Genomic DNA, 55,935 nt, shown 5'->3' on the forward strand with positions numbered 1-55,935 from the left:
CGGTCGGGGAGTACCTCGCCGGGGCGATCATCGCGGCGATGGTCGCGACCGGCCGGGTGCTCGAAGCGGCCGCACGTCGTCGCGCCGGACGCGACCTGTCCGCGCTGCTGGCACGGGCGCCGACCACGGCCCATGTGCGCCGAGGTGACCTCGTCGAGGAGGTGCCTGCCGCTTCCGTGGTACCCGGCGATGTGGTCGTCGTCCTGCCCGGTGAGGTCGTTCCGGTGGACGGGCTGGTCCGTGGTGAAGGGATCTTCGACGAGTCCGCCCTGACCGGAGAAGCGGAGCCTGCCGATCGCTCGGGGGAACAGGTCCGCAGTGGCGTCGTCAACGCCGGTGCCGTGGTCGAGATATCGGCCTCCGCGACCGCCGACGCCAGCACCTACGCCGGAGTCGTCCGGCTCGCCGAGCAGGCAGCTTCGGCCACCGCGCCGATCGCGCGGCTGGCGGATCGGGTGGCGGTCTGGTTCCTGCCGACGGCACTCGTCATCGCCGCCCTCGCCTGGGCGCTCACCGGGGATCCGGCGCGCGCGGTCGCGGTTCTCGTCACCGCCACGCCCTGTCCGCTGCTGCTCGCCGTACCGGTCGCGGTGACCGGCGGAATGTCCCGGATGGCGCGGTCGGGGGTGGTCGTCAAGGACGGTGCCGCGCTGGAACTGCTCGGCCGGGTCCGCACCCTCGCGATGGACAAGACCGGCACGGTGACCGCGGGCCGCCCGGAGATCACCGCCGTGATCTGCGCGCCGGACGACTCGGCCGATCGCGTTCTCGGGATCGCCGCGGCGGTGGAGGGATTCTCACCGCATGTGCTCGCCGGATCTGTCCTGCGGGCGGCGAGGACCGCCGGAGTCGCGGTACCGGCCGCCGCGGCCGTGTCCGAGAAACCGGGGCGCGGGGTCGAGGGGACGGTGAACGAGAAGAAGGTCCGGGTGGGCAGGCGATCCGGCAGCCCCCTTCCCGGCTGGGCGCTGGGCGTGGAACGACGGGGGAGGCTCGACCTGGCCTCCGTGATCTGGGTCGAGGAAGACGAGAAGCCGGTCGCCGCGCTGCTGGTGCGGGACCGGCTCCGGCCGGACGCGGCCCGGACCCTGCGCCGTCTGCGTTCGGCGGGACTGACGCGGATCGTCCTGCTCACCGGCGATCGCGTCGGCAACGCGGAGGAGGTGGCGGCAGTGCTCGGTCTCGACGACCTGCACGCCGAATGCTCCCCGGAGGACAAGATCTCGTTCGTGCGCGGGGAAAGCGAACGCGCGGTCACCGCCATGGTCGGGGACGGGATCAACGACGCGCCCGCACTCGCCGCCGCGGGTGTCGGTATCGCGCTGGGCTCGCGCGGTTCGACGGCCGCGGTCCAGGCCGCCGATGCGGTGATCTTGGACGACCGCATCGACCGGCTGGCCGACGCGGTGGACATCGCGCGCCGGGCGAGGCGGCTCGCGGTGGAGAGCGCCGGGATCGGCACCGGCTTGTCGGTGCTCGCCATGCTCGCGGCGGCGGGCGGATGGCTGGCACCCGTGCTGGGGGCGTTGGTGCAGGAGGGAATCGACATCGCCGTCATCGGGAATTCACTCCGGGCTCTACTCGCTCCGCGAGCGTCTCGCCGGCGCGCGCCGGAAGGATTGGTCCGGCGCTTCGCGGACGAGCACGAAACCTTGCTGCCGGTCCGTTCCGCGGTGCGCCTGGCCGCCGACGCACTGGCCGAGGGAGCGGGGCAGGACGCCGACGACGCTGTCCGGCACGCCGGCAAGCTCCTCACGGAGCGGCTTCTGCCGCATGAACGGGCCGAGGAGGAACAGCTGTATCCGGCGCTGGCCGACGTGTTGGGAGGTCCGGACAGCACGATCACGATGAGCCGGGAGCATGCCGAGATCGAGCGGTTGATCCGTCGGTTGCGCAGGCATCTCGACGAGGCGCCGGACGGCATCCGATCGGATCAGGTCGATGACCTCAGGGCGACCCTCTACGGCCTCGACGCGATCCTCACACTTCACTTCGCGCAGGAGGAAGAGGCCTACTTCACGCTTTGAGAGAAGCCATGCGGTGGTCATCGCATGGCTGGCTCTCGGCCAGCCCCGGCGCTTAGTGGCCAAGGATGTTGAACAGGAGTCCGCAGGCGGCGAGTCCAGCGCCGAGTCCCGCAAGGGGGCTGCCGAAGAACCCGGCGAGGAAACCCGCGCCGACGGAGATCGTGAGGATCACGCCCCAGCGTAGGGGCAGGCGATCGTCGCCGTTCGTTTTTCGGCGGTCTGCCGTGGTCATGGGTTCTCCTTTGCCTCGTTGCAGCCTCGGAACTCGGGGCGGCTTGCTTGCACTCCACGGAATCAGCTGCCCGGCAACTGTTCAATACGAACGCTACTATGCGATACTATGAGCGGGTTGCGCGCTACAATGGAGGTCCGGTGCCCCGTCGTCCCAAGCCGCTGAGCCGTGATGATGGGCCTCTGGCCGCGTTCGCGCTCGACCTTCGGGCACTCCGCGACAGCGGCGGGCCGACTGCTCCGAGTCCTGATGTGATCAGTGCCAAAGAAGACGTGCACCGCACTACGATCTATGCCGCTCTGGCGGGTAAGCGCGTTCCGAGTCGCGATGCGCTCGCCGCGATGGTGAAGCACTGGAATGGTGATCAAGTCGAGTGGACGGCGAAGCGGTCGAATGTCGAGAACGCGCTCGCGACGGCGCGGCAGCTTCAAGAACAGCAGCGCGAGGTGACTGTCCACGAAACAGACGACAGTGCTACCTGGGGCGAGCTGTCGCGAGCAGGAGTCACTTGGGGTGATTTGGCCGGAACCGGCCGGGCCCAGCCGAGTTTGACCGATCGAGACCGCAGGGAATTCGCCGCGGACCTGAAGCTGCTGATCCAAGCAAGTGGGCTTGGCTACAGGACCATTTCGAAAGCGGCTAGGCAGTTCGGCGAATACATGGGGCCCAGCACCATCTCGGATGCGGTTCAGGGGCGCCGGCTGCCGAAGCTGCAGGTCGTCTTGGCCATTGTGAAAGTTGTGACTGGAGACGACGCCGAAGTCGAAAAATGGAAAGAACGCTGGTTACAGCTGCAGTTTCGGAAGGCATGAGGCGCCATCGGAGTACGTCGGCGGCGTGAGTTGCACCAAGTCAATGGTCGGTGGTCAACTTCGAAGCCTGGCCACCGGCGATCCGAGGGCGATGGCCCAACGCGGTCAACTCGAATGCCCACGCCAAGTCGTCGGCTCCGACCACACCGGCCAGACCGCCGGCCCGGGTGACGAGAACGAGATCCCGGCCGGATCGGGGAAGGCCATGCTCCATCAGCGTGGCCACCCGAGCATCGACGCCGACGACCGTGACCGCCTGATCCTTCCGTGCGACGTCGGTGATCCTGGTCGCGCACCGGGCGTCGGCGGGCACCTTGATCAGCTCGCCGAGGCTGACGATGCCGAGCGGAACGCCATCGAACGACAGAACCGGGAAAACACGTTCGTGACTCGCGCCCGCGGCGTACTCGGCGAAGGCGTCCACCGTCCACCAGCCAGGTGCGATCACTGGTGAGGAGTTCATGATGTCACCCACCCGCAACCCGTCGAGATGTTCGCGCAACGGACCGGCGGCGAACTCGGCCTGTGCCGCGAAGATCAGGAACCAGCCGAGCAGGACGAGCCAAAGGCCGGTGAACTGCCCCAGGAAGAGCAGCTGCGCGAAACCCGCCATGGCCAGGGCGGCTCCCAGCACTTGACCGGATCTGTCGGCGATGGCGCCTGCCCGGGCACGGTCTCCTCGCCGCCACCAGATGACCGCTCGCAGGATCCGGCCGCCGTCCAGCGGCGCTCCGGGCAGCAGGTTGAACACCGCGAGCAGGAGGTTGCTGACACCGAGCCAAGCCAGGCCGCCGACCGGCAACGGTGGCAGGGCGCCCGCGGCCAGGACGGCACCACCGAGTGCGGTTCCGCCGATCAGCAGACTGGCGAGCGGGCCCGCCACCGCGATCCGAAAATCGGCTTTCGGTGTCGGTGGATCGCCTTCGAGTTCGGCCGCGCCACCGAGCATCCACAGCGTGATCCTCTTGACCCTCACACCGTGGCGCCGCGCGACAGCGGCATGGGAGATCTCGTGGAGAAGAAGCGAAACGAGAAAGCCTGTCGCGGTGAGCCCGCCGGTGACCCAGTACCACGTGGTGTTCGCGCCGGGAGCAGCCTGGGGCAGGACGGCCGACGCCAAGAGATCGGTGATCAGGAGGAGCACGACGAGTACCGACCAGTGTGCTCGTACGACGACTCCGGCCCACCGGCCGAGCGGGATGGCAGTGCGGAACATCGGATCCCCTTTCCCGGGCGTCGTTGACCGGTGTTTCGCGGAATGGACCTCCAACGGTTCTCGGGACCCGGACGGGCGGCTAGGGCCGAACAGCCTCGATCACAGGGCCGTCCGCCGAGCCGGGACCTTCGGCACTTTCGACCGGTGCCGCCGTCGGAACACGGTGGATCCCTCGGACGGACAACGAACCAAGGAGACTTTCATGCAGGAGAAACGCTGGACCGTGGAGATCTTCATCGACGAGCACGAAGCGCGGACGCGCGCGACCACGCGCTTGGTGAACCGGGATGGCACCGGCTTGACGGGGGTGGGAATCGCGCGACTCAATCCGGTCGACGCGAATGTGCCCGAGATCGGTGACGAACTGGCCGCTTCCCGTGCGTTGAGCGAGCTCGCGCACCGGTTGCTCGACGCGGCCGCGGCGGATATCGAGGGCGTCACCGAAAAACCCGTTCATCTCGGCCGCTGACCCGCCGAGGCCCGGCGTGGGGACGAAGTCCCGGCGCGCCGGGACCTTGGACAGCAGAGCGACGACCGCGCCTCCGGTGAGCATGGATTCCATGGAAGGCCAACGTCCGGAGGGAAAGCGATGAGCTACGTACGCGACTTGTCGACGGTCAGCCTCGCCGACGCCGAATCGGCGGGCGGCAAAGGCGCGAATCTCGGCGAGTTGATCACCGCCGGATTCTCCGTCCCTCCAGGGTTCGTCGTACTTCGCGAGGCGTACCTCGCCTCACTCGACGAAGCGGGTGTGCGCGGTGAAATCGCGGAGCTGCACGAGAAGGCGCTCGCGTCCGCGGACGTGCCGGAGCAGCTGTCCGTCCTGTGCGACCGGTTGCGTGTTCTGGTCCACCAGGCGGGAATGACGGCCGGTGTCCTGACAGACGTGATCGACGCCTATCACGGGGTCGGGCAGTCGACACCGATCGCGGTCCGCTCCTCGGCGACGGGGGAAGACGGCGCGGAAGCCTCGTTCGCCGGGATGAACGCCAGTTTCACGAACGTGTGGGGGGACAACGCCGTCCGGGAGCGGATCGTCGACTGCTGGGCGTCCCTGTTCTCGCCCCGGGTGATCGGGTACCGAGCCGGCCGTGGCTTCACCGGGGAACCCGCCATCGCCGTGGTGGTGCAGAGGATGATCACCGCCGATCGCTCCGGGGTCATCTTCACCGCGGACCCGCGTTCCGGCGATCGGGATCGCCTGGTGATCGAGGCGGTCTTCGGCCAAGGCGAAGCGATCGTCTCCGGGGCGGTCGAACCGGATACCTATCTGGTGGCCAAGGACGATCTGCGGCTGGTTTCGGCCCGGGTCGGCAGCAAGTCACACAAGATCATCGCCGAGGTGGGCGGGGGAGACGTCAAGGTCGAGCTTCCCGCGCAGACGGCGGGCCGCCGGGTCCTCGACGACGCGACCGTCCTCGAGCTGGCGCGGCTCGCGACCAGGATCGAAGACCACTACGAAACGCCCCAGGACATCGAATTCGCCATGACGGGCAAGGAAATCTGGGTCGTCCAGTCCCGGCCGGTCACGACACTTCCGTCCGGGCGCGAACCGGCACCGGACGTTCTCGTCACCGGGCTTGCCGCGTCGCCGGGCATCGGTGGTGGAGCGGTACGGGTGCTGCGTGATCCGGCCGAGGGCGGACAGTTGCGGGACGGCGAGGTACTGGTCGCCCCGATGACCAACCCCGACTGGGTACCCGCCATCCGGCGTGCCTCGGCGCTGGTGACCGACGGAGGAGGGATGACCTGTCACGCCGCGGTCGTCGCGCGGGAGCTACGGGTTCCCTGTGTGGTCGGCACCGGCGACGCGACACGGGTTCTCGCGGGACGTGGCCCCGTCACGGTCGACGGCACGACCGGCGAGGTGCGGTCCGGCTACGTCCGGCCGCCGGCGCGTACCGAGCCCGTGGCGGCGGCCGCCGTGCCGGAGACGATCGGGACCAGGCTGTACGTCAACCTCGCCATGCCCGAACACGCCGAAGAGGTCGCCGCGCGGCAGGTCGACGGGGTCGGACTGCTCCGGGCGGAGTTCCTGCTGACCGAGGCGCTCGGCGGGCGTCATCCCCGTGACCTCATCGCCAAGGGCGAGCAGGAGTCCTTTGTGGACTCGATGGCGGAGTCGCTGCTGCGGATCACGCGCCCCTTCGGCGCGCGCCCGGTCGTCTATCGGACGACCGATCTGCGCAGCAACGAGTTCCGCGGTCTCGCCGGGGGCGAGGCCTACGAAGCCGTCGAGAGCAATCCGATGATCGGCTATCGCGGCTGCTTCCGCTACGTGCGGGAGAAGGACCTGTTCGCCCTCGAACTGCGCACGCTCGCGCGGGTCCGAGAGCAGACGCCGAACCTGCATCTCATGATCCCATTCGTCCGCACGAAATGGGAGCTGGAGGCATGCCTCGAACTGATCGACGCGAGCCCGCTCGGACGGCAGCGTGGACTGCATCGCTGGATCATGGCGGAGGTCCCGTCCGTGGTGCACTGGCTGCCCGAGTACGCCGGGATGGGCATCGACGGTGTGTCCATCGGCAGCAACGACCTCACCCAGCTGGTTCTCGGAGTGGACCGGGACTCGGCGGTCTGCGCGGAACTGTTCGACGAAGCCGACCCCGCCGTGCTCGACACCATCGGGCGAATCGTCGGTGCCGCGCGAGACGCCGGAATCACTTCCTCGCTGTGCGGACAGGCACCTTCGGCGAAGCCGGGCTTCGCGGAGCATCTCGTGCGGTTCGGGATCACGTCGATCTCCGTCAACCCCGACGCGGTCGACGCGTCCCGGAGCGCGATCGCGGCCGCCGAACGCCGGGTCCTGCTGGACGCCGCCCGATGAACGCGATCGAGATCCGCGGCCTGCGGAAGAGCTTCGGCCGCACCAAGGCGTTGGACGGACTGGACCTGACCGTCCGCACCGGCGAAGTCCACGGTTTCCTGGGACCGAACGGTGCGGGCAAGACGACGACTTTGCGTCTCCTCCTGGGACTGCTGCGGGCCGATGCCGGCGAGATGCGGCTGCTGGACGGGGACCCTTGGCGTGATGCCGTGTCGCTTCACCGGCGGCTCGCCTATGTGCCCGGTGAGGTGTCGCTCTGGCCGACGCTCACCGGGGGAGAGGTGATCGACCTGCTCGGCAGGCTTCGCGGTGGCATCGACGAACGACGGCGAGATCGCTATCTGGACCTGTTCGACCTCGACCCGACCAGCAAGGGGCGCACCTACTCCAAAGGCAACCGCCAGAAGGTGGCCGTAGTGGCGGCGCTGGCATCCGACGCCGAACTGCTCCTGCTCGACGAACCGACCGCCGGGCTCGACCCGCTGATGGAAGACGCCTTCCGCGGCTGCATCCGGGAGGAACGCGACCGCGGCCGGACCGTCCTGTTGTCCAGCCACATCCTCTCCGAGGCCGAGGCGTTGTCCGACCGCGTCAGCATCATCCGGGGCGGGCGTGTGGTCGACACCGGGAGCCTCGACGAACTCCGGCACCTGACGCGGACGTCGTTCACCGTGCGGCTGGCCGGGCCGCCGGACGGACTCGCGGCCTTGCCGGGCGTCCACGAGTTCGGCCACGACCGGGACACCTTCCGGCTGACCGTCGACAACTCCGAACTCGGTGCGGTCCTCGCCGCGCTCAGCCGCCTCGGAGTGCTGGAACTGACGAGTCAGGCCCCCACGCTCGAAGAGCTTTTCCTGCGCCACTATCGCGAGCCGGTCCTGGAGTCCCGATGAGCACGCTGACCGGGACCGGCGTCCTGTTCCGTCTCGCTCTGCGCCGTGAACGCCTGCGTGTTCCTTTGTGGACACTGGCCTGCGCGGTGACCACCGCGGGCGCGGCCGCGGCCACGGCGGACCTCTATCCCTCACAACGGGAACTGACCGTTCTCGCCGAGGCGGTCAACGCGGTGCCCGCGCTGGTCGCCTTCTACGGCCGCATTTACGACCCCACTTCGCTCGGTGCCGCCTCGGTGTTCAAGCTGACCGGTTTCGGCGCCGCGCTGGTCGCGTTGCTGATCATCATCACGGTGATCCGGCACACCAGGGCGGAGGAGGAGTCAGGCAGGCTGGACTTGCTCGGCTCCGGCGTTCTTGGCAGGCACGCGCCACTCGCCGCGGCGTTCGCGGTCACCGCCGTCACCGGACTGGCTGTCGCGATCCTGACCGCCGGTGGACTCGTCGCCGCGGGGTTGCCCATGGCGGGTTCGGTGGCGTTGGGGGCCGGCTGGATGACGGCGGGCTGGGCCTTCGGTGCCATCGCGGCGGTGACGGCACAGTTGTGCCGGTCCACACGGCTGGCGACCGGTATCGCCGGGTCAGTCCTCGGACTCGCCTATCTCCTGCGTGCCATCGGGGACTCCGGACCGGAATGGCTGTCCTGGCTGTCCCCGATCGGCTGGGCGCAGCAAATCCGGCCGTTCGCCGGGGACCGCTGGTGGGTCATGGCGCTTCCCGTCGCGTTCGCCGCCGTGCTGGTGCTGATCGCGGTCAGGCTGAGCGATCGCCGTGACGTCGGTGCCGGCCTGCTGGCCGACCGCGTCGGCCCCGCCCACGCCGGTCGTGACCTGCGAAGCAGCGGCGGTCTGCTCTGGCGGCTCAACCGCTCCGGTCTGCTCGCCTGGACGGCGGTCTACCTGGTGTTGGGCCTTGTCATCGGCAATCTGGCCAACGGTATCGGCAAGTTCCTCGACAATCCCCGGGCCGAGCAACTGATTCTCGCGCTCGGTGGGGAGAAGGCCCTGTCGGACGCGTTCTTCGCCCTGGAGTTCGGCGTCGCAGGCGTCGTCGCCGCGGTCTACGCGATGTCCGCGCTCACCCGCTTGCACACCGAAGAAGAGGCGCTCCGCGTCGAGCCGCTCCTCACCGCGTCGGTCTCGCGAACCCGGTTGTTGACCGGCTACCTGGTTCTCGCGATCGCCGGAAGCGTGGTCCCGATGCTCGCGGCGGGCCTGGGCGCGGGACTCGCCGCCGGCCTGCAGACCGGGCGCCCCGGCGCCGAGATCGGCAGGCTGACGGCCGCCGCGCTGGTGCAGCTCCCCGCGGTGTGGGTACTGGCCGGGCTGGCCTGCGCCTTGTTCGGACTGTTTCCGCGCAAGCTCGGCCTGATCTGGGTGGTGCTCGTGGCGATCGTCGTCGTCGGCGAGTTCGGCGTGCTCTTCGGCGTCCCTCAAATGGTCCTGAACCTCTCGCCGTTCACCCACCTGCCGAACCTGCCGGGTTCGACGGAGGGCATGACGTCCCTTCCCTGGCTCGTCTTGGTCGCCTGCGCGTTGCTCGCGGCCGGTGTGGCGGGCTTCAGGCGCCGGGACATCGCTGCTTGACACTTTCGGAAAGGAGATCGAGATGAGCAAACGCCGTCGAGTGCGCGAGGTGATGCGCGGCCAGGTGCTCACCGTGCGGCCGGAGACCCCGTTCAAGGCGATCACCGTCCTGCTCACGTCGTGGGGAGTGGGCGGCGCGCCCGTGGTGGACGACGAAGGCAGGGTGGCCGGCGTCGTCTCCCAGCGTGATCTGCTGGAACGGGAGATCCAGCACCGGCTGCTGCGGTTCCGGCCCCGGTTACGGCGCAAGGTGGAGGGAAGCCGGGCCGACGAGTTGATGACCGGGCCCGCGATCACGGTGGCACAGGATGCCGGGGTGGACGAAGCGATCCGGTTGATGGAGAACCACCGGGTACATCGGCTGCCGGTTCTCGACGACGACGCGAAACTGGTGGGCATCGTCGGGAGAGCGGACCTCCTGCGCGGCTTTCTGCGATCCGACGCGGATCTGCGTGAGGAGGTTCGTACCGAGGTCGTCAGGCGGGCGATGGCGATCGATCCGGACACCCTGTCGGTCTCCGTGCACAACGGCGTCGTCACGGTGCGCGGTCAGGTCGACCGTACCGGCATGATCCCGGTGATCGTGGCGTTGATCCGGCGGCTCGACGGTGTGGTCGACGTCCGCGAACACCTCACCGCCGAGCTGGACGACAGCCACTTGCCGATCGAGGAACCGGTCGGGACCGGTGTCATCGAGGCGTTGAAGCGTCATTAGTGACCAAGCGCGGCCCGCTTCCGTCCCTTGCGGACGGAAGCGGGCCGTCGACGTGTTCAGCCTCGGAAGAGGGCGACCTTGAGGGCGTCGCTCTCCTGGGGCCGGGCGAAGACGTCGTAGGCCTCGTCCATCTCGTCGAGTCCGAACCGGTGCGTGATGAACCGGGTCGTGTCGAGTCTGCCGGCGGCGAGCATCCGCAGCAGCATCGAGGTACTCGACGTGTCCACCAGGCCGGTGGTGATGGTGATATCGCGGATCCAGAGGTCCTCCAGATGCAACGTCGCGGGCGCACCGTGGACACCGACGTTCGCGACGTGCCCGCCGGGACGGACCAGTTTCGTGCACAGTTCGAAGGTCTCCGGCACGCCGACCGCCTCGATCGCGACGTCCGCGCCGAGGCCGCCGGTGAGCTCCGCGATGGCCGCGACCGGGTTGTCGCCAGGCTGAAGGAGTACGTCCGCGCCGAAGGTCTTGGCGGCGGCGAGCCTGCTGGGTTCCTTGTCGATCACCACGATGGAACTCGGGCCGAACAGCTGCGCCGTGGTGATCGCGGCGAGCCCGATCGGCCCCGCCCCGACGATCGCGACGCAGTCGCCGGGCTGGACCCGGCCGTTTCGGGCGCCGACCTCGTAGGACGTCGGCAGGATGTCGGCCAGCATCAACGCGGCCTCGTCCGCGACACCGTTCGGCAGCACGTAGGTCGAGGTCTCGGCGAACGGAACGCGTACGAACTCCGCCTGCACGCCGTCGATCCGGTGGCCCAGGACCCAGCCGCCACCGCCGAGACACTGCCCGTAGACGGCTTTCCGGCAGTACTCGCAGCGTCCGCACGCGGTGATGCAAGAGACCAGCACCCGATCACCCGGCTTCAAGTTCGTCACCGCCTTGCCGACTTCCATGATCGTGCCGACCGCTTCATGGCCGAGGATCGTGCCCGGTTCCACGGCGGGTACGTCACCCTTGAGGATGTGCAGGTCGGTGCCGCAGATGGTGACCGCGTCGACGCGGACGATCGCGTCGGTCGCCGCGGCGAGCTCCGGCTGCGGCCGGTCGGTCCAAGCCCGCCGCCCCGGTCCGTCGTAAACGAGTGCCTTCATGTTCTCTCCTTGTTCGCGGAGGGGTTGCCGGTTCGAGCGTGTCTCCAGGCGGCCACTCGACACAGAGCCCAAAGCCCCTGCGGGTCGCGACGTACGACCGCATCACCACCTCGACGGGGGTGCCTAGCGTCGACGGAGTCGGTATCCGGAACCGATCGGCTGAAGGAGTGCTCCATGACGACATTCGATTCCCGTCCGGTCGTCGCGGCGGTGAACGGCTCGGCCCACTCCATGGCTGCCGCGTTGTGGGCGGCGGAAGAAGCGTTGCTGCGCAAGACGGGGCTGCTGCTTCTGATGGCCTACGGTGTCGATGGCACTCCCTTCGGAAACCGGTCGTTTCCGCCGGATACCTGGCTGAAAGCGAAGGAAGCCATCACCGAAGAAGTGCTGCGGGAGTTCCGCGACGGTTGCGAAATCGGCGGTCCCCGAGGTGAAAGTGACCACCGCGGCCGTCGACACGGGTCCGATCTCCGCGCTGACCGAAACCTCGGCCACGGCGCGGCTTCTGGCGATCGGGGCTCCCGCCGGAGAGATCGCCGGTCTGTTCGCCGGAGTGTCCGCGTCCCGCCTGTCATCGGGTGCCGCCTGCCCGGTCGTGGTCGTCCGGGAACCGGGTGACGCCGGGCCGGTCGTGGTCGGGGTGGACGGCAGTCCGTTGAGTGAGGAAGCGCTCGCCTGGGCCTTCGAGGAAGCTGCCAACCGGAAGGCCCCCTTGGTCGCCTTGCATGCGTGGCACGACGGTGACATAGCGGGACTTTTCACCGGTGAAGGCGCTTTGCCCTTCCCCGGCGAATCGGTGCGGGAGAGCGAGAATCGCGTTCTGGGGCAGCGGCTCGCGGGTTGGCGCAAGAAGTATCCGCAGGTGCCCGTCGACCAAGTCGTCGTCCGGGACAAGCCTCGGCACCGCCTGCTCGAGCTGAGCGAGAAAGCTCAGCTGGTGGTCGTGGGCAGCCGGGGGCGAGGTGGTTTCGCCGCTCTGGCCGTCGGGTCGACGAGTCACGCCCTGATCCATCACGCGAAGTGCCAGGTCATGATCGTCCGAGAGAGGCGCTCACTCGTTCCGTAACGGCAAGACCACGTCGGTGACGTAGTCGGCGGGGTCCGGCGTGCTTTCCGGTCCGCACAGGTACAACTCCCGTGGAGCTCCAGCGGGTCGACGGCCGTTTTCCCGAACCCATTCGTACACGGCTTCATACGCCGCACCGATCTTGTCGTAGGGCCCGTGATGCGAGGTGCGGGCGGCAGGTCCGCCGTCGAGGGTGACGATGTCGATATCGCCCTGTGACGGCAGGCCGCCGGGGATGGGCAGGTAGAGGTCGAGATCGAGTTCTTCGCCCGGCTGGAAATCGCCCGGATAGGCCGCTTGGGGAGGGCCGTTCGGAGCGGTACCTGCTTCGGAGACGAAGGTGTACAACTCGTCGAGTCCCATCCCCACACACTCGCCGATGTCGGCCGTCGTGGTGTGGCGTCGCAGATGTGCGGCGTCGATGGAGTCGAGTTCGGTGAGTTCCACTGCGTAGGTCATGACACGAGCATCAGCCGCCGGGCGACCGCGGCAGAGACCCCAAGGTCCCTTCCCGCGACGTCCTAGGTCCCTGGTGACACGCCGGTCGACCGGCGTACCGATTAGGGCACCGACTTGGGAAGGACGATCGATGCGGACGAAGGAAACCAGGACGATGCCCGAGGTGCGGGTGGCGGTACGCGGAGATGTCGAGCCGGCTTCCGCGAGCCGTGCGGCCGCCAAGGTCTCGCGCCTGATGAGGCTCGCCCATCGGCCGGTACTGGCGGCGTCGGTGCGACTGACCAAGTACGGGGACCCCGCGCGGGAGCAGTCGGTGACGGCGCAGGCGTCCCTGGACGTGAACGGCAGGCCGGTACGCGCGCAGGCGGCGGCGCCGTCAGTGGACGAGGCGATCGATCGGATGGACGCGAAACTCCGGAGACAACTGGAGAAAAGTGCTCTGCACTGGGAAGCCCGGCGAGGAGGGCGTCCTGTTCCGGATCCCGGCGAATGGCGCCACGAGTCGGTTCCCGCCGCGCGCGAGCCCTGGTTCCCGAGGCCGGATCAGGAACGAGAGATCGTGCGGCACAAGTCCTACTCGCTGGCCCGGTCGACGGTCGACGAGGCATTCGTCGACATGCACCTCCTCGACTACGACTTCCATCTGTTCACCGAGACCGGTACCGGGCAGGACAGCGTGCTCTACCACGCCGGGCCGACCGTGCACCGGCTCGCTCAGACCGTCCCGCCGGGCTCGCGCAGCCTGAGCCCTTTCAAGCTTCCTCTCACGATCAGCAGCCTGCCCGCACCTGTTCTGTCCACAGTGGAGGCTGTGGAGCGGCTCGGCCTGACCGGCTTGCCGTTCCTGTTCTACCTCGACGGCGAACGGGGTCGGGGCAGTGTGCTGTACCACCGCTACGACGGTCACTACGGCCTGATCACCCCGGCGGTCTAGGTGACTCTTCCCATGACGGAGTCACCGCGCGCCGGGCAGGCCGAGGTGCTGGCGGTGGCGGGGCTGACCAAGCGCTTCGGCGAACGGGTCGCCGTCGATGATGTCGGCTTCTCCATCGGCGCCGGCGAGACCTATGGCCTGCTGGGCCCCAACGGCGCGGGGAAGACGACCATCATCCGGCTGGTGTGCGGCTTGCTGAGGGCGGACGCCGGCAGCATCACGATCGAGGGTGCCGCCGACGGCGCGGCCGTGGTGTCCCGGGAACGGGTCGGCTATGTCCCTCAGGATGTCGCGCTGTATCCGGATCTCACCGCACGGGAGAATCTGCGGTTCTTCGCCCGGTTGTACCGGCTGCGCGGCAAGGCGCTGGACCGGCGGGTCGACGAAGTGCTGGAGTTGATCGGCCTCACCGACCGCGCCGGGGACCGGGTCGAGTCCTTCTCCGGTGGGATGCGCCGCCGGCTCAACATCGGTGCCGGCTTGACGCACCGGCCGACGCTGCTGATCCTCGACGAGCCGACCGTCGGGGTCGATCCGCAGAGCAGACACGCGATCATGGAGAACGTGCGGTCGCTCGGCACGAGCGGGATGGCCGTCCTGTACACCACGCACTACATGGAAGAGGCCGAACGCCTGTGCGACCGGGTCGGCATCATCGACCGCGGCCGCCTGATCGCCGAAGGCACCCGCCGAGAGTTGATCGACCGGCTCGGCGAGCATGACCGCATCACGCTCGCCACCGACGGGGATCCGGCCCGGCTGGTGGACCGGCTCGGCTCTGTCGCGGGTATCGAGAAAGTCGATTCCGCGGGCGACGAAGTCCACCTGATCGTGCGCGAGGGCCGTCGCATGCTCCCGCGGTTCTCGACGCGGCCGAGCGGTCCGAGGTCGGAGTGCGTTCGGTCGAAGTGACCGAGCCCGACCTCGAGGCGGTCTTCCTCCACCTCACCGGTACCGCACTCCGAGACTGAGGGAGACGAAGATGCATGCGGCTTTCGTCGTGGCGGCCAAAGACCTCCGTCAGCGTCTGCGGGATCGGTCGGCGTGGGTGTTCGGATTCCTCGCGCCGGTGGCCGTGGCCTTGCTGATGAGCTTCGCCTTCCAGGGTGGGGAGCACTTCCACACCAAGGTGGCCGTCGTCGACGAGGACGGCGGGGCGTTGGCGACGGCGTTCACGGCTCTTCTCGCCGGACCACAGCTGGACTCCGTACTCGATGTGGTCCCCGTGACGAGTGAAGCCGACGCCCGCGCCTTGATCAACGAGGGGGAACTCGGTGCGGTCTTCCTGATTCCCCAGGGCTTCACCGCCGCCGCGCACGGTGGAGCAGCCGAGCCGATGACCGTGCTTTCCGGAATCGATTCGCCGCTCGCTGGAACGGTCGCCCGATCCATCGGGGACTCTTTTGTGGCTCAGCTGAACGCCGACCGCCTTTCGATGGCGACGGCATTGGCCGCCGGAGCCGGATCCGTGGATCCATCGGAGATGGCCGGGTGGCGGCTCCCCGAGCAGGTCGTGCCCAAGGCGGCCGGGACCGAGCAGCTCACCGCTGCCGGGTACTACGGTCCCGCGATGGGGATCTTCTTCATGTTCTTCGCGATCGGTTTCGGTGCGCGCGGATACTTCGAGGAACGCGTGAACGGCACCCTCGACCGGATCGCCGTCGCCTCGGTCGGCGCCGGTGCACTGCTCCTCGGAAAGGCGCTGGCCACCTTCGTCTACGGCGTCGCCAGTCTGTCGTCGGTCGCGTTGATCACCGGCTTGGTCCTCGGCCCGGGGTGGGGACCGCCGCTCGCCGTCGGCATGGTGATCGTCGCGCTGGCACTGACGCTGGTCTGCCTGACCGCCTTCGTGATCGCGGTGGCCGGCAGCGACCGGCAGGCCGACGGCATCGCCTCACTCGTGATCTTCGGGCTGGTCCTGCTCGGCGGCAACTTCATCATGCTCGGCGGTGCACCGGAGATCATGCGGAAGCTCGCCCTGCTGACGCCGAACGGGTGGGCGTTGCGGGCCTTCACGGATCTCGCCGGGGGAGCGGGCTGGATCAGCGTCGTCCAGCCGGTCTCGGCGATCTTGTTGTTCTGCGTGGTGATTTCGGCCATCACGGTGCCGATCTACCGGAGGAGGTTCAGATGAACGTGGTGACCATCGCGTTGGTGTCGCTCCGGAGACTGGCGCGGGACCGGATCGCTCTGTTCTTCATCGTGTTGCTGCCGGTCGTGGTGATCCTGGTGATCGGTGCGGTGATGCGCGGTCAGAACGGGTTCAGGGTCGCTGTCGTGGCGGCGGAAGGGCGTTTCGCCGTCGAGCTGACCCAGAGTCTCGCCGCCGCGGGAACGCTGGTCACCAGTCCGTTCACCGATGAGTCGGCGGCGAAGGACGCCTTGCGGCGTAACGAAGTCGACGCGGTTCTGCTCATCCCCGCCGGGATGGACGAGACGCTGACGGCCGGGGCGCCGGTCGAACTCCCCTTGCTCACCACCGCGGCTTCCAGTTCTGGGCAGGGGGCCTGGTCGGCGGTCGCGTCGGTGGTCGCGGACCATGCGGCGACCGTTCAGGCCGCAGCCTTCGCCGCGAGCCGGACCTCTGCTTCCTTCGACGAGTTGTTGCCGCTGGCTCGCTCGCTCGACCGGACGGTGCCTCAGGTCGCCGTGCGAGCCGAAACGGTGGGAAGCACGGGCGACGTCCTGCCTCCGGGATTCAGCTACAGCGCGCCGACCATGCTCGTGTTCTTCGTCTTCATCAACGCGCTCGCCGGTGGTGCGGCCTTGATCCAGACCAGGCGGCTCGGTATCCACGCCCGGATCCTCGCCGGGCTGGTCCGCCCGCGTGAGGTCATGCTCGGTGAAACGCTCTGCTACCTCGCGCTGACCTTGCTCCAATCCGGTCTGATCATCGGGGTGGGGGGCCTGCTCTTCGGGGTGAACTGGGGCGACCCGCTCGCGGCTGTGACCTTGACCTTCATGTGGGGTCTCGTCGGTGCCGGCGCGGGGATGCTGAGCGGCGCGCTGTTCCGCACCCCTGAGCAGGCGTCGGCCATCGGTCCCGCGGTCGGCATCGGGGCGGGCATGCTCGGCGGCTGCACCTGGCCGTTGGAAATCGTTCCGCCCGCCGTACGTGCGGCGGGCCACGTCACGCCGCACGCTTGGGCGGTCGACGCCTGGACCACGATCCTGTCGCGAGGCGGCGGACTCGTCGACATCTTGGGGCCCTTGGCGGTACTCGGCGCCTTCGCGGCCCTCTTCCTCGGCGTGGCCACTCTGCGGCTCCAGCGGTCCTTGACCGCTTGAGCCCGGCGGGCGCGGCAGCGCTCGGGCGCCGAGATCGGCTGCCCGCTTCGCGGCTGCGACCGGCACGGTCGCCTCCCGCGACGCGCCGATGGACCTCGCGGACGGGGACCTCCGGCCCTGACCAGTGGTGCGAAGCGGCGGTCATGCTCGAAAGTGCTTGGTCTTCGTCGTCTTCAGGGAGTCATCGTGGCGGTTCGACAACAGCTCGAGGTCCTGGGTCGCGAGCAGTGCCTTGGCCTTCTGCGGACGGTGCGGGTGGGGCGTCTGGTCTTCGTCGAAGACGCCTTGCCAGCAGTGCGGCCGGTCAACTTCCGGGTGAAGCGGGACCACGTCGTGATCCGGGTGGCCGGCGGGGCGAAACTGGCCGCCGCGACCATTTCATCCGGATCGAGGTGGAGAAGGTGACCGGACGACGTCTGCACACGCCGGTGACCCCCACCGCCTGACCGGATGCTCAGTGGAGCGCGACGGTGAGCAGGACGGCGCTGTCGAGGAACGCCGTCAGGCTGTGCCGCTCGGGTGGGATGGCGGTGAGCTGACCGCCATCGAGGAGCCGGTCGTGGTTGTGGGTGCTCAGGCGAACGCTTCCGGTGATGACGTGCAGTGTGGCGGCCGGGGGCGAGTCGTGCTCCGCCAGTTCGGCGCCCTCGGCCAGCGCGATGAGGGTGGCCCGTTGGGAGTTGCCTGCCACCAGGGTCCTGGCGGCACGTCGTGAGTGGTGTTCGCGGGCCTGCTGGAGCAGTTCGGCGGCCAGGACGCCGACGTCCGCGACTTCGGGACGGCCGCTCATCGTTTCGCGCACTGTCATGGTGTTCTCCTTCTCTGGTGAAGACGGCCCGTCCTGTGGCGAAACGCGGATCGGCCGCCGAACGTGGGTCAGGGTGATTCGTGCTCGAACGTTCCGGTCGTCCGCCGCGATCGGATGGCCGAACCCGCGACGCCGGAGAGCGTGATCGTGATGGCGAGCCCGATGGCCAGGTTGATGATCGCCGTCGCGAGCCGCGCGTCCAGTGCGGCACCCAGGCCCAGCGGGATCACGACGGCGATCGCGGTGAACAGCACCATGATCCAGCCGAAGAAGGTCCGGGGCTTCGGTGCCGTGAGCAGCAGGAGGTGCAGCAGTGCGGTCGCCGCGAGTGCGATGGCCGCCGACGCGAGGGAGTAGGTGAGGCTGCTCGCGCCACCCCACGCACCTTCGCGGCTGGGCGCCAGCACGGCGACTTTGACCAGGCCACGCGCGATCAGGATCCCGACGATCGCGGTCAGGGCGGCGGTCACCGCCGTCGCGGCCCCGCCCGCCCACAGCCGTGCTCCGTTGACAGCAGGTCGATCCTTTTCCTCGAAGTCGTTGTCCATGGTGAAAACCTTGCTCACCGACTCCGCTGCACAGAAGGGGCCGAGGAACCTCGATGACGGGACCAACGGCCTGCGTACCGGAAGCTTCCGCGCGTGCGTTTCGGCTGCTCACCGGCTCAGCCCTCCCGCATCGAGGGAAAGGTCAAACGGGTTCGCCGCTACCCGATCGCCGGCATGCGCGATGCCGTTGAACGCGCGACGTTGGACAAGGTGGTGCCGAATGACGGCTAGCAAGAAGCTGGGACCTACGCCGAGCAACAAGCGCGGCTCGACGCCGGAGCTGTCGACCGCTGGGCCGTCATTGTCGCCGATTGGCCACCAATGACTGATAAACCGATCCAGGCGCTCATGATCATTTTTAACCGGGTCGAGGAGCGTATCGCCAAGCGGCAACGTCTTTCCAGGAAGGGCGTGGCCCACCGCATCCAATCAAGGAATCTTTGAGATAACGCTTTGCCCGCAGGCGGATGACGATCCGAACGTGGCGTAACGAGAAGTGGTCGAAGGCCGACTTGTAGAAACCTTGCAAAGGTCCACGGGCACGTGGAATCGGCGGGCGAAGCACGTTGAAAATTAGCGTGCCTCATGAATATGGCAGAGGTGCGAAATGTCTTACAGTTTGACCGACAGACTAGTTGTAGGCGTTGCGTCGAGCGCACTGTTCGACCTTGCTGAATCTCATGAAGTGTTCGACAATGGTAACGAAGAGGTTTATCGGAAATATCAAGAAGATAATCTCGAAAACCCCTTGAGGGCAGGCGCGGCGTTCCCATTTATTAGGCGGCTGCTGTCATTGAACAACCTTGCGGAGCCTGAGGATCCACTTGTTGAGGTTATCGTACTTTCGCGCAATAGTCCAGACACGGGAATGCGTGTGATGCGATCGATTAAGCATCATGAATTAGCAATCACCAGGGCAATCTTTACGCAAGGACGATCGCCTCACGGGTATATGCGCTCGCTTAATATGTCGCTCTTCCTCTCCGCTGACGCCTCGGATGTTCGGGATGCGATCAAGGCTGGCCTTCCGGCTGGCCATGTGCAGCACTCCTCATTTGTAGACGACAATGACGACGAACTAAGGATAGCGTTCGACTTCGACGGCGTGCTTGCAAACGACGGAGCGGAGCGAGTTATGCAGGCTGGAAGCTTGGCAGAGTTTCACGATCACGAAGTTGTCAATGTTGACACTCCGCTCGAACCGGGGCCACTGAGCGATTTTCTGGCAAATATGAATCGCATTCAAAGAGTCGAAGAGGAACGGCGTTTGCGAGACCCGGACTATAGATACCGAGTTCGTATATCAATTGTTACTGCACGTAATTCGCCAGCCCACGAAAGACCCGTCAAGAGCCTGAAGTCTTGGGGTGTGACTGTGAACGAAGCGTTCTTCCTTGGTGGAATCGAAAAAAGTGCAGTGTTGACTGTCATGAAACCGCACATATTCTTTGATGATCAACAGAGGCATCTTAGTAAGGCATCTGAAATTCCCTGCGTCCATGTGCCATTTGGCGTGATGAACGAGGTACAGGTTTCCGACGAAGGGAAAGAGGTGGCATAGAGACGTAACGCTCACGACTCCCTCTCGAAGCGGTCAAATTGCCGAATCGGACACTCTGTTCCTGGATGGTGTTCCTTGTGAACGTTTGAGAAGGGGCGTCGGGTCTCGTTGACGAGTCCCGTTAATTTGGCCGCGCCACAGCTAACTTGCCACTCGATGGCAAGGGGTCAGTCGAGGCATGGGTGGGGCATCAAGTACTCCTGTCACTCGGGTGCCGCGAAGGGCACGCCCGAAACGCCCACCGGTCACGCCTTGCCGTCGGGTGTGATGACGGTGCCTTCGGTGCCCCGCAGCATCGCGGCGGGCGAGTCGAGGGCGCCGATGGCGGCGATGTTGCCGGTGAGTTCGACGAAGCGGCAGGCGGCGTCGACCTTCGGGCCCATCGAACCGGCCGGGAAATCGCGGGACCGTAGCCGCGCCGGTGTGGTGCGGCGGATCGGAGTGGCCTGCGGCGTGCCGTAGTCGTCGATGACCGCGGGTACGTCGGTGAGCAGCAGGAGCGCGTCGGCGTCCAGGGCTTCGGCGAGCAGGGCGGCGGTCTGGTCCTTGTCGACGACGGCTTCGACACCCCGCAATCGTCCGGTGTGTTCGTCACGCACCACGGGCACACCGCCCCCGCCGGCGCAGACCACGATCGTGCCTGACTCGACGAGCGCGCGGATCACCGGAGTCTCCACCACGCGCTGCGGTCTTGGCGAAGGGACCACCCTGCGCCAGGACGAGCCGTCCCGGCGGACGGTCCAGTCACGCTCGTCGGCCAGCGCGGCGGACTGCTCCTCACTGTAGACCGGGCCGACGAACTTGGTGGGTTCGCCGAACGCGGGATCGGCGACGGAGACGAGTGTCTGCGTCATCAGCGTGGCGACCTGCTTGCCGGGCACGACGTTCCGCAGCGCCTGGCCGAGGAGGTAGCCGATCATGCCCTGGGTCTGCGCGCCGAGGACGTCGAGTGGGTACGGCCGGGTCAGTGCGGGGTCCGTCGCGCTTTCCAAGGCCAGCATCCCCACTTGGGGGCCGTTGCCGTGGGTGAGCACGACTTCGTGTTCGGTGGCGAGTTCCGCGAGTGCCTCGGCGGCGGCGAGCACGTTGACCTGCTGGAGGTCGGCGTCCGGCCGTTCACCGCGGCGCAGCAGGGCGTTGCCGCCCAGTGCGACGAGAATCCGCATGGTCAGCTCCCGAGCGTGGCGACCAGGATCGCCTTGATGGTGTGCATCCGGTTCTCCGCCTGTTCGAACACCAGCGACGCCGTGGATTCGAAGACGTCGTCGGTGACTTCGACACCGTCCAGCCCGAATTCCTTGAACGCTTCGGCTCCCACCTCGGTCTCGCGGTCGTGCAGCGCGGGCAGGCAGTGGAGGAACCGGACGCCGGGGTTGCCGGTGACGCTGAGGGTCTTGGCCGTGACCTGATACGGCGCCAGCAACTCGACCCGGTCGTGCCAGGTACCGGCGGGTTCGCCCATGGACACCCAGACATCGGTGTAGACGAAGTCCGCGCCCGCCACGGCCTCCTCGACGTCGTCGGTGACGGTGATCCGGGCCCCGCTGAGCGCGCCTTCCCGCAGACAGGTCGCCAGGTGCTCTTCATCAGGCCAGAGCGCCCGGGGCCCGGCGAGCCGGACGTCCATGCCGAGTTTGGCGCCCATCGCGAGCAGGGATCGGGCGACGTTGTTCCGGGTATCGCCGAGGTAGCAGAAAGCGATCTCCGGCAGGGGTTTCGGGCTGTGCTCGCGCATCGTGAACACGTCGCACAGTGATTGCGTGGGGTGACTCGTCGCGGTGAGTCCATTGTAGACGGGTACGCCGGAGTGCCTGGCCAGCTCTTCGACGGTGGCCTGCTCGTGGCCGCGGTACTCGATCCCGTCGTACATGCGGCCGAGCACGCGGGCGGTGTCACGGGCAGATTCCTTGTGTCCCAGGTGAGCGTCCTGGGGGCCGAGGTAGGTCGTGGTCGCTCCTTCCTCGGCGGCGGCGACCTCGAACGCGCATCGCGTCCGGGTGGAGGCCTTCTCGAAGATGAGCGCCAAATGCTTGCCCGACAGCCGGTTTTGCGCGATTCCGGCGTAGGCCGCGGACTTGAGCTGGGCGGCGAGGTCTAGCAGGAAGAGAAGTTCTTCCTTGGTGAAGTCGAGTTCGGTGAGGTAGCTGCGGTTGCGCAGGTTGAAGGCCATTTTCGGATCCGTTCAGCTCGGGTCGCGGTCGATCGGACAGGTCATGCAGCGCGGGCCGCCACGGCCGCGTCCCAGTTCGCTTCCGGCGATGGTGACGACTTCGATGCCGTGTTTGCGCAGCATGGTGTTGGTGGCGACGTTGCGTTCGTAGCCGAGGACGACCCCCGGTGCGACGGCGAGGTAGTTCGTACCGTCGTCCCATTGCTCCCGCTCGGCGGCCCGGATGTCCTCGTCGGTGCTGAGCAGGGTGACCTCGGGGACTTTCAGTACTTCGGCGAGGGTGTGCCAGAGGTTCTCGTTGGCGTGCACGCTCAACGTGGAGGGCTCTTCGCCCGCGGTGATGGTCCAGCTGCGGGCGCCGCGGTCGAAGTAGGGGTAGACCACGAAGGTGGCGCGGTCGACCATGCTCATCACCGTGTCCAGGTGCATCGTGGCGTGCGAATGCGGAAGCTCCACGGCGACGACGGTGTGTGCCTGTCCGGACGAGAACAGCGCCTTGGCGAGGATCTCCACGGCCATGGGCGTGGTGCGCTCTCCCATTCCGATGAGGACGGCGCCCTCGCCGAGGACGTGCACGTCGCCGCCTTCGATCGTGGCAGGCTGGTGACTGACGTCGTCGTCACCGTAGTAGGTGTGGAACCCGGCCCCGGCGAACATCGGATGGTGGCGGTAGATGGCCCTGGTGTGCAGGGATTCACGTTGCCGGGCCGGTTTCGCCATCGGGTTGATCGAGACACCGCGGTACACCCAGCAGGAATCGTCACGCTGGAACAGATGATTGGGCAACGGCGGGAGGACGAAGTCGTCGGCGGCGAGGGTCTCCCATCGGAGACTCCGCGCTCGCAGCGGGGAAAGGTCGGCTTTGAGGACTCCTCCCACCAGGTACTCGGCCAGGTTCTCGCCGTCGAGGTCGTCGAACAGGGCCCGCAGCGGCGCGACCAGCGCGGGGCCGAGGATCTCGGGGGTGCACACCCGGTCCAGCACGAACGACCGGCCCTCGGGCAGCGCGAGCGTTTCCGCCAGCAACTGACCGTAGTAGTGCACGAGGACACCCTTGTCCCGCAAGGCTTCGGCGAACGCGTCGTGTTCCTGCTTCGCCTGCTTGGCCCAGAGGACGTCGTCGAAGAGCAGTTCGCCGATGTTGCGTGGGGTCAACCGGGTGAGCTCGAGGCCGGGACGGTGCACGATGGCCTGTCGCAATCGGCCGACCTCCGAATGAACGGCGAAAGTCATGACTGCTCCGGCGTTTCGGACGGCGACATGGGGGCCTTCTTGACGCTCGCGCCGTTTTTCCCGTTGGGGGAGAGGAAATAGGGGCTGTCCGCAGGGTACCGGATGGGCGAGACCGGGGTCTCGCCGTACTCCTTGCGCTGGGATTTCATCCAGACGTAGACGGGAATGCCGAGGAAGAAGGCGAACACTCCGTAGTACACCGCCTGGTAACCGCTGCCTGCCAGCGCCCAGAAGCTGAAGAGCAGCGCGAAGGCGGTCACGGCCAGATCGCGGATCAGATGCGGCCAGTTCAGCGCGCGGCCCTGGACGATGAGCCAGTAGAGATGCGCGGCGGCGGAGTACAAGTAAGGGATCACCGCGGTGAACACACCCAACAGCACCACATTGGTGAACACGGACTGGAAGTTCCAGTAGCCGAAAGCCGTGAGCACCGACGCCAGCACGGTGGCGGCCACGATGCCGAAGACCGGGATCTCCTTCTTGCTCAGCTTGGCGAACTGGGTCGGGAACAGCCGGTCTCGGGCGGCGGCCATCGGCATTTCGGCGCAGATCAACGTCCAGCCGTTCAGGCAGCCGAGCCCGGAGATGATCGCCACCACGGCCATGGCCTGCCCGGCCCAGCTCGCCCCGAAGATGGCGGTGGCCGAATCGGAGAACGGCGAGGTGGAGTCGACCAGTGCCTGCTGCCCGACCGTGCCGAACACCGTGACGGTCCCCAGGACGTAGACGACGGCGCAGACGAGGGTGCCGAGCACGGTCGCCCTCGACACGTTGCGCCGCGGGTCGCGGACGCGTCCGGCGGCCACCGAGGCGGTTTCCAGGCCGAGGTAGCTGAACAGGGCGATCGCGGCCGCCGCGGAGATGGCTCCCACCCACGACAACCCGCTGGGATTGAACGAACCGAGGTTCTCGACCTTGACGAAGAACAGTCCGATGGTCGCCATGAACACCAGTGGCACGAATTTGAGGATCGTGGTGACGATCTGGAACCACGCGAGGTTCCGGACGCCGGAGATGTTGATCGCGGCGGGCAGCCACAGGCCGACCAATGCGATGGCGATCGACCACCACGGGTTGTGGTCGGTGTTGACGAATACTTCCACGTAGCCGACCCAGGCGACCGCGATCCCGGCGTTGCCCACCCAGGCGGTCAGCCAATAGGCCCAGGCGGTGACAAAGCCGCCGAAGTCGCCGAAGGCGTCTCGTGCGTACAAGTAAGGCCCGCCCGAGCCCGGCACACGTTTGTTGAGCCCACCGAACACCAAACCCAGAGCCAAGGCGCCGATCGTGACCAAGGCGAAGGCCAGAAGACTCGACAAGCCATACGGGGCCAAGGACGAGGGAAGGGCGAACACGCCCGTTCCGATGATCGAACCGACCACCAACGCCGTCGCGGTCGGCAAGCCGAACCGGTTTGAGAACTCCTTGCCGTTCGTAGGGGCCGCCGCCCCTGGCGCGGCTGCATCCACTTGTTCCGATCGTTCCTGCTCTGCCATCAGTCTTCCCGATCTTCCGCTCGTAGGTCAGCGTCGAGCATCCATGTCCGGCGTGGCAGTGCCATGGGGCTTAGGTCCGCGGTCGACGGGCCGAAAGGCCGGACGAGGCGGCGGCGTGCCGAAGGTCCCGGTTCGCCGGGGCCACAGCCACTCCCGTGTGCTCCTTCGAGGAGCGAGGCTGGCAGACCGACCTATCGACAGCTGTTCCCTGATCGAGGAGAGAATCATGCGAGCACAGCCGGGAATCGCGGCCACGGTGTGGCGACGGCTTCATGTCGGCCGGAACCCGCTTGCCCGCTCGTCGGACCGGCTGGAGGCGGCACTGGTGATCGGTGTCGTCCTGCTCGCCCTGCTGGCGGTTCCGATCGCGGTGGCGATCGGGTCCGAGGCCTACGAGGCCGGGTTGCGGCGAGCGGGCGAGCAGGCCGCGGAGCGTCGCGAGGCGACGGCGGTGCTGGTGGCCGACGCGCCACCCGCGCAGGCGCGGTTCGATGGAGTGCCCGTCGAAGAGACGGTGAAGGTGCATGCTCGCTGGAGCGTCCCGGGTGGCCCCGTCCGGGAGGGTGTGGTCACCGTGGACCCCGGTCTGACCACCGGCAAGGAAATAGGGATCTGGCTCGACGCGAAGGGGAACGCGGTCGAGGCACCGGTGACGCCCTCCGACGTGACAGGGCAGGGCGTCGGCGTCGGCGTCACCTTCTGGATCGTGTGCGTGATGCTGCTCACGGGTGTCTTTCTCGCCGGCCGTTCGATGCTGGGGCGCCTGCGCGGTGCCGCGTGGGAGCGGGAATGGCGGCGGGTGTCCGAAAACTGGACCGCGGCCTGAGCGGGAACGACGTTACTGCGTCGGCCCTTGTTCTGCCCGCGCGTCGGCGACCACCGCCCACACGCGTTCCAGGTACCCTGGGGGGTACCTGAGGAGGTTGGTGTGGAGCTGAACCAAGATGTCGTCGCGGACGTGCGCAAGCGGCTGCGGCGGGCGCAAGGTCAGGTCGGTGGCCTGATCCAGATGATGGACGACGGCCGGGACTGCCGTGATGTCATCACCCAGCTCGCCGCGGTTTCCCGTGCGCTGGACAGGGCGGGCTTCCGGCTGATCGTCAGTGGGTTGGAGCAGTGCCTCGCCGATGGCTCCGAGCAAGGTGCCGCCGATCGCGAGGAGCTTGAGAAGCTGTTCATGACCCTGGCCTGAGGCTCGGGCTGGCGGCGGTTGTTCAGCGGCGGCCGAACAGCCGCCACGGCTTCCGTGCGGGCCGCTCGGCGGAGCAAGAGCAGCGCTGGGCGACGGGCACATCGCCCAGTACTTGCTCGACGTGGTTGCCGCAGCCCCGGTAGGACGGCTTTCCGCACTTCGAACAGACGATTCGCTGGCACATCCGTGTTCCTCGAAGGATCTCATGACCAGGTCTCTCTGAACACTATACCCCGGGGGGTACCTGGACGTCGCCTGTCGTTGCCCTGGAGAGGCCGACGGCGACGCAACGGGGACCAAGGTCTCTGGAAATGCGCCCCCGGTCGCTGCGACGCTGATTCGATGAATCGAATCGCCTTCTGTCGCGGTGTTTCAGGAGGTGCCCGGCGAAGCGGTGGCGGATGCGCTACCCTGAGATTCGGATACCCCCCGGGGTATAAGGAGGTTTTATGATCGAGATCATCGCCATCGACACCCCGAGCCTCGGTGACCGCAGCTACCTCGTCGAGGACGGCGAGACGGCATTCGTCGTCGACCCGCAGCGCGATATCGACAGGGTGCTGGATCTGGCCCAGGTGCGTGGTTTGCAAATCACGGACGTGTTCGAGACCCATATCCACAACGACTACGTGACCGGCGGGCTCGCGCTGGCGCGCGTGACCGGTGCGGCCTACCACGTGAACGCCGCGGATCCGGTGTCCTTCGAACGCGTGTCCATCGAGGACGGCGACGTGGTGGAAGTCGGACCGCGCATGCGCGTACGGGCGCTGGCCACACCAGGGCACACGTTCACGCACCTGTCCTACGTGCTGGAGGCGCCAGGGCGGGCCCCGGCGGTGTTCACCGGGGGCTCGCTGCTGTACGGCTCCACCGGCCGTCCCGACCTGCTCGGCCCCGCTCACACCGGTGAGCTGGTGAAGCGGCAGTACGCGTCGGCTCACCGGCTGGCGGAGATCCTGCCGGACGACGCCGAGATCTATCCGACGCACGGCTTCGGCAGTTTCTGTTCGGCCACGCAGTCGGACGCGGACCGGTCGACGATCGGCCGGGAAAAGCGGATCAACCCGGTCCTGACACAGCAAGAACGCGAGTACGTGGACAGCCTGCTCGCCGGGCTGGACGCCTACCCGGCTTACTACGCTCACATGGGTCCGGCGAACAGCGCGGGCCCGGACCTCCCCGACCTCACCGTGCCGAAGTCCGTCGATCCGGCCGAGTTGCGTTCGCGCATCGAGGCGGGGGAGTGGGTAGTGGACCTACGGTCGCGGACCGCGTTCGCGGCAGGCCACGTGGCAGGCACGCTGAACTTCGGCGCCGATGGCAACTTCGCCACGTATCTGGGCTGGCTGATCCCCTGGGGAACGCCGCTGTCCCTGCTCGGTGACACCGCCGAGCAGGTCGCGGACGCCCAGCGCGAACTGGTCCGGATCGGCATCGACCGCGTCGAATCCGCGGCCACCGGAACCCCCGAGGCGTGGGCGGGCTCCGCGCCGCTCGGGTCGTTCCCCCGAGCGGATTTCGGTGAACTGGCCATGGTCCGTCACCATCGGCCGGTGACGATCCTCGATGTCCGGCGCAACCTGGAATGGGCACGGAACCACATCGATGGTGCCGTGCACATCCCGTTGCACGACCTGCTCGGCCGCCTCGGTGAGGTACCGGCCGGAGAGGTGTGGGTGCATTGCCAGGCCGGCTATCGCGCGTCGATCGCGGCTTCGGTGCTCGCCGCGGCCGGGCACCGGGTCGTCGCGGTGGACGACGAGTTCGACCGGGCGGCCCTGGCCGGGCTGCCCATGACCAGCGGCTGAGGCGGTCACCATGACGATCCTGCCGGTGGCGGGTTTCGGCCTGGTCATCGGCGCCGCCCTGGGCCTGCTCGGTGCGGGCGGCTCCATCCTCGCCATCCCCGTACTGGTCTACGGGGTCGGCCTCCCGTTGTCCGCCGCGATCCCGACGTCGTTGCTGGTCGTCACGGTGTCCGCCGCCGGAGGTTTGGTGGCGAGGTGGCGGTCGAAGGCGATCCGCTGGCCGGTGGCGCTCGTCTTCGTCGCGGCCAGTGTCCCCGCCGCGTTCGCCGGCACCGCACTGGGGAAGCTGCTGCCCGACCGCTGGCTGCTGATCGCGTTCGCCGTGCTCATGGCGGTGGTGGCGGTACGGATGCTCACCGCCGCGCCGGAAGGCGGCGGTGCCTGCCGGACCAGTGCGGGCGGGGTGAACTGGCGCAGTTGCGTGCCCAAGGCCCTCGCCGTCGGCGCGGCAGTCGGGGTGCTGACCGGATTGTTCGGGGTCGGCGGCGGATTCGTCATCGTCCCCGCCCTCACCATGCTGCTCGGCCTCACCGCACCGGAAGCGGTCGCGACCTCGCTGGTCGTCATCGTGCTCACCGCACTGGGCGGGCTGGCCGCCCACGCCACCACGATGCCGGATCTGCCCTACGACATCGCCGCGGTATTCGCCGCGGTGGCCCTCTTGGCGTCCTTGCTGGCCGGGAAGGTCGGTGACCGGCTTCCGGAGCGGACCGTCCGGCGGACGTTCGCCTACGTGATCCTCGTGGTCGCCGCCGGAGTAGCGGCCGCGGCCGTGTTCGCCCCTGCCGCCCTGCACGGCGGCTGACTCCGAGAAAGGAAGAGATCACCGTGAAATACGACCTGAGCATCACTCTGGACCTGCCCTACGAGAAAGCCGTCACCGAAGTGCGTGCCGCGCTGAAGGAGCAAGGATTCGGCGTACTGACCGAGATCGACGTCCAGGCCACGATGCGCGACAAGCTCGACGCCGACATGGAACCGTACGTGATCCTCGGCGCCTGCAACCCGCCGCTGGCGCATCGCGCGCTGGAGGCCGACCGCATGATCGGGCTGCTGCTGCCCTGCAACGTCGTTGTCCGCGCCGACGGCGAAGAACGCAGCCTGGTCCAGGCACTCGACCCTCGCGTCATGATCGAAGTGCCCGAGCGCGAAGAGCTTCGCCCGGTCGCCGAGGAAGCGGGCAAGCGTATCCGGGCGGCTCTGGACGCCCTCAGCGCCCTCGCGCGATGAGGAACTCGGTCGTGGAGTCCACTGTGGACAGCTTGCCGTAGTCGCTCTCCTCGATCCGTCTGCCGAGCGTGCCGGAAAGCCGCTCGACGAAGGTCTGGAAGTCGAACGAGTCGAGTTCGAGTGCTTCACGAAGGTTTTCGCCGGGGTCGAGGGATTCGAGATCGGCCCCGGTGGCGAATCCGCGGAGCGCGGAACGGATCGCCGCGTGTGCCCGGTCCTGAGTGAGTGGCTGGGTCATAGCTCCTTCGGTTTCTGCAGCAAAGCTGTGACAGTCTTGAGGAACCGGCCGCCGGTGTCGCCGTCGGTCGCGCGGTGTTCACCGACGTCGACCGTCTGAAGCATCGTCATACCCGCTCGGCAGGCCGGGCACCGGGGTCGAGCGGTCGTCTGCCGTAGGTGAGGTAGACGACCGGTCCGATGAAGTTGATCGCGATGATGAGAGCCCATGCCTTCTTGGTGCCTCGGATCTCGGTGGCGGGCCGCATCGCCAGATCGGCCCACGCCACCGTGGCGAGGGTGAGCTGGACTCCGGTGAGGAATCCCAGGACCGCGGGCGGAGGCTTGTGGCGTCCGGCTGCCTCGTCATGGTTCATCATCCGCTCCCGTCTCTCGTTTCCGGTTCGTCGAGCATCTCCGATCGGCGCCTCCGGCGGGAGGGACGGAGGTCCCGAGGCCCGGTCTGTTCGGCCTCGGTGGAATCGGCCTGGCGTAATTTCCATCGGGAAGCGGTCGAACTTGTCGGTTTCGTGCCGAAGGTTCCGTCGAGCGGGGGACGAACGGCGGGCGCGAGCAGTTCCGCGTTGCTGGACGCCGATGCCTCCGGACTGATCTTCGGCCGCAACGTCTGGCAGCGAGAACATGACGAGTCCCTGAGGTTCGTGGCCGCGCTTCGCGAGATCCTTCCAAGTACTCCGGTGAAAGCGAGTGATCGCGCACGGTCGACCGGGACCTATGACCGTCGGCGTGCCACCGCTTTACGCAGTTCTTCGGCCCACAGGACGGAAGACGCGATCGCGGTGGTGACGAGCCAGTCGAGGGCGGTCAAGGCGGTCGTGCCGAAGAGGGTTTGCGCGGCGGGCAGGTAGACGGCGCAGATCTGCAGGGCGAGTACCGAACCCAGGGCGGCCCAGAGCCTGCCGTTGCGGAAAAAGAGCCTTCCGAACGCCGAGGCGTGTTCGTCGCGGACGTTGAGGATGTTGAACAGCTGGAACACGACGAAGGTGACGAAGGCGAGGGTGTGCGCCACTTCGATGCCGCGGTCCAGGCCGTGGGCGAACGCGTAGAGGGTTCCGGCCACCATCACGAGTCCGGATAACAGGATACGTGTCAGGCGGCCCGCGCTGAGGATCTGCGCTTCCGGGCGTCGTGGGGGCTCCTCCATGACGGCTCGCCGCGGTGGTTCCAGGCCGAGCGCCAGTGCCGGTGGGCCGTCGGCGATCACGTTGACCCACAACAACATCAACGGTGTCAGAACGCTGGTTCCGGTGCTGAACAACAGGGAGCCGATCACCATGGTGAGGATCGCGGCCACATTGGTGCCGACCTGGAAGCGGACGAACTTGACGATGTTGTCGTAGATCGTGCGGCCGGCGCGGACGGCCCGGACGATGGTCGCGAAATTGTCGTCGGTGAGGATCATCGCGGCGGCTTCCTTGGACACGTCGGAGCCGGTGATCCCCATGGCCACACCGATGTGGGCGGCTTTGAGCGCCGGTGCGTCGTTCACGCCGTCACCGGTCATGGCGACGACGTCACCTCGCCGCTTGAGCATGTCGACGATGCGGATCTTGTGCTCCGGCGCCACCCGCGCGAACACGCCGGTGGTGGTCGCCGCCTGTTCGAGGGCACGGTCGTCGAGGCGGTCGATGTCCGGTCCCGACATACCATCGCCCTCGATGCCGACCGCGCGGGCGATGGAGGTCGCGGTGGCCAGATGATCACCGGTGATCATCTTGACGTCGATGCCGGCGGCATGGCATTCGGCGACCGCGGTGCGGGCTTCCGGCCGCGGTGGGTCGAGCAGGCCGATCAGTCCGATCAGGACCAGTCGCCGCGGCAGCGTGGGCGTCCCGGCGGCCGTGTCACCGTGGGCGACCGCCAGGACGCGTTGACCTCGTCCGGCGAGGTGATCGAGTTCCGTCAGTACCCTGCGGCGTTCGTCGTCGTCGAGCGGGACATCGCCGTGTTCCCGGCGCAGATGGGTGGCCAGGTGGAGCAGGACGTCCGCCGCTCCCTTCACGTGCGCACGGAGCGCTCGCCCGTGCTGGTGGAACGTCGCCATGTACTTCAGGGCGGAGTCGAAGGGGATCTCGGAAACTCGGGGCTCGGCGTCGCGCAATGCCGCGACGTCCAGCCCCGCTTTGCCCGCCAAGGTCACCAGCGCGCCCTCGGTCGGATCACCGACGAGAGCGGCGTCCTGGACCAGCGCGTCGTTGCACAGCGCCGCGGTGGTCAGCAGCTCACCGAGATCGGGGACTTCACCGCCGTCTTCGGCGGTGATCGCGCCTTCGAAGCCGTAGCCTTCGCCCGACACCAGGTAGCGGCGACCGGCGTACCACAGGGAACGCGCGGTCATCTGGTTCAGCGTGAGCGTGCCGGTCTTGTCGGTGCAGATGACCGTCGTCGCGCCCAGGGTCTCCACCGCGGGGAGCCGTTTGACGATCGCGCGTTGACGGGCCATCCGCCGCATGCCCAGCGCCAGTGTCACCGTGACTACCGCGGGCAGCCCCTCGGGAATGGCGGCCACGCCGAGCGCGACGGCAAGCGTGATCACCTCACCGATACCGCCGCCTGCAGCGAATTGCAGGACCGCCACGAGCAGGACCGCCACGCCGGCGAGGTAGGCCAAGCGAACGCCGAGCTTGTCTAGCTGCCGCTGCAACGGGGTCCGTGTCGAATCGGTGCGCTCCAGCAGGCCGGCGACCTTGCCGATCTCCGTGCGCATGCCGGTGCCCGTGATCAGCAGCTCGCCACGGCCCCTGGTGACGATGCTCGTCATATGGGCCATGGACGTCCGATCGGGCAGCGCCAGCTCGCCCTGCCGCGGTGCCGCGGATTTGGGTACGGGGGCGGATTCGCCGGTCAAACCGGATTCATCGGTTTCCAGGTTCACCGTCGACAGCACCCGGCCGTCCGCGGGCACGCGGTCACCGGCTTCGACCAGGACGACGTCACCCGGCACGAGCTCGGCCGCGGGCACCTCGGTCACCCTGCCGTCGCGGCGGACCCGGGCCGACGGGCTGAGCAGGCTCTTCAGTGCGGCGACCGCCTGATCCGCCCGTCGTTCCTGGACGAAACCGAGGACGCCGTTCAGGCCGAGGACCAGTCCGATGACGAGCGCTTCCCGATACGACCGCTCCACCACGCCCGCCAGCGCGGCCGCCACCACGAGCACGAGGTTCAGCGGGCTGGCCACCTGTGCCACCAGCACCCGCCACCATGGCCTAGCCGGTGCCTCGGCGAGCCGGTTGGGGCCTGCCACCTCGAGCCGGTCGCTCGCGTCCGAGGAATCCAGACCTCGCCCCGGATCGACGTCGAGGCGAGATGCGAGCTCCGTGGTCTTGACGGACCAGGGAGCGGAGACTTCCGGCACCTGTCGGGTCGCGCGTTCCTTCGTCGGTGCGGTTTTCACTGTCGGGCGGGCGGGACGACGGCCACCGGAGAGGCGGAGTGGTGGATCAATGCCTGGCTGGTGGAGCCTAGAAGGAGCCCGCGGAAACCGCCTCGGCCTCGAGAGCCGACAACGACGAGCTGGGCGTTCTCCGAGTGTTCGAGGAGCGTGTGCGCCGGCCGGTCGCGAACGACGACACCCTGGACAGGCACGTCGGGATACTTGCTTCGATAGGCGTCGAGTTGCTGGTCCACCAGCCACGTCTCCACTGAATGGATGCTCTCCCAGTCCAGGGCAGCGACGAACTTCCAGGCGGTGTCCACGGCGAAGTCCGACCACGCGCGCACGGCCACCAGACGCGTACCGCGCGCAGCGGCGGCGTCGAAGGCGAAAGCCAGAGCCGCGTCACTCGTCGGCGAACCGTCCACGCCGACGACGACCGGTGCGTCCTGCGGCCGTTCCGTTCCCCGGACGACGATGACCGGGCAGTGTCCGTGTGTCGCCACCGCGACCGCGATCGAGCCGACCAGCAGCCCGGTGAAGCCACCCAGGCCGCGAGAGCCCAGCACGATCGACTCCGCCGAGGCCGATCGCCCGATGAGGTGCTCAGCGGCTGCTCCGCCGCGCAGCTCGGTGGTCACGTCGACCTCGGGAGCCGCTTCCCTGGCCGCCTCCGCGGCCGCCGCGAGCACGTCCCGTCCTTGTTCGGTCAGCGCGTCGGCGTAGGACCTGGGCAAGTCGACACCAGGGGGCATCTGTACCGGGATCAGCATGCAGGCATGCGTGATCGACAACGGCGCCTTCCGCCTCGCCGCTTCGGTCGCGGCCCAGCGCGCCGCTTGGAGGGCCGAAGAAGAGCCGTCCACACCCGCCACTACCGGTCGCACGTCTGGTGCAGTCATCGTGTCCTCGAATCGGGGTACGTTCGCCAGCCCCGCACCGATGGGCGGTTCTGATCACGTCATCTACCTTGCCGTTCCGCGGGTTCCGGCCCCAGTGCCATCGGCCGAGTTCCGGAGGGACCAAGGTCCCCGCCGAATACGTCGAAGATCCCTAGGTGCCCCACCGCGATCCCGGCAGGATCGGGGCGGCCTGGGCGCCCGCAGGCTTATGCCGCCTGCGGCACGCTGACGGACGTCCGGTGCGGCAGGGCAGGCCACGTCATCCAAGTAATGACGACGGCATCTTTGAGATCGCCCAGTAATTGGGTTGCGCCGTGAACTCCGGGACGAGGCGCGCGCCGTGTCGCGGCCTTACTAAGTGGGCGAAGCGCAGCGTCGCCGCCTTGCACGCTTGGCCTCCGGTTGTGGGAGTGGCACGCCTCTCGCTTGCGCTACGAGTGAAAATGGGGCTTGCAGCCGCCGTGGTGTGCATCGTCTTCTGAACTTCTCTCGCAATGCGTCAAAGCCAGCATCGTGACCTGCAAGAACAGCACTCGTGACCCCCTCCCTGCCAGTCAGGTTCCGGCAGGGTGCTGACCTGCGGTTATCGAGCACCCGCTGGTCGGTTGGAGCAGTTGGGCTCTGTTCGATGTGGTTCAACGTCGGTGGGTGCAGTTGTGATCGACGCTGTGCTCCAGATCTGCTCCAGAAAAATTGGTGTGAGAGAGAACTGGGCGATTGTGAATGATTGCTGGCGCAAAGGACGTGGCAACCGCCAGGAAAGGCGGCGGCAGCGCTAATGCCAAGAACATCTCTTTGGACTGCCCGGGCTTAGGGCTGTCGACGCCGAAGCCAGGCCATGGCTACTGGTCCGGAGAGCACGCCGGTCTGGTCACCACGTTCGTCGACGCGCTCAGGCCGACCTCACCGGCATCGACATCAGCACCGCCATTCAGCGGAGCCGATGGGCACAAAGCCGGTCAGCCGTTCGTCGCCCGGTGATCGAGATAGTCGATGCTGCATCCGTCCAGTCGCCGCTCGGCGTCCGACGCGTGGGCCGAGCAGAGCGAGCCCGTCACACCGTCGCGATCGGTGGCGATCGCCGCGGCCGGTTCCGCGCAGGGGGTGTGCAGCCGGTCGTAATCCCACGAGTTGTCACAGCCCGTGGCGGTACACCAAGCTCGGTCTCCGAGCGAGTGCAGGGTGACGCCGTGGACAGGGCAGACGCCCCAGGGGACGTCGCAGAGATGGGGATCGCGGGCCACCCGGACGCGGGTCAGGTACGCGGCGGTCCTGGCGATCTCGTTGGTATAGTCGGCCAGATCGTCGGTGGCTTTGCTCATCGGCCGCGCGAGCCGTTGCAAGTGCCCATCGTCCGCGGCCTTCAGCCGAGCGGCCATTTCCGCGGTCCGCTCGGCGAGAGCGTCGGCCTCGGCGGCCAGAGTGCGTAGTTCGGCCGGGACGGGTTCCGGTGTCGTCGGCTCAGGCATCGCGGTCCTCGCTGGTGCGGTGGAGAAGGAAGTGTTGCGGAGGAAGAAGGTGGCCCCGGTCCAGGTGAACGCGGACCGGGGCCGTCGGTTCGAACGACGAGTGGCTCAGAACCAGTGGGCGCGGCCGCCCACCTTGCGTCCCGTGCCGCCGAGGATCGCGAGAACCACGCCCACGACGGCGAGAACGGCACCGATGGTGGTCAGCACGGGAATGTCGATGACCAGGCCGATCACGAGAATGATGACTCCGAGCACGATCATGGTGACTCAACCTCCTGGAGCGGCCGAAACGAATCTTCAGCCACGATGGGAACTGGGCTGGTAGTGCCCGCGTTGGCGTCTCGTCAAACGCCGCCGACTTGTTTTCTCTTCTATACCGGGAAACTGGGGACGCGTAGCCGTGACCGACGCGCGCTGAATTTCATGGTTGAGGTCCGCGGCTCGTGGGTAGGTCCCTTGAGTCGTCGTGAATTATCGCCGGAGGAAACGTAGTGTTGTTTCGCAGGAAAGCAACTGTGCCCGTTGGTGATCTCGAGCGGGCGGAGGCCGTTCTGGTCGCTCGAGGTGTCAGCCGTGAGCGGGCTGGTGGCGAACTGAGGGAGATGGCGCGTCGTCGGCACATCTCGCTGTCACGCTGCGCGGCTTTGGTGGCGTCGACCGGCCAAGTACCGCGGTCGACGTGACCTCGCCCCAAGAGGAGATGTCGGCCGGCCTCACACCGGAGCAGTGCAAGGTTTGGCTCGGTCAAGCTTTGCTTCCTGGTGTGCAGAGATAACCACTCCGTTCTGGCGACGCATGTCAGCAGAATGCTGCTGGAGCTGAGCGCCGACGAGATTCTCGACTTGCTCGCCGACGAGCCGAGCTTGGAGCGGCAGTTCGCCCAAGTGACGGCAGAACTGCCGCGAAAGCGCCACCATGCCTGAACTCCCGGACTTGGACCGGCGCGCGGTCGTGCCGTGCGATCTGGGTTTGAGTCCGTCATGTCCGTGGTACTGCGGACATCATCATCGTCGTTTTCCCGCGGAGGGTGCTCGTGCAGATCCAAGTCAACACCGACCACAACGTCCATGGCGGCGAGGCACTCGCCACCTACGTGAAGACGGACTTGGAGAACAGCCTCTCCAGGTTCGATGGCTGGTTGACCCGGGTAGAGGTGCACCTCAGCGACAACGGCGGCACCAAGCCGGAAGACAAGAAGTGCGTGATCGAAGCACGTCCTGGGGCGAAACAGCCCGTAGCGGTGACGCATCACGCGACGACGGTGGACGACGCGTACGCCGGAGCGGCGCACAAACTGAAGAGCGTGCTGGACACCCTGCATTCCCGTGCCCACGATCACAAGGGTGGGGAAAGCATTCGCCACATGGCGCCCCCAGAAGACCCGGCGCAGGTCGGTGTGATCGAGAAAGAAACAGAAGCTCCGACCTCTCCCTGACGCTGCCGGTCGCCGAATCGCAGGCCCGTCGGGGCCGGAGGTGACTCCGAACAGTTCCCATCGGCCGAGGTGGGCAGCGAGGGCGAGGCGTGTCCCCGACGGCGTTGTATTGACGAGTGAGTCTGCCAGCCTCCGCCCGGCACCTACAGTGGAGATTTGGTGTCCGCGTACATGCACCGGACGGTCGACGACTTGTTTCGTGCCGGCCGGTCGGAGCACCTTCATGCTGCCGGTCCGGGTCGGTGGAGCCGGTGCCGTCGAACTTGGTCTTCAGCGGCGCCGGGCCGCTCGCCGGGCTCGCCGAGTGGCCCCCGCGGAAGAGGCAGTGCGCCGGGTTGCAGGCCCTGGTCTGCAACCCGGACGTGGCGGCGACGGTCGCGACGAGAGCCCGGATCGTGTTGCGGTGCGCTGAGAGCAGGCGGAAGAAGGACGTCGCCATGCTGGCTGGGGTGTCGCGGCCGACGGTGGATCTGTGGCTGGATCGCTACATCGCGGAGGGGATCGCGGGGCCTGCTCGACCGGCCGCGAGCAGGTCCCAGCCTCGGTCCGGGCCCGGAGCTCGGCGCCGAGCCGTACCAGCCCGCCGCTCTCGACGGGGCTGTCGCACTGGTCGAGCCGGGAGATGGTCGCGTTCATCGAATTTTCGCTAGGAGGCCAGCGTGCCTAGTAGTTGCTCGCAAGCCGCGACACTGCTGCGGTTCCCCGTGCTGGCGAACTGTGACGACGCGTCGATCAAAACTTGGGTCGCGGATTGTCGCTCGCCCAGCATTGTGTAGGTCCTCCCGATATCGAGGCGGACCTGCGCCGCACACAGTTCGTCGTTCAGCAGTTCCAGTATTTCCAGTGCCTGGCGGAGGCAGGACATCGCGCGCTTCGGGTGCCGACGTCGCAGTTCCAGTTGCCCCTGTCGGCGCAGAACCAGCGCCATTCGGTGCGGGTCATCGAGTTCCGTGCAAAGCCGCCACGCCTTGTCCAGCGCCGCTTCAGCCTCGGCGAGGCATCCGAGTTCGGCGCTCGCGACTGCGTGGGACGTGTACAGATGCACCATACCGAGGAGATCGCCGACGGCGGTGAAGATCTGGAGCGCTTGCTCTGCCAGCGCACGTGACTTGCCGAGCTGTCCCGTCGCCCGAGAAACCACACAGAGTCCGGTGAGTGCCCTCGCCATGCCTGCCGGGTCGCCGATCCGCTCGCTGATCCGGTACGACTGGGTGAGTGTCGCCGTGGCGTCCTCGTAGTCGTCCCAGTACAGATGGACCTGGCCGATGCCTCGCAGCAGCGCGGCTTCTCCCCGTTCACAGCCGGCCGTCCTCGCCGCGCCGAGCGCACGCCGGTGGCAACGCCACCATTCCGGGTAGAGGCCGCGGTGGTCGAAGTATGACGCCATGACAACGGCGATCTCCCAGGCCAGCTCACCTAGTCCGGCGTCCGCCGCGTGCGAGACGGCGGCTTCGAGCGCGGAAAGCTCAGTCTGGAACCAGAGCATTGGTTCGGCCACCAGCGTGTTCGCCCCATCGACCTGTGTCCGCGTCGCGTGGCCGGGCCCGGGCCCGGGCCGCAAAATACTGCGCGGCAGTCGATTCGCAGCTTTTTCGGCCAGCGAGAGCCAGCCACCCAGTACTCGTTCGATGGCTGTGGCTCGGTCCGGCTCGGTCGCGGCCTCTTCGCTCGCGAAGGCCCGCAGCAGGTTGTGCATCCGGTAGCGCGGCATGCCACCGCAGCGTCCAGCCGGCTGGACCATGTGGCGGTCCCGCAGATCTTCCAGCGCCTTCTGCGTGGCGCCGAGGTCACCGTCGACGGCGGCAGCGGCCGCCCAAGCCGGGAAGACAGCAGATGGCAGCAGGCCGATTCCCCGGAACAGCCGTTGCCGATCGGGCTCGAGCTGGCGGTATCCGAGGGAAACGCTGCCGCGGACGGCGAGGTCTCCGGCTCGCAGCCAGTCCAGCCGCTTCCGCTCGACCGACAGCTCTTTGGCGACGTCGGCGAGTTCCCAGCCAGTGCGCTCGACGCGGCTGCCGACGATGCGCAACGCCAGCGGCAGACCACCGCAGTAGCTCAAAACCTGTTGTGCGGCCGTGGAATCGCCCTCGAGCGCACCAGGCGGCATGAGCCGTGTCAGCAGTGTCGCGGCGTCGGTGGGGGAGAGGACGTCGATCGACACGGAACGCCCCTGCTCCAGCCCGCCGAGGGAGAACCGGCTCGTCACGACGACCGCGCAACCGGGCCCGGCGGGCAGCAAGGGCCGCAGCTGGGGCTCATCCGCGGCATCGTCGAGAACGATCAGCACCCTGCGGTCATGTACCAGGCTCCGGAACAGGGCCGAAAGTTCGTCCACCTCGGACGGGAGACCGTCTGATGGCATGCCGAACGCGCGCAGGAATCCGCCGAGGACGACCTCGGGAGACCGCGGCTCACTCGTGGTTCCCCGAAGCGAGGAGTAAAGCGTGCCGTCCGGGTAAGCGTGCGCTATCCGGCGGCCGAGCTGAACGGACAGCGAGGTCTTTCCGATGCCCCCGGGGCCGGTGAGCAGAAGAACAGTGGGGGTGCTGTGACCCGGATCAGGAGCGAGCGCTGCGAGCAGCTGGGTGACCAGCGCCTCCCGTCCAACGAAGTCCGGTATGCCAGGCGGCAATTGGGCCGGGACGGTGTTTTCCCAGCACGACTTGTACTTCCGGGCCGTCACCCCGGGTCCCTCGCGCAGGATCTCCTCGTGCAGTGCGCGCAACGAGGGTGACGGTTCGGTGCCCAGTTCGTCGATCAGACGTCTTCGCCATTTCCTGTACACGTCGAGGGCTTCGGTACCCCGGCCTGCTCTGGTGAGTGCGGTCATGAGCTGGCTACAGGCCCGCTCGCGGAACGGCGAGATGGCGAGGACGTCGCGCAGCCCCGGCACCAGCCGGTCATGCTCGCCGAGCCCGAGGGCGGCTTCGGTCCGGTCCTCGACAGCCGCGAACCGCAAGTCGTCCCAGTGCGCGACGACCTCGGGTGCGACCGGGACACCAGCCAGCACGGGGCCTCGCCAGAGTGCGAGCGCCTCACCGAACCGCTCTTCGGCGTCCCTGAACCGCTGGGCGGCCAGCAGCTCCCGGCCCTTCGCGGTCAGCTCGGTGAAGTGGCAGGCGTCGGTCTCTCCAGGTTCGGCATCGAGGACATAGGAGGCACCTTTGGTCAGGATCGGATGCCGTCCGCACGGTGACCGCAGCGCGCGGCGTAATCCCGAAATCAGCCCGTGGACCTGGGTCTTCGCTGAGCGGGGTGGCGTGTCGCCCCATAGCTCGTCGATGATCTTGTCGCGGGAGACAGGCTTGCCCGCGTGGAGCAGAAGCAGTGCGAAGATCCTGCGCGCCTGCGGTGGTCCCAACGGCAGTTCCGTCCTACGCCATTCGGCCGCGGGTTCCCCCAGTAAGCGATAGAAGTAGTCACCTGTCGCCATCGAGCCCCCTCGGCAAGACACTTGTGACCAGAGTGTCACATCCAGGTGCTCGAGGATTCGGCCATTCGGGCGTATCGCTAACCGGTTCCGGGGACGGGCGGGTTAGCGAATCCACGGCGGCTCCTTAGCGGGCCGCGTCAGTATCCGTGCCCTGGATCCACCTACAGGAAGGCAAGCTCATGAAGCTGAGCAAGTCTGGTGTCGCCATCGTGGCGGCAAGCGCACTGTCCTCAGTGCTGCTCGGCCCCGGGACGGCGGGTGCCACGACTCAGGCGACGAACAGGTTGGCGAACTACACCTCCCAGCAGTGCATGGCGAGCGGCACCGCCGGCAATCTCTACGCCACAGCTTGCCTCCCCATCCTCCGGCTGAAGCAATGGGTGTGGTCTGGAACCACCAACAGGGACACGAAGATCACGAACGCCGGGACCGCCTTGTGCCTGGACAGCAATCCCGCGGGCGACGTCTTCAGCCTCAGGTGCAACGGAACCGACAACCAGTTGTGGAAGGCCATTCAGTACGAGGTGAACGGCACCGTTCTGCTGCAGAACGTGGAACACCGGCGATGCATCGTGCAAAACGCCAGGGGCTTCTACGACACGGTGGCGTGCGACCGGTACTCGCTTCCCCAGCGCTGGAACATCGGCTGAGGAAGCCCAATGAGGTCACCAGGATTGTGGTGGAGAATGGGAATAGCGGGTCTCACGGTAGCCGTCGCGCTGGTCGGCCTCACCGTGCCCGCCCAGGCGGCGGAACCGGCGTTCCAGCTTCCGTTCCCTTGTAAACAGACGTGGAACGGCAACAATCCGGACAGCAGCAAGCACAAAACCCCTTGGGAACTCGACTTCAACCGGGGTGACGACGAGGGCAGTCCGGTGCTGGCCGCAGCCGCCGGCACGGTCGAAACCGCCAGGCATCAAGGTGAGGCCAACGGCTTCGGCAACCTGGTGAAGATCCGTCACGGCAGCAGCGGCTACTACACCTACTACGCCCATCTGCAGAACAACATGGAGGTTACCGAAGGGCAAGCCGTCACGCAGGGACAGTTGATCGGTTACGTCGGCAACAGCAGCAGCCCGGGAAACAACATTTCCCCGCACCTGCACTACGAGGTGCGCTATGGCAGCGGCTATCCGGGGAACATTCGGCCCGCCTATTTCGATGGGCGGCGTTTCCCTTATCCCGAAGGGGATGTCACCTCGAATAACGACTGTGCCGGTAGTCCGGCCAAGGCGGCGAAGAGCATCAATGGTGACAAGTACGACGACGCGGTCGGCGTGGACGGAGCCGGTGTCGCCTGGGTCTATCCGGGCAAGTCCGCCGGAGGCTTCGGCACGGCGGTGCGGATCGGTCCTGGCTGGAGCGGGTTCAGTGCCATCGCCGTCAACGATTCCAACGCGGACGGCTGGGCGGATCTCTTCGCCATCAAGGCGGGGACACTGTCCTATTGGCACAACCGTGGCAATGGGACCTTCAGTGCGGCCGAGACGGTCGGCCCCGGCTGGTCCGGATTCGAATATGTGTCCTTTGTGGACGTAAATGGAGACAGTAAGGCCGACATCCTCGCCCGCGACGGCGGCAGGATGTACCTCTACATCGGCAAAGGTGGGGGCGCGTTCGCGGAGCGGACGTTTGTCGGCGAGGGTTGGGCGTCGCTGTCGCGGCACACGGCGGCCGACGCGGACGGCGATGGTGACGGTGACATCTGGGCGACGAACGCGGCCGGTGAGCTGTTCTTCTGGAAACGCGGCGGAACCAGCTATGCCACCGCGGTCCGGGTCGGCAGCGGATGGACCGCCTTCCGGCAGCTGGTTTCGATGGACGTCAACGGGGACGGTCACGCGGATCTCGTCGCCATTCGCACCTCGGACAACACACTGTGGCAGTGGCTCGGCACCGGCTCCGGCACGTTCGGTCAGGGAACGAAGATCGGCAGCGGCTGGGCCGGCTACGACCTCGCGGTCAACTGAGCTCCAGGGGGATTCCATGAAACGAAGATTTCTGTCGATCGCCGCGGCGGGCGCCCTGCTCGCCGCCGGGCTCGGGTTCGCTCCTGCCGCACAGGCCGCCGGTGACATCGACCTCTGCGTGACCGTGGGCCGCAACGCCGGGTTCACCGGCGAAAACTTCGTCACCGCGGTCGCGGTCGCGATGGCCGAGTCCCGTTGTGATCCGCTCGCCAGGGGAGTCAACGAGGGTTCCGTCGACCGGGGCCTCTGGCAGATCAACGACTTCTACCACCCCGAAGTCAGCGACGCCTGCGCTTACGACGCCCAATGCAACGCCAATGCCGCGTACCGGATTTCCGAGAGCGGCAACGACTGGACGCAGTGGGCGACGTACAACTCGGGCTCGTACCGGCAGTTCCTCGACGAAGCCCGTGCGGCGATCGGTGCGCCGTCACCGGCTCCTCGCGCGGCGAAGAGTGTCAACGGCGACAAGTACGACGACGCGCTGGGCATCGACGGAAACGGTGTCGCGTGGGTTTATCCGAGCAAGTCCGGTGGCGGTTTCGGAACCGGTGTCCGGATCGGCGGCGGGTGGAGCGGCTTCAGCGCGGTCGCCGTCAATGACTCGAACGCGGACGGCTTGGCGGATCTATTCGCCATCAAGGCGGGGACGCTGTCCTACTGGAACAACCGCGGTGACGGTTCGTTCAGCGGGGCGGTGACGGTCGGTCAGGGGTGGTCCGGGTTCGAGTACGTGGCGTTCGGGGACGTCAACGGGGACAACAAGGCCGACATCCTCGCGCGCGACGGTGGCAAGATGTACCTCTACATCGGCAAGGGCGGCGGTCGTTTCGCCGGGCGGAGCTTCGTCGGCGAGGGCTGGGCTTCACTGACGCGGCATACCGTGGCGGACGCCGACGGTGACGGTGACGGCGACATCTGGGCGACGAACGCTGCCGGCGAGCTGTTCTTCTGGAAGCGGACGGACGACGGGTACGCGACCGCGGTCCAGGTCGGGAGCGGATGGACCGCCTTCCGTCACCTGGTCTCAATGGACGTCAACGGGAACAACCGAGCTGACTTGGTGGCTGTCCGCACGTCGGACAACACGCTATGGCAGTGGCTCGGCACCGGAAGCGGCACGTTCAGCCAGGCAACGAAGATCGGCAGCGGCTGGGCAAGCTACACCCTCGCAGCCAACTGAGACCACTGCACGTGAAGGTCACCTTGCTCCGGTTATCCGGCCGGGTCGAGGTGACCTTCACATACTGCCACCCACTGTCCTGGGTCGGGCCCTGCGCTGGAGCCCGGTGGTTGCAGTCAGGATGCGGTGACCACGACCAGGGACGGCGTCCGTGTTCGCCGAGCAGGCACGCGACGCGGAGTACGGCTTCGACCATGGGCACCGGTTGAGCCTGTCGGTCGACACGGTTTACAACACGGACTTGCCGAGATCATGCGACGCCATCTCGACCAGGTGACGGACCTCCGCGCCGCCCTCGCGATGGCGCTGGGTGGCGCCGACCCGCGCACGGTCTCCTTCAGCCTTCTCCGGCGTGCTGACAACACAACCGCACCATCTGTGTCTACGACTACCGCGGCCGCCCTTGGCGACAAGCTGATCGTCAAGACCAGCCCGTACCAGGGAATCGGGCCGACATCTCGGGGCGCCGACGACGAGGCCGACTCTCGGCAGATCAACGCCGGCCAATCCTTGAGCCAAGTTTCGATCTTCACCGCATCGGTCATTCAACAGGGAGGTAATAGTGAAAAGATTCCTTGCCGCGCTCGGCATCGCCGTCACGATGGTGGCCGTGCTCGCGCCACCCGCGTCGGCAGCCCTGCCGACACCGGCCTTCGGGCCGGCGATTGACGGTTACGCCAAGTACGTGGGGCAGACCACGTGCGATCCGGACCCCAAGCCAGGTGTCGAAGGATTCCGCGACATCCTGACAGCCGAGTACGGCCGGGGCGGCGGTATCAGTCGCGACTGTGGAGCCGACGGACAAAGCGAGCACAAGGAAGGCCGCGCGCTCGACGCCTGGTTCGATGCGGGCAATTCGACGCAAAAGGCACAGGCTACTGAGGTGCTCAACTGGCTGTTCGCCACCGACCAGCACGGCAACACACACGCGCGGGCCCGTCGCCTCGGCATCATGTACATCATCTGGAATCACCAGATCTGGCGGGCGTACGAGCCATCCAAGGGCTGGCAAAACTACACAGGAGACAACCCGCACACCGACCATATCCACTTCAGTTTCAGCTGGGCCGGAGCGCGCAAGCAGACGACGTGGTGGTCGTCCACACCGCGAAGCCTGTCCGCAGAGAGCGTGAACGGCGACAAGTACGACGACCTGCTCGCAGTCACTCCGAGTGGCACCATGCGGATGTATCCGGGAACCGCCACCGGCGCGTTCGGTGGCTCCAGTGAAGTCGGGCCCGGTTGGTCGTCGTACAACCGCATCGGCACTGGTGACACCAACGCCGACGGATTCGCCGACATCTTCGCGACGAAGGCCGACGGAACATTGCACTACTGGCACAACTCAGGACGCGGCACGTTCGAGAAGCTCCCCAACTCCGGAGTGGGCTGGGACACGCTGGAGTGGTTCGCGGTGCTGGACGTCAACGGTGACAACCGGGCCGACGTCGTCGGCCGTGACGGTGGGAGACTGTATTGGTACCCCGGCAAGGGCGGGGGCGCACTGTCCCAGCGCGTGTTCATCGGGGAGGGCTGGGCGACGTTCCCTGAGTTCGCGGGCGGAGACGCCGACGGCGACGGCGACGGGGACTTGTGGGCCACGAACGCCGCAGGCGAGCTCTACTTCTGGGAGGGCAACGGGAACGGGACATTCTCGGCCAGCCGGAAAGTCGGCTCGGGCTGGAACGGATTCGGCCCGTTCAACGTGATGGACGTCAACGGCGATGCCAAGGCCGACCTTGTCGCGGTGCGCGCCAGCGACACCACCTTGTGGCGCTGGCTCGGCGAAGGCGACGGGGACCTCGCGACAGGGGTCAGCGTCGGTTTCGGCTGGGATGGCTACCGGCTCGCACATCATTAGGCCAGCCAAGTCCAGGTACCCGGCACTGACGCCTGCCTGGTACACCAAGGATCGGTCTTGTCTGGAAAGCGGTGGGGCCGATCCAGGGTGTACCAGGCAGGTTTGGAACCGAATCCGTTGCCGTCGCCCGCGCCCGTGACCCGCGATGCCACATCGTCTCCGATTGGGCTCTATTGCCGAAGTAGAGCCTGACACGGCCCGTTACTCGGATGGGAACTGAGGCCGCGTTGACCTGCGCAGATGGTCGAACTGACACTATGCGGCACCAGCTGGCACGTCAGCGGAGGCACTTTAATCCGAGGGAATCTGCAGCTCATCGGCGTGGGTGGATCCGAACGCTGCGATGCGCCTACGAAGAACGACCCAGTTGGCTACATAGCTGGAGCAGAGGATGTGACCCCAGTTGGCAGTGGAGGGACGACGTGCTCCAGATTTGCTCCAGCTACTGAACAGTAACTGAAGTTCGCTGCGCCAATTCTCAAAGTGAGGTGGAACGAAAGAACCGCCCTACCTCAGCAAGCCTGCCAAGTGGGCGGTGTTTCGTCACTGTGGAGCTAAGGGGACTCGAACCCTTGACCCCCTCACTGCCAGTGAGGTGTGCACGGGCTTTCAACCTGCAGGAACGGAGAAACCGCAGGAGCAACGCTAAGGTTCGGTGTTGTTGGGTGCAGTTCGAGACCGTCCGAGATCGCCTTGTGCCCCAGTTTTGCCCCAGGGAAATTCGTGTGAACAACGACAGTGCTGCGTTGTTGGCGGGTTGTCGCAGTCGAGACGATTGACGTTCGCTGCGCGGCTCTGTACCAAGAGAAATTCGAATCGGCCTTGTGGGCGTCCATGCACATCGGGTAAGCCTTGGTCGAGTATATGCTGCTGTTCAGCTGTGTCCAGCAGATGATTATCAACGATCAGTCGGTTCGATCTTAAGGGTGTTTTGTTGATAACGTTACTCGCCATCAGGTCGTTTCGTTGGAGAGCGGCGGCGACCGCATCGGGGCGTTGCCAGGCCCTGTCATGGGCGATCTCCACAATGAACCTCCGGACATGGTCCTTGAGTGCCGCGAGTATTTCCGGAGTTATGACCCGGCTTCCTCGCGGTGCGCTGGCCAGTTTGTGCAGTCGTGCGCTCTTGGCGACGAGCACGGGGACGCAGTCAGTAGTGTCATTGACTTCGTCGTTCCATGCGACGGCGCCTGAAAGCTGGTCGGCTTCGGATTTGACGATGTCGGTGTCGGCACGTTCAGCGCCGGTCTTCAGTTCTATGACCGCGTCTGTGGTTGGGGTAGGACCCCAACAGATTTCGGGCCCCTTGATGGCGTCCCGACGGCCGCCACGCGGCAGGACATGGCGTAGACCGGGGTCGCCGCTCGATCGGATCTCGGACAGCTTCAGTCGCTGGCGCTCGATTTCGAGTCCCGCGCCAGCCGGTGAGAGTCGAGAGAAAACAAGTCGAGCGCGCGTCGGCGCACGGCCGCGGCTTCAGTGGAGGTCAGTGCAGCGCTGTGTTGCAGGCTGTTGCGGTTTTTCTCGGCGGTAGCTGTGGTGGTGCATGGCGCGCCCCAGTCGCTGCCGTACACGATGTGGTCGGCTCCCAGGGTCGCCACTACCGGTAGAAGCGAACTCGAGAAGGCTGTCGCGGCGGTGTCGACGTAGATGTTTGCCAGTTGGAGCTCAAGATCCTGTGCCGGCAGCCCATGCGGAACCCATGCCTCGTTTCCCAGCAACGAGACTCGCCCGGCAAGAGCAGGAAATGCGCCACCGCAGTGGGCGAATACGAATCTTATATTGGGAAACTGGGAGAACACTCTGCGAAACATCATGTCGAAGACAGTTCTGGCGGTTTCGAAGGCTACTTCGTACAGTGGAGCCGGATGGTCTAGCGTTGGGGCTTGCCGGGCGTCGGGGTGGACGAAGACGACGGAACCCCAGTCGTTGAGCTGTTCCCACAGTGGAAAGAGGTCATCGGTTCCGAGGTGGGTTCCGTTGTAATTCGCTGTGACAGCGAATCCGTCGGCGCCGAGGGTGTCTCGTCCGCGGACGGCCTCGTCGAGGGCGGCGGCCGGATTGTCGGTCGGTAGTGCGGCGAGCAGGCCGAATCTGGTTGGATGTCGCGCCACGACCGCTGCGCCGTAGTCGTTGGAAGCCTGTAACGCTGCTCGGCTGGCTGGTATGTTGCTCAGGAATTGCTTGGCCGTACCTGATAGGTCCATGTATTCCAGTGTTCGGTCCAGAGACCATTCGAACGGTTCGGGAAGATAGATTCCCCGGCTGAGCATCTTCTGCCAGGCGCGCCTTGATTGGTCCTCGGTTGCCGGAGTGGTGAAGTGTGCGTGGATGTCGATGAATCCATCGTCTGGGATCTCAGTCATCAAGTCTCCGAGCTGGGGTTCGGATGGCGGTTGTCAGGGCTGAGGTTTGCCGTCAACTAGTGGGAACCGTTCTTGAACAGCTTCAACCCTTCTTCGATCTCGCTGAGCGGGCTCTCGGCGAGGTAGGGGGCCAGGATGCTGCGGGCTTGCTCGGGGGTGATCAGCGCGGATGCTTCCACTTCGTCGACGCGCCAGCTGTCGGAGTCCTCGTAGATGAACTCCCCGTACAGCCGTCCGTCTCGGTATGGCCACGTGGCGGCGAACCTGTGGGACACCTGGTAGGTGCCTTGCGGGTCGGTGTCCTCGCCGGCGAGAGCGGGATCATCCCCTCGCAGTATCTGCGCGAAGACGGCTTCGATGAAGATGCCGTAATCAGAGACGGCGACCTCTTCCTCCAAGGCGCCGAAAACGTTCGTTTGCTCGCCGACGATTTTCGAGTAGAACGCGCGAACGTCGTCAAGGCCGTGGCACACTGTCGTCTTGCCGCGTTCGCTGATCCGGTACAAGGGGTTGTCGACGATCATGGCGGGAACAAGGATCTCCTCCCAGTAGCCGGACACCTCCAGCAACGCGTGACGGCGGTAATTTTTCAGCATATGCCGATGTCGAGGGTTCTCGACGCGAGCGAGTGCGGCGTCGACTCCGGCTGGAACTCCGCGAACGTCGAACAATTTCATGGCGGTTTGCCGTCCTCTGTATCGGTAGGTCCCCGGTGCTGGCATGAAATGCTCACGCGGTCTTCGCTCTGTGCACAACGTCATGTTCATTGAATGATCGGCCGATGTTTGACTCTCAACGCTGCGGCGCGTCGTGTGGCGCGAACCGGATCACGCTGTCGTGTAACGGATCGATCGCACCTGGGTCAGGTCCTAGCGTTCGTCCATGACGGATATCCGAAACAGCGCGGACAGGCCGTGGTGATGCGCGGGGATACGCCTGCGGAGGTGGAAATGCGGACCACACGCAGGTCTGTGGGCCGCCCGGTCCGTAAGCACGATGGAGCCGAATACCTGACGGCACGCGCGACCTACACCGGCGATATCGTGCTGCCGAACACGGTCTACGTCGCCTTGGTGCGCGCACCGGTCGCGCACGCGCTGATCCGGTCCGTGTCGACGGCGGCGGCGGAAGAGGCGGCCGGAGTGATCGCCGTGGTCACCGGCAGGGACATGATGTCGTTGTGTGACGAGATCCCGCACGGATTGGACGCGGGGCAACTCGGGGGACATCACAGCGCCGTGTTCCCGCTCGCCGTCGACAAGGTCGTCTACGCCGGCGAACCGGTCGCCGCGGTGGTCGCCACCTCCGAGGCCGACGCCTACGCGGCCTGCCTGATGGTCGAGGTGGATTACGACCCACTGCCGCTCGTGCGCGATGTCAAGGCGGCGCTCGCGGCGGACGCCCCGATCCTCTACCCGGACTGGGGTGAGAACGTCCTCATCGAAGGCCATGTCGGACGCGACGACTTCACCGAGGCGTCGCGCAATACGCCGCATGTGCTCGACGGCGAGCTGCGGACCCACCGCGGCACGGCGGCACCGATGGAACCACGCACATACCTGGCCGACTGGGACGCCGACAGGCAGCACCTCACGCTCTACGCGTCGACGCAGAACCCGCATGTGCTCCGGACGGTGCTCGCCGCGGCGATGCGCCTGGACGAGGACCAGGTCCGTGTGGTCGCTCCCAAGGTCGGCGGTTCGTTCGGGTTGAAGATGTACGGAAGCCGGGAGGACTTCATCGCGCCTGTTCTCGCGCGGATGGTCGGCCGCCCGGTCAGGTGGGTGGAAGAACGCGCGGCGTCCCTGCTGCCGGCCGCTCGGGAGCAACTGCTGAGCTACCGGGTCGCTTTCGATGACGACGGCCGCGTGCTCGCACTCGACGTCGAGGCCCTGACCGATCACGGCGCCGCCGCCCCCACGCACGGCTGGGGGATGGCGTACGTGGGGGCGTTGTCGACCGGTCTTGGCTACGCCATCGAGCACTGCCATGTGCGCTATCGGGTGGTAGTCACCAACAAGGCGCCGTGGAGTGGGACCAAGCCGTTCGGTAAAGACGGTGCGACGCTGCTGCTGGAGCACATCATGGAGCGCGTCGCGGCCGTCACCGGTGTCGACGCCGTCACGGTGCGACGGCGCAACTTCGTCGCCCCAGGTGCCTTCCCGTACCGGCACACGTCGGGCTTGGAGCTCGACAGTGGCGACTACGCCGCCGCACTCGACCGGACGCTGGACATCCTTTCCTACGAACGGTTACTCGCCGACCAGGCACGGTTGCGGGAGCGGGGCCGATACCTCGGCATCGGGATCGGATTCGAGCTGATGCCCGAAAGCGCCGACATCCCGGGTGCGTTCGTCGCGGCGTACGACACCTCGACGGTCCGGATGAGCCCGTCAGGGCGGGTGTCGGTGCTCACCGGAGTCACCAGTCCGGGCACGGGCAGCGACACGGGTATCTGCCAGCTCGTCGCCGACGAACTCGGGGTCACCTTGGACACTGTCTCGGTGGTGCAAGGCGATACCGACGCCTGCCCCTACGGTTTCGGCAATATCTCGAGCCGTTCGCTGGTCACGGGCGGCAACGCCGCGGTGCTCGCCGCCCGCGACGTGGCGAGCAAGATCCGCGTGGCGGCCCGCGCGTTGCTGCGAGCAGATCCCGACGAGCCGGTGCTCCTCGACGACGGGATCGCCAGGCTCGCCCATGACTCGTCCCGCAGCGTCACCGTCGCGGAGGCCGCCCGTGCCGTGTACACCCGTGCCTACATGCTCGAACTCGACATCGAGCCACATCTGGAGTCGACGCGCACGTACCGGCCCTCGAACATCCGAGAGGTACCTGACGCACTCGGCCGGCTACAGACTTACACGACCTATCCCTACGCGGTGCACGCCTCGGTCGTGGAGGTGGACACCGAAACCGGGGTCGTCGCACTGCTGCGGCACGTCGTCACCCATGACTGTGGGACTGTCGTCAATCCGCTGATGGTCGACGGGCAGGTCACCGGGGGCGTTGTGATGGGCCTGGGCGCGACCTTCAGCGAGGAACTCGTCTTCGACGACGACGGCATTCCTCTCACGACCGGGTTCAAGACCTACCTGCTCCCTCGGGCGGTCGACGTGCCGCGTGTCGAGCTGGGACACCTCTGCACCCCGGCACCAGGTACCCCGCTGGGCGCGAAGGGCGTCGGCGAGGCGGGCTTTTCCGGGGCGCTCGCGGCGGCGTTCAACGCGGTCAACGACGCCGTCGCGCCGCTCGGTGCCCGGATCGACCACACGCCCCTGAGCCCGATCACCGTCATGAGAGCGCTCGGGGAGGCCCGCCGATGATCCCGACCCGCTTCGAATACGTCGCGCCGCGGACGGTGGCCGACGTCGTGGCCGCCTTGGACGGAGACAGCAGGGTCCTGGCCGGAGGTACCTGGGTGGTGCCGGAGATGGGACGCGCCGAATCCCACCCGCGGCGTGTTGTCGACCTCCGCCGGGCCGGTCTTGCGACGATCTCGGTCGGGGGCTCCCGCCTGTGCCTCGGAGCCATGTGCACCTACAGCGACCTCCTCGCCAGCAGGGACGTCGCACACCACGCGCCGCTCCTGCACACGATGGCAAGCGGGGTGACCGGCGGGGTGGCCCTGCGCAACCAGGCCACCATCGGTGGTTCCGTTGCCGCTGCCCGCCCGCAGTCCGACGTGCCCGCGACGCTCGTGGCTCTCCGCGCGGACGCGATCGTCGCGGGTCCTTCCGGATCACGCCGAGTACGGGCCGCGGAGTTGTTCCTCGATGCCGGGCAGACCACGCTCGCGGTCGACGAGGTGATCACCGGTTTCGAAGTGCCGTCCGAGCGTAGAACCGGGCACGGGTACGTGAAGCTGAAGCGGGGCGGCAGTTCCTGGCCCATTGCCACCGCGGCGGCGCTTCTCCGTCTCGACGACGCCGGTCGCTGTGAGGCCGTTCGCCTGGTCCTCGGCGGAATCGAGGCGGTGCCGCTGACGGTGGACCTCTCGGTCATGGTCGGGCTTCGCGTTGGTGACAAGGAGCTGGATGCGGCCGCGGCGCACACGGTGGCCGCGTTGTCCGCGCCGTGGACCGACGTGCTCGCTCCAGGGGAGTACCGCGCGGCGGTCGCCGGCCCTGTGGCGCGGCGAGCGCTGGCCTTGGCACGGAACAACGTCGGCGTCACGGAGGAGGAGCGGCATGGACGATGACCTGACTGTCCTTGAGATCACCGTGAACGGGGAACGTCGTTCTGCGGCTGTGGATCGGCGTGAGCTCCTGATCGACACGCTCCGCGACCGCTTCCGTGTCACGGGACCGAAGATCGGATGCCTCACCGGCGACTGCGGGGCCTGCACGGTCCGGCTGGATGGCCTGATCACGAAGTCCTGTCTCAGGATCGCCGTCGCCGAAGACGGTGCGGAGATCGAGACACTCGAGTCGATGAGCACGGACGGTCTCACGAAACTGCAGGAATCCTTCTGGGACAACAACGCTTTCCAGTGTGGCTACTGCCTGTCGGGAATGCTGTTCGCCGCAGAGGACCTGCTCGACCACAATCCGGCGCCGACCGAGGACGAGATCCGTCAGGCCATCAGCGGGAACCTGTGCCGCTGTACCGGCTACGACGCGATTGTGACCGCCATCAGGAGCTATGCCGATCGAGCCACTGACAGCGGTCGCTGACAGTTCCGGCGGCAGACAAGGAGATTCGTAGTGAGCGACAACGCGGGCCGGCTTCCCCTGATCGATCCGGATTCGGCCCCGGACGAGGTCCGGGCGGCTCTGGCGAAGCTTCCTGAGGTCAACTTGTTCCGTGCCATGGCATCGGCAACGACGGTGTATCCGCCGTTCGTCGACTTCCTCGCCACACTCTTTCAGGACATGGAGCTCGACGCGCGCACCGTACGGCTGGCGGTCCTGCTCGTCGGCAAATTGTCGGACTGCCACTATGTCTGGCGCCAGAATGTCGTGACGGCCACGAGCGTCGGCGTCTCCGACGAGCAGATCTCCGCGACCGAGCACGGAGACCTCACCGCCGGCTGCTTCAGTGCGGAGCAACGGGCGGCTCTGGCTTTCACCCAGGACTGTGTGCTCGACGTCGAGGTGGGGGATTCGGTCTACGACGCCGCTGCCGGGGAGATGTCCGCTCGCGCGATCGCCGAGCTGCTGTTCGTCGTGGGCACCTACATGCTGATCTGCCGGTTCGCCCGCTCCGGTCGGGTGCCCTTGGACAAGGAACCTGGCCCCTCGCCCTATGCGTCATGACAGCGCACTCGTCAGTCCGCGGACCCGCCTACTCGTGCCAGGCGGGTCCGCGGACTGACGAGCGCCCTCAGTTCCCGGATCCGTCCTCGGGGAGGTTCCCGCCGACGAGTACGAAGGCCATCAGGCAGGGTTCGGCGGATCGGTTGGACCAGGCGTGGGACGTGCCGCGTTGCACCAGCACGTCTCCTGCCCGCATGCGGACCTCGGTGGCATCCAGCACCGCCCAGATCTCCCCCCGCAGGACGATCGCGTAGTCGATCGAGCGTGTGGTGTGGACGGCCAGCGGCTTGATCTCGTTGCCGTTGCTGTCGAACCGCCACTCCGAATCAGGGGGCATTTCGAGGGTGCGGAACACCGTGCCCGTCGCCGTCGGCGCGATGGGAAGCTGGTCGTCGGTGTCCATCGGGTCTCGCAGGGGCCCAGAGTTGTCGGCGGGTGTGGTGTTCGTGCGCCAGAGATCCGTGACAACGTAGCCCGGCACACCATGGCCGGTGCGCGCCCACCGCCCCTTGTCCTCGAGCAGCACCGTGGACTCGCCATCCGGGCCGAGCCCGGTGACGATGCGCCGGACACGGTGGGTGCCGGGCGCGGGCTCCACGCTGTTGACGAACGGGTCGTAGTCAGACACCCATGCTCCTTTGTGCCAGGTCCTGCGAAACGGTCGAGTGTGAACGAAACGCCATCACGTGCGCGGCTTCTGTGCGGTGAGCTGGTCGGCGAACCAGTCCGCGACGTACGCGGTGCGCTCGTGCGCGTGGTTGTAGATCGTGTGCTCGCCGTCCTCCCACACCCGCAGCGTGGCGTCGTGGGCGGCGTCGAGGAAAGGCTGCTGCTGATCGAGGTGCACGATGGGGTCCGCGCCACCGTGCAAGACCAGTAACGGACACCGGATCCGGTCGACGCCGGGGCGAAAGGCGATGCGGTCGAAGTTGGCCTGGATCGCGTCCGCGTCGCTCGTGCCCAGCATGGCCGCGGCCTGGTCGACGAACGTGCGGAAAGGCTGGAGGCGGGGCTGTGCGGGAGCAGAGTTGACACACACCGCCGACACCCGGCGGTCGGCGGCGGCAGTGGTCGCTGCGTAGAGCCCGCCGAGGCTGTTGCCCCACAAACCGGCTCGTGGGGCCACGCTCAGCGCTCGGCTGACGAACGCCGAATAGGCGGCGCGCACGTCGACGTCGAGCATGATCTGGTGGCGCAGTCTGCTTTCACCCTGGCCGGGTCCTTCTGCCAGCAGGACGGCCATTCCGCGCCGCAGCAGCGCGTCCGCCTGAGGCAGGTAGGCGGCTCCCCAGCCGCTCTGCCCGCCGAACACGATCACCGCGCCGATCGGTTCCGTGGCTGGCCGCAGCAGCCAGGCGTTCATCAGCCCGCCGGCGAATGGGATGTATTCGCGTTCCCACGGTGGATCGGCCAGTGCCGCGGCGCGGCCGACCGCGTCGGTGAACGCGTCGTACAGGGAGCGTTTGCGGGTGCTGTCGAAGTTGAAGGCCATCTGCGCGAACAGCAGGTCCGCGGCCGCCGCCCGATACGCCGCGAACGCGGTCACCGGATGTCCGTCGCGTTCTGCGGCGCGGGCACGTTCGAGCTGTGCTGTGGCGAGCCCTTCGGCGGCCTTGTCCCACGCGATGCCGTCAGCGGTGCTCCGCTGCAGGGCGAGCACGTCGGCGTAGTCGACTCCGTTGTCGAGCATGCGCGTGACCGGCATGGCGCGCCACAGCACCTCGATCGGCGCGTTCGAACCACCGTCTGGCCTGTGAGTCCCGGTCATGCGTCAGCTCCTGTGGCGAGTGGTGTCTGGGAGCCGGTCCAGCACAGCTGGGCGCGCAACGCCTCCAGCGCCGCGGGCGCGTCCTGGGCCCGGCCTGCCCAGTACAGGTGGAAGTCCGGCCGGGAGATCACGGTGTCGGTGGCGGTGTCGGCGAAGTACCGGGTGTAGGTGCCTTCCGTGTCGTCCACGCTGTCCGGTGTCCCTGGGGTGAACGTGGCGACGGACATGTCGAGTGCGGTGAGCAACGCCCGCTGTCCGGTGTTGAGCAGTGCTCGCACGTCCTGCTGGCTGATCAGGCTGAAGCCGCCTCCGACCGCATCGTCGAAGCGGCCGCTGCCGTTGCTCGTGCCGACGATGCCTTGCGGGGCCAGCGTGCCGGCCAAGGGCGCCGGCTCGCCGGTGGGCGTGCGGTGCACGACCCCGCCGGTGATCGTCGGGAACGGCGGCAGCGGTGGCAGCTCTCCTCGCCGGAACGCGGCGTCGCGGGCCGCCGCGGCCGTCTTGTCTTTGAGGTTCGCGACTTTGCCGAGTTCGACCGAACACCGTTGGATGCTCTCGGCATGCGGACGGCGCTCAGCCTCGTAGGTGTCCAGGAGCGCCTCGCCGGCGAGCCCGCGTAACACCAGGTCCAGCTTCCAGCCCAAGGTGATGCCGTCGCGCATCCCCGAGCAGGCACCCTGCCCCATGTACGGCGGCATGGTGTGCGCGGCGTCCCCGGCCAGCAGTACCCGGCCGCGCCGCCAGGCGACCGCTGTTCGCGCGGAGAACGTGTAGACGATCTGGCGGAGGATGCGGATGCTTTCCGGGCCGAGGCCGTGTCGCTGCCGGAGCCAGCGCCACGCCCAGTCGGCTGTCTCCATCGCGGCGGCATCGTCCTCAGAGCGGAGTCCGACCTCGAACCGCTGCCTGAACTTGCCGATGGGCATGAACATGTTCGGCTGTTCGGGGTCACAGAACTGGCGGGCGACCTGGAATCGCGGCCCGAGCGGCTGGACGCATTCGGTGTCGATGTTGAGCCAGCGGTCGTCGACGCCCAGGTCGATCTGCTCGACCCCCAGCGCGTTGCGGACGAAGCTGTTCGCACCGTCGGCGCCGACGACGTACCGCGCGGTGACGGTGCGGTCCTCGGTACCGATCGACCATTGCTCGTCCCGGTCACGTCGCCAGGGCCGGACGGTCAGCCGGACGTGGTCGCGATCCTGGTCCAGTGCCACGACACCGGTTCCCTGGTGCACCTCGACGTTCGGGTAGCCGCGCACGCGTTGATCGATCGCGTCTTCGATGTGCGGCTGGTACATGGTGTAGTGCGCCGCGTACCCACTCGATCGGCCGGACCAGTCGACGGTCAGCAACAACTCGCCGGCGCCGTTGCGCCACTCGTACACCTCCGCCACCGACGCTTCGCGCAACGCCTGGTCGATGTCCCCAGTCGCTTGAATGATCCGCGCGGTCTCACCGTCGATGTGGGTCAGCCTCGGC

53 protein-coding genes (2 of these 53 only partly in view) are annotated in these 55,935 nt (G+C 67.0%); 29 read left to right on the forward strand and 24 right to left on the reverse strand.

Annotated elements, in window-relative coordinates:
* Nucleotides 1-2,027: the 3' portion of a heavy metal translocating P-type ATPase gene (locus ACIHAO_RS10340; RefSeq protein ID WP_396556525.1), read on the forward strand. 235 nt of this gene lie to the left of the window's left edge; 2,027 of the gene's 2,262 nt are visible here — the last part of the coding sequence; its start codon lies off the left edge, out of view; its stop codon occupies nt 2,025-2,027.
* Between the two features lie 52 nt (nt 2,028-2,079).
* Here the strand turns inward: ACIHAO_RS10340 and ACIHAO_RS10345 are convergent, their stop codons facing one another.
* Nucleotides 2,080-2,259: a hypothetical protein gene (locus tag ACIHAO_RS10345; RefSeq protein ID WP_396556527.1), complete on the reverse strand. Its 180-nt coding sequence runs from the start codon at nt 2,257-2,259 to the stop codon at nt 2,080-2,082.
* 140 nt (nt 2,260-2,399) lie between these two features.
* Between ACIHAO_RS10345 and ACIHAO_RS10350 the strand changes: the two genes are divergently transcribed.
* On the forward strand, nt 2,400-3,071 hold the full coding sequence (locus tag ACIHAO_RS10350) for a hypothetical protein (protein ID WP_396556529.1): 672 nt from the start codon (nt 2,400-2,402) through the stop codon (nt 3,069-3,071).
* 40 nt (nt 3,072-3,111) lie between these two features.
* Here the strand turns inward: ACIHAO_RS10350 and ACIHAO_RS10355 are convergent, their stop codons facing one another.
* Complete coding sequence (locus tag ACIHAO_RS10355; RefSeq protein WP_396556531.1) at nt 3,112-4,287, reverse strand: site-2 protease family protein; 1,176 nt, start codon at nt 4,285-4,287, stop codon at nt 3,112-3,114.
* A 202-nt stretch (nt 4,288-4,489) separates the two neighbouring features.
* On the opposite strand from ACIHAO_RS10355, the gene ACIHAO_RS10360 reads away from it, so the two are divergent.
* From ACIHAO_RS10360 to ACIHAO_RS10380, 5 genes are all read left to right on the forward strand, one after another.
* On the forward strand, nt 4,490-4,756 hold the full coding sequence (locus tag ACIHAO_RS10360; RefSeq protein ID WP_396556533.1) for a DUF1876 domain-containing protein: 267 nt from the start codon (nt 4,490-4,492) through the stop codon (nt 4,754-4,756).
* A gap of 120 nt (nt 4,757-4,876) precedes the next feature.
* Nucleotides 4,877-7,117 carry a phosphoenolpyruvate synthase gene (gene ppsA, locus ACIHAO_RS10365; protein ID WP_396556535.1) on the forward strand — a complete coding sequence of 747 codons (2,241 nt, stop codon included), beginning with the start codon at nt 4,877-4,879 and terminating at the stop codon, nt 7,115-7,117.
* Entirely contained in the window at nt 7,114-8,010 is an 897-nt protein-coding gene (locus tag ACIHAO_RS10370; protein ID WP_396556537.1) for an ATP-binding cassette domain-containing protein, read from the forward strand. Before ppsA ends, ACIHAO_RS10370 begins: the two co-directional genes overlap by 4 nt.
* Nucleotides 8,007-9,596, forward strand: coding sequence for an ABC transporter permease (locus ACIHAO_RS10375; RefSeq protein WP_396556539.1), 1,590 nt, complete (start codon nt 8,007-8,009; stop codon nt 9,594-9,596). The genes ACIHAO_RS10370 and ACIHAO_RS10375 overlap by 4 nt, the downstream gene beginning before the upstream one ends.
* Before the next feature lie 22 nt (nt 9,597-9,618).
* The gene (locus tag ACIHAO_RS10380) at nt 9,619-10,311 is read left to right on the forward strand and encodes a CBS domain-containing protein (protein WP_396556541.1); all 693 of its coding nucleotides are present in this window, start codon (nt 9,619-9,621) and stop codon (nt 10,309-10,311) included.
* 56 nt (nt 10,312-10,367) lie between these two features.
* Here ACIHAO_RS10380 and ACIHAO_RS10385 read toward each other — a convergent pair whose 3' ends face one another.
* Nucleotides 10,368-11,408 (reverse strand): zinc-dependent alcohol dehydrogenase family protein, encoded by a 1,041-nt coding sequence (locus tag ACIHAO_RS10385; protein WP_396556543.1) that lies wholly within the window; start codon nt 11,406-11,408, stop codon nt 10,368-10,370.
* A gap of 436 nt (nt 11,409-11,844) precedes the next feature.
* On the opposite strand from ACIHAO_RS10385, the gene ACIHAO_RS10390 reads away from it, so the two are divergent.
* The gene (locus tag ACIHAO_RS10390; RefSeq protein WP_396556545.1) at nt 11,845-12,474 is read left to right on the forward strand and encodes a universal stress protein; all 630 of its coding nucleotides are present in this window, start codon (nt 11,845-11,847) and stop codon (nt 12,472-12,474) included.
* Here ACIHAO_RS10390 and ACIHAO_RS10395 read toward each other — a convergent pair.
* Nucleotides 12,460-12,933, reverse strand: coding sequence for a GyrI-like domain-containing protein (locus ACIHAO_RS10395; protein ID WP_396556547.1), 474 nt, complete (start codon nt 12,931-12,933; stop codon nt 12,460-12,462). The two genes, ACIHAO_RS10390 and ACIHAO_RS10395, sit on opposite strands and share 15 nt — an antisense overlap.
* Nucleotides 12,934-13,063: 130 nt before the next feature.
* On the opposite strand from ACIHAO_RS10395, the gene ACIHAO_RS10400 reads away from it, so the two are divergent.
* The 5 genes from ACIHAO_RS10400 to ACIHAO_RS10420 all read left to right on the forward strand — a co-directional run bounded on the left by ACIHAO_RS10400 (nt 13,064) and on the right by ACIHAO_RS10420 (nt 17,560).
* Entirely contained in the window at nt 13,064-13,867 is an 804-nt protein-coding gene (locus ACIHAO_RS10400; RefSeq protein ID WP_396556549.1) for an HPF/RaiA family ribosome-associated protein, read from the forward strand.
* Nucleotides 13,868-13,879: 12 nt separating this feature from the next.
* A complete protein-coding gene (locus ACIHAO_RS10405) occupies nt 13,880-14,779 on the forward strand; it encodes an ABC transporter ATP-binding protein (protein ID WP_396556551.1) in 900 nt (299 codons plus the stop codon).
* 70 nt (nt 14,780-14,849) lie between these two features.
* Nucleotides 14,850-16,001 carry an ABC transporter permease gene (locus ACIHAO_RS10410; protein ID WP_396556553.1) on the forward strand — a complete coding sequence of 384 codons (1,152 nt, stop codon included), beginning with the start codon at nt 14,850-14,852 and terminating at the stop codon, nt 15,999-16,001.
* The gene (locus ACIHAO_RS10415) at nt 15,998-17,155 is read left to right on the forward strand and encodes an ABC transporter permease (protein WP_396556555.1); all 1,158 of its coding nucleotides are present in this window, start codon (nt 15,998-16,000) and stop codon (nt 17,153-17,155) included. Before ACIHAO_RS10410 ends, ACIHAO_RS10415 begins: the two co-directional genes overlap by 4 nt.
* 186 nt (nt 17,156-17,341) lie before the next feature.
* Complete coding sequence (locus ACIHAO_RS10420) at nt 17,342-17,560, forward strand: pyridoxamine 5'-phosphate oxidase family protein (protein WP_396556557.1); 219 nt, start codon at nt 17,342-17,344, stop codon at nt 17,558-17,560.
* 49 nt (nt 17,561-17,609) lie between these two features.
* Here the strand turns inward: ACIHAO_RS10420 and ACIHAO_RS10425 are convergent, their stop codons facing one another.
* The 3 genes from ACIHAO_RS10425 to ACIHAO_RS10435 all read right to left on the reverse strand — a co-directional run bounded on the left by ACIHAO_RS10425 (nt 17,610) and on the right by ACIHAO_RS10435 (nt 18,940).
* Nucleotides 17,610-17,963 carry a hypothetical protein gene (locus ACIHAO_RS10425; protein WP_396556559.1) on the reverse strand — a complete coding sequence of 118 codons (354 nt, stop codon included), beginning with the start codon at nt 17,961-17,963 and terminating at the stop codon, nt 17,610-17,612.
* Nucleotides 17,964-18,031: 68 nt separating this feature from the next.
* On the reverse strand, nt 18,032-18,511 hold the full coding sequence (locus tag ACIHAO_RS10430; protein WP_396556561.1) for a DUF6069 family protein: 480 nt from the start codon (nt 18,509-18,511) through the stop codon (nt 18,032-18,034).
* 108 nt (nt 18,512-18,619) lie between these two features.
* Complete coding sequence (locus ACIHAO_RS10435; protein WP_396556563.1) at nt 18,620-18,940, reverse strand: hypothetical protein; 321 nt, start codon at nt 18,938-18,940, stop codon at nt 18,620-18,622.
* Between the two features lie 178 nt (nt 18,941-19,118).
* Here ACIHAO_RS10435 and ACIHAO_RS10440 point away from each other — a divergent pair, with 178 nt between their 5' ends.
* Nucleotides 19,119-20,072, forward strand: coding sequence for a 5'-nucleotidase (locus ACIHAO_RS10440; protein WP_396556566.1), 954 nt, complete (start codon nt 19,119-19,121; stop codon nt 20,070-20,072).
* A gap of 245 nt (nt 20,073-20,317) precedes the next feature.
* Here the strand turns inward: ACIHAO_RS10440 and ACIHAO_RS10445 are convergent, their stop codons facing one another.
* From ACIHAO_RS10445 to ACIHAO_RS10460, 4 genes are read right to left on the reverse strand one after another with little or no spacing between them, the layout of a single operon-like run.
* Nucleotides 20,318-21,238 carry a carbamate kinase gene (locus ACIHAO_RS10445; protein ID WP_396556568.1) on the reverse strand — a complete coding sequence of 307 codons (921 nt, stop codon included), beginning with the start codon at nt 21,236-21,238 and terminating at the stop codon, nt 20,318-20,320.
* Nucleotides 21,239-21,240: 2 nt separating this feature from the next.
* Nucleotides 21,241-22,242, reverse strand: a complete 1,002-nt coding sequence (gene argF, locus ACIHAO_RS10450; RefSeq protein ID WP_396556570.1) for an ornithine carbamoyltransferase — start codon at nt 22,240-22,242, stop codon at nt 21,241-21,243.
* A gap of 12 nt (nt 22,243-22,254) precedes the next feature.
* Nucleotides 22,255-23,475, reverse strand: a complete 1,221-nt coding sequence (locus ACIHAO_RS10455; RefSeq protein WP_396556572.1) for an arginine deiminase — start codon at nt 23,473-23,475, stop codon at nt 22,255-22,257.
* A complete protein-coding gene (locus ACIHAO_RS10460; RefSeq protein ID WP_396556662.1) occupies nt 23,472-24,878 on the reverse strand; it encodes an APC family permease in 1,407 nt (468 codons plus the stop codon). Before ACIHAO_RS10460 ends, ACIHAO_RS10455 begins: the two co-directional genes overlap by 4 nt.
* A gap of 319 nt (nt 24,879-25,197) precedes the next feature.
* Between ACIHAO_RS10460 and ACIHAO_RS10465 the strand changes: the two genes are divergently transcribed.
* Nucleotides 25,198-25,797, forward strand: coding sequence for a hypothetical protein (locus ACIHAO_RS10465; protein WP_396556574.1), 600 nt, complete (start codon nt 25,198-25,200; stop codon nt 25,795-25,797).
* Nucleotides 25,798-25,899: 102 nt separating this feature from the next.
* Nucleotides 25,900-26,163: a metal-sensitive transcriptional regulator gene (locus ACIHAO_RS10470; protein ID WP_396556576.1), complete on the forward strand. Its 264-nt coding sequence runs from the start codon at nt 25,900-25,902 to the stop codon at nt 26,161-26,163.
* Nucleotides 26,164-26,185: 22 nt separating this feature from the next.
* Here ACIHAO_RS10470 and ACIHAO_RS10475 read toward each other — a convergent pair whose 3' ends face one another.
* Complete coding sequence (locus tag ACIHAO_RS10475; RefSeq protein ID WP_396556578.1) at nt 26,186-26,347, reverse strand: hypothetical protein; 162 nt, start codon at nt 26,345-26,347, stop codon at nt 26,186-26,188.
* 265 nt (nt 26,348-26,612) lie between these two features.
* Between ACIHAO_RS10475 and ACIHAO_RS10480 the strand changes: the two genes are divergently transcribed.
* Genes ACIHAO_RS10480 through ACIHAO_RS10490 form a run of 3 tightly spaced genes read left to right on the forward strand, consistent with a single transcriptional unit; the run spans nt 26,613 to nt 29,201 of the window.
* Entirely contained in the window at nt 26,613-27,971 is a 1,359-nt protein-coding gene (locus ACIHAO_RS10480; RefSeq protein WP_396556580.1) for a rhodanese-like domain-containing protein, read from the forward strand.
* Between the two features lie 10 nt (nt 27,972-27,981).
* Nucleotides 27,982-28,776, forward strand: a complete 795-nt coding sequence (locus tag ACIHAO_RS10485; RefSeq protein WP_396556582.1) for a sulfite exporter TauE/SafE family protein — start codon at nt 27,982-27,984, stop codon at nt 28,774-28,776.
* Between the two features lie 23 nt (nt 28,777-28,799).
* Nucleotides 28,800-29,201: a DUF302 domain-containing protein gene (locus tag ACIHAO_RS10490; protein WP_396556584.1), complete on the forward strand. Its 402-nt coding sequence runs from the start codon at nt 28,800-28,802 to the stop codon at nt 29,199-29,201.
* Here ACIHAO_RS10490 and ACIHAO_RS10495 read toward each other — a convergent pair.
* From ACIHAO_RS10495 to ACIHAO_RS10520, 6 genes are all read right to left on the reverse strand, one after another.
* Nucleotides 29,182-29,439 (reverse strand): acyl carrier protein, encoded by a 258-nt coding sequence (locus ACIHAO_RS10495; protein ID WP_396556586.1) that lies wholly within the window; start codon nt 29,437-29,439, stop codon nt 29,182-29,184. The two genes, ACIHAO_RS10490 and ACIHAO_RS10495, sit on opposite strands and share 20 nt — an antisense overlap.
* Before the next feature lie 106 nt (nt 29,440-29,545).
* Entirely contained in the window at nt 29,546-29,794 is a 249-nt protein-coding gene (locus ACIHAO_RS10500) for a PLD nuclease N-terminal domain-containing protein (RefSeq protein WP_396556588.1), read from the reverse strand.
* 356 nt (nt 29,795-30,150) lie between these two features.
* Nucleotides 30,151-32,793, reverse strand: a complete 2,643-nt coding sequence (locus tag ACIHAO_RS10505) for a cation-translocating P-type ATPase (protein WP_396556590.1) — start codon at nt 32,791-32,793, stop codon at nt 30,151-30,153.
* Between the two features lie 35 nt (nt 32,794-32,828).
* Nucleotides 32,829-33,713, reverse strand: coding sequence for a universal stress protein (locus tag ACIHAO_RS10510; protein WP_396556592.1), 885 nt, complete (start codon nt 33,711-33,713; stop codon nt 32,829-32,831).
* 959 nt (nt 33,714-34,672) lie between these two features.
* Nucleotides 34,673-35,182 (reverse strand): hypothetical protein, encoded by a 510-nt coding sequence (locus ACIHAO_RS10515; RefSeq protein WP_396556594.1) that lies wholly within the window; start codon nt 35,180-35,182, stop codon nt 34,673-34,675.
* A 105-nt stretch (nt 35,183-35,287) separates the two neighbouring features.
* The gene (locus ACIHAO_RS10520) at nt 35,288-35,443 is read right to left on the reverse strand and encodes a hypothetical protein (protein WP_396556596.1); all 156 of its coding nucleotides are present in this window, start codon (nt 35,441-35,443) and stop codon (nt 35,288-35,290) included.
* A gap of 772 nt (nt 35,444-36,215) precedes the next feature.
* On the opposite strand from ACIHAO_RS10520, the gene ACIHAO_RS10525 reads away from it, so the two are divergent.
* Both ACIHAO_RS10525 and ACIHAO_RS10530 read left to right on the forward strand, forming a co-directional pair.
* Nucleotides 36,216-36,617, forward strand: a complete 402-nt coding sequence (locus ACIHAO_RS10525; protein ID WP_396556598.1) for an HPF/RaiA family ribosome-associated protein — start codon at nt 36,216-36,218, stop codon at nt 36,615-36,617.
* Nucleotides 36,618-36,979: 362 nt separating this feature from the next.
* Complete coding sequence (locus ACIHAO_RS10530) at nt 36,980-37,267, forward strand: helix-turn-helix domain-containing protein (RefSeq protein WP_396556664.1); 288 nt, start codon at nt 36,980-36,982, stop codon at nt 37,265-37,267.
* Here the strand turns inward: ACIHAO_RS10530 and ACIHAO_RS10535 are convergent.
* Complete coding sequence (locus ACIHAO_RS10535) at nt 37,264-40,050, reverse strand: BTAD domain-containing putative transcriptional regulator (RefSeq protein WP_396556600.1); 2,787 nt, start codon at nt 40,048-40,050, stop codon at nt 37,264-37,266. The two genes, ACIHAO_RS10530 and ACIHAO_RS10535, sit on opposite strands and share 4 nt — an antisense overlap.
* 179 nt (nt 40,051-40,229) lie before the next feature.
* Between ACIHAO_RS10535 and ACIHAO_RS10540 the strand changes: the two genes are divergently transcribed.
* The 4 genes from ACIHAO_RS10540 (at nt 40,230) to ACIHAO_RS10555 (ending at nt 45,064) form a co-directional block, all read left to right on the forward strand.
* Nucleotides 40,230-40,700, forward strand: coding sequence for an RICIN domain-containing protein (locus tag ACIHAO_RS10540; RefSeq protein ID WP_396556602.1), 471 nt, complete (start codon nt 40,230-40,232; stop codon nt 40,698-40,700).
* A gap of 36 nt (nt 40,701-40,736) precedes the next feature.
* Nucleotides 40,737-42,020: an FG-GAP-like repeat-containing protein gene (locus ACIHAO_RS10545; protein WP_396556604.1), complete on the forward strand. Its 1,284-nt coding sequence runs from the start codon at nt 40,737-40,739 to the stop codon at nt 42,018-42,020.
* A 16-nt stretch (nt 42,021-42,036) separates the two neighbouring features.
* Nucleotides 42,037-43,203 carry an FG-GAP-like repeat-containing protein gene (locus ACIHAO_RS10550; protein ID WP_396556606.1) on the forward strand — a complete coding sequence of 389 codons (1,167 nt, stop codon included), beginning with the start codon at nt 42,037-42,039 and terminating at the stop codon, nt 43,201-43,203.
* 601 nt (nt 43,204-43,804) lie between these two features.
* Nucleotides 43,805-45,064, forward strand: coding sequence for an FG-GAP repeat domain-containing protein (locus ACIHAO_RS10555; RefSeq protein ID WP_396556608.1), 1,260 nt, complete (start codon nt 43,805-43,807; stop codon nt 45,062-45,064).
* 1,385 nt (nt 45,065-46,449) lie between these two features.
* On the opposite strand, the gene ACIHAO_RS10560 is transcribed toward ACIHAO_RS10555, so the two are convergent.
* Both ACIHAO_RS10560 and ACIHAO_RS10565 read right to left on the reverse strand, forming a co-directional pair.
* On the reverse strand, nt 46,450-47,430 hold the full coding sequence (locus ACIHAO_RS10560; RefSeq protein WP_396556610.1) for an amidohydrolase family protein: 981 nt from the start codon (nt 47,428-47,430) through the stop codon (nt 46,450-46,452).
* A 56-nt stretch (nt 47,431-47,486) separates the two neighbouring features.
* Nucleotides 47,487-48,107: a hypothetical protein gene (locus ACIHAO_RS10565; RefSeq protein WP_396556612.1), complete on the reverse strand. Its 621-nt coding sequence runs from the start codon at nt 48,105-48,107 to the stop codon at nt 47,487-47,489.
* Between the two features lie 273 nt (nt 48,108-48,380).
* Between ACIHAO_RS10565 and ACIHAO_RS10570 the strand changes: the two genes are divergently transcribed.
* From ACIHAO_RS10570 to ACIHAO_RS10585, 4 genes are read left to right on the forward strand one after another with little or no spacing between them, the layout of a single operon-like run.
* Nucleotides 48,381-50,756 carry a xanthine dehydrogenase family protein molybdopterin-binding subunit gene (locus ACIHAO_RS10570; protein WP_396556614.1) on the forward strand — a complete coding sequence of 792 codons (2,376 nt, stop codon included), beginning with the start codon at nt 48,381-48,383 and terminating at the stop codon, nt 50,754-50,756.
* A complete protein-coding gene (locus ACIHAO_RS10575) occupies nt 50,753-51,631 on the forward strand; it encodes an FAD binding domain-containing protein (RefSeq protein ID WP_396556616.1) in 879 nt (292 codons plus the stop codon). The genes ACIHAO_RS10570 and ACIHAO_RS10575 overlap by 4 nt, the downstream gene beginning before the upstream one ends.
* Nucleotides 51,621-52,106 carry a (2Fe-2S)-binding protein gene (locus ACIHAO_RS10580; RefSeq protein WP_396556618.1) on the forward strand — a complete coding sequence of 162 codons (486 nt, stop codon included), beginning with the start codon at nt 51,621-51,623 and terminating at the stop codon, nt 52,104-52,106. Before ACIHAO_RS10575 ends, ACIHAO_RS10580 begins: the two co-directional genes overlap by 11 nt.
* A gap of 30 nt (nt 52,107-52,136) precedes the next feature.
* Nucleotides 52,137-52,688, forward strand: a complete 552-nt coding sequence (locus ACIHAO_RS10585) for a carboxymuconolactone decarboxylase family protein (protein ID WP_396556620.1) — start codon at nt 52,137-52,139, stop codon at nt 52,686-52,688.
* Nucleotides 52,689-52,755: 67 nt separating this feature from the next.
* Here the strand turns inward: ACIHAO_RS10585 and ACIHAO_RS10590 are convergent, their stop codons facing one another.
* The 3 genes in view from ACIHAO_RS10590 to ACIHAO_RS10600 are tightly spaced (at most 54 nt apart) and all read right to left on the reverse strand, a layout consistent with a single transcriptional unit that may run on beyond the window.
* Nucleotides 52,756-53,316: a cupin domain-containing protein gene (locus ACIHAO_RS10590; RefSeq protein ID WP_396556622.1), complete on the reverse strand. Its 561-nt coding sequence runs from the start codon at nt 53,314-53,316 to the stop codon at nt 52,756-52,758.
* A 54-nt stretch (nt 53,317-53,370) separates the two neighbouring features.
* Nucleotides 53,371-54,456, reverse strand: coding sequence for an alpha/beta hydrolase family protein (locus ACIHAO_RS10595; protein ID WP_396556624.1), 1,086 nt, complete (start codon nt 54,454-54,456; stop codon nt 53,371-53,373).
* A protein-coding gene (locus ACIHAO_RS10600; RefSeq protein WP_396556626.1) for a bifunctional 3-(3-hydroxy-phenyl)propionate/3-hydroxycinnamic acid hydroxylase crosses the window boundary here: on the reverse strand, nt 54,453-55,935 show its 3' portion. 119 nt of this gene lie beyond the right edge of the window; only the last 1,483 of its 1,602 coding nucleotides appear in the window; the start codon falls outside the window, past its right edge; its stop codon occupies nt 54,453-54,455. The genes ACIHAO_RS10595 and ACIHAO_RS10600 overlap by 4 nt, the downstream gene beginning before the upstream one ends.

The sequence above is a fragment of the Amycolatopsis sp. NPDC052450 genome (assembly GCF_044547565.1).
In the GTDB taxonomy this organism is placed as follows: domain Bacteria; phylum Actinomycetota; class Actinomycetes; order Mycobacteriales; family Pseudonocardiaceae; genus Amycolatopsis.

Coding starts and splice junctions, on each gene's coding strand:
- ACIHAO_RS10345 (WP_396556527.1), bottom strand. CDS start 2,259: ATGACCACGGCAGACCGCCGAAAAACGAACGGCGACGATCGCCTGCCC.
- ACIHAO_RS10355 (WP_396556531.1), bottom strand. CDS start 4,287: ATGTTCCGCACTGCCATCCCGCTCGGCCGGTGGGCCGGAGTCGTCGTA.
- ACIHAO_RS10360 (WP_396556533.1), top strand. CDS start 4,490: ATGCAGGAGAAACGCTGGACCGTGGAGATCTTCATCGACGAGCACGAA.
- ppsA (WP_396556535.1), top strand. CDS start 4,877: ATGAGCTACGTACGCGACTTGTCGACGGTCAGCCTCGCCGACGCCGAA.
- ACIHAO_RS10370 (WP_396556537.1), top strand. CDS start 7,114: ATGAACGCGATCGAGATCCGCGGCCTGCGGAAGAGCTTCGGCCGCACC.
- ACIHAO_RS10375 (WP_396556539.1), top strand. CDS start 8,007: ATGAGCACGCTGACCGGGACCGGCGTCCTGTTCCGTCTCGCTCTGCGC.
- ACIHAO_RS10380 (WP_396556541.1), top strand. CDS start 9,619: ATGAGCAAACGCCGTCGAGTGCGCGAGGTGATGCGCGGCCAGGTGCTC.
- ACIHAO_RS10385 (WP_396556543.1), bottom strand. CDS start 11,408: ATGAAGGCACTCGTTTACGACGGACCGGGGCGGCGGGCTTGGACCGAC.
- ACIHAO_RS10395 (WP_396556547.1), bottom strand. CDS start 12,933: ATGACCTACGCAGTGGAACTCACCGAACTCGACTCCATCGACGCCGCA.
- ACIHAO_RS10400 (WP_396556549.1), top strand. CDS start 13,064: ATGCGGACGAAGGAAACCAGGACGATGCCCGAGGTGCGGGTGGCGGTA.
- ACIHAO_RS10405 (WP_396556551.1), top strand. CDS start 13,880: ATGACGGAGTCACCGCGCGCCGGGCAGGCCGAGGTGCTGGCGGTGGCG.
- ACIHAO_RS10410 (WP_396556553.1), top strand. CDS start 14,850: ATGCATGCGGCTTTCGTCGTGGCGGCCAAAGACCTCCGTCAGCGTCTG.
- ACIHAO_RS10415 (WP_396556555.1), top strand. CDS start 15,998: ATGAACGTGGTGACCATCGCGTTGGTGTCGCTCCGGAGACTGGCGCGG.
- ACIHAO_RS10425 (WP_396556559.1), bottom strand. CDS start 17,963: ATGACAGTGCGCGAAACGATGAGCGGCCGTCCCGAAGTCGCGGACGTC.
- ACIHAO_RS10430 (WP_396556561.1), bottom strand. CDS start 18,511: ATGGACAACGACTTCGAGGAAAAGGATCGACCTGCTGTCAACGGAGCA.
- ACIHAO_RS10440 (WP_396556566.1), top strand. CDS start 19,119: ATGTCTTACAGTTTGACCGACAGACTAGTTGTAGGCGTTGCGTCGAGC.
- ACIHAO_RS10445 (WP_396556568.1), bottom strand. CDS start 21,238: ATGCGGATTCTCGTCGCACTGGGCGGCAACGCCCTGCTGCGCCGCGGT.
- argF (WP_396556570.1), bottom strand. CDS start 22,242: ATGGCCTTCAACCTGCGCAACCGCAGCTACCTCACCGAACTCGACTTC.
- ACIHAO_RS10455 (WP_396556572.1), bottom strand. CDS start 23,475: ATGACTTTCGCCGTTCATTCGGAGGTCGGCCGATTGCGACAGGCCATC.
- ACIHAO_RS10465 (WP_396556574.1), top strand. CDS start 25,198: ATGCGAGCACAGCCGGGAATCGCGGCCACGGTGTGGCGACGGCTTCAT.
- ACIHAO_RS10475 (WP_396556578.1), bottom strand. CDS start 26,347: ATGTGCCAGCGAATCGTCTGTTCGAAGTGCGGAAAGCCGTCCTACCGG.
- ACIHAO_RS10480 (WP_396556580.1), top strand. CDS start 26,613: ATGATCGAGATCATCGCCATCGACACCCCGAGCCTCGGTGACCGCAGC.
- ACIHAO_RS10485 (WP_396556582.1), top strand. CDS start 27,982: ATGACGATCCTGCCGGTGGCGGGTTTCGGCCTGGTCATCGGCGCCGCC.
- ACIHAO_RS10495 (WP_396556586.1), bottom strand. CDS start 29,439: ATGACCCAGCCACTCACTCAGGACCGGGCACACGCGGCGATCCGTTCC.
- ACIHAO_RS10500 (WP_396556588.1), bottom strand. CDS start 29,794: ATGAACCATGACGAGGCAGCCGGACGCCACAAGCCTCCGCCCGCGGTC.
- ACIHAO_RS10510 (WP_396556592.1), bottom strand. CDS start 33,713: ATGACTGCACCAGACGTGCGACCGGTAGTGGCGGGTGTGGACGGCTCT.
- ACIHAO_RS10515 (WP_396556594.1), bottom strand. CDS start 35,182: ATGCCTGAGCCGACGACACCGGAACCCGTCCCGGCCGAACTACGCACT.
- ACIHAO_RS10520 (WP_396556596.1), bottom strand. CDS start 35,443: ATGATCGTGCTCGGAGTCATCATTCTCGTGATCGGCCTGGTCATCGAC.
- ACIHAO_RS10535 (WP_396556600.1), bottom strand. CDS start 40,050: ATGGCGACAGGTGACTACTTCTATCGCTTACTGGGGGAACCCGCGGCC.
- ACIHAO_RS10540 (WP_396556602.1), top strand. CDS start 40,230: ATGAAGCTGAGCAAGTCTGGTGTCGCCATCGTGGCGGCAAGCGCACTG.
- ACIHAO_RS10545 (WP_396556604.1), top strand. CDS start 40,737: ATGGGAATAGCGGGTCTCACGGTAGCCGTCGCGCTGGTCGGCCTCACC.
- ACIHAO_RS10550 (WP_396556606.1), top strand. CDS start 42,037: ATGAAACGAAGATTTCTGTCGATCGCCGCGGCGGGCGCCCTGCTCGCC.
- ACIHAO_RS10555 (WP_396556608.1), top strand. CDS start 43,805: ATGGTGGCCGTGCTCGCGCCACCCGCGTCGGCAGCCCTGCCGACACCG.
- ACIHAO_RS10560 (WP_396556610.1), bottom strand. CDS start 47,430: ATGACTGAGATCCCAGACGATGGATTCATCGACATCCACGCACACTTC.
- ACIHAO_RS10565 (WP_396556612.1), bottom strand. CDS start 48,107: ATGAAATTGTTCGACGTTCGCGGAGTTCCAGCCGGAGTCGACGCCGCA.
- ACIHAO_RS10570 (WP_396556614.1), top strand. CDS start 48,381: ATGCGGACCACACGCAGGTCTGTGGGCCGCCCGGTCCGTAAGCACGAT.
- ACIHAO_RS10575 (WP_396556616.1), top strand. CDS start 50,753: ATGATCCCGACCCGCTTCGAATACGTCGCGCCGCGGACGGTGGCCGAC.
- ACIHAO_RS10580 (WP_396556618.1), top strand. CDS start 51,621: ATGGACGATGACCTGACTGTCCTTGAGATCACCGTGAACGGGGAACGT.
- ACIHAO_RS10595 (WP_396556624.1), bottom strand. CDS start 54,456: ATGACCGGGACTCACAGGCCAGACGGTGGTTCGAACGCGCCGATCGAG.